Below are 57,671 nucleotides of genomic sequence, written 5' to 3'. Positions count from 1 at the left end.
TCTCGGGAGGGCTGAGGAGTGTTTCGGTCATCACGACCGTCCTTTCTGGGGCGTGGCCGCCTTCGAGGGGCTGTCCGGCGGGCCCTGGTCGCGCCCGAAGCGGGCGTCCAGCGCGGCTTCGATCTGTTCGGGGTCGCGGCCCTTGGTCTCGGGCAGGTAGCGGCCGACGAAGAAGAACGCGAACACGCAGATCGCGGCGAAGATCCAGAAGGTCTCGCCCTGACCGAGAGCGGAGGCGACGGGCAGGAAGGCGAGACTGACGATGAAGTTGGAGATCCAGTTGACCGCCGTGGCCACGCTCGATCCCTCCGCCCGGACCGACGGCGGGAAGATCTCGCCCAGCAGCGTCCAGAACACCGGGCCGAGGCCGCCCGCGTAGGCGGCGATGTAGATGACCATGAACAGCAGCGTCAGCACCGAGTTCATGCCGACCACGAACGCCAGCCCCAGCATGAAGATCGAGACCGCCATGAGGGCCAGGGAGACGAGGACCATGACGCGGCGGCCGGCCCGGTCGACCAGGCGGATCGCGACGAGCGTCATGACCAGGTTGATCAGGCCGATGAACACGGAGTAGAAGATGGAGTTCGACGCATTCAGACCGGTCTGCTGAATGATGGTCGGCGCGTAGTAGATGATCGTGTTGATGCCGCCGAACTGCTGAACGGCGGCGAGGGTGAGCCCGACGATGAGCGCCGGACGCAGGTCGGGGGCGAGCAGCCGCCTGTTTCCGTGGCCGGACGTCCCGGCGTTCCGCTTCCGCTGCTCGCGCTCCTCGTCGATCCGGTGCTGGGCGCGGGCGACCAGTGCGTCCGCCGTGGCCTCGTCGGAGACCGAGGCGATGCCCTTGCGCGCCTTCTCGGCCTGGCCGTGGGCGATGAGCCACTGCGGCGACTCGGGCAGGAACCACAGGGTCGCCGCCACCATGAGAGCGGCCGGGATCGCGCCGACGGCGAACATGGCGCGCCACATCTCGCTGCTGGAGAAGGCGAGGTTGACCAGGTAGGCGATCAGGATGCCGAGGGTGATCATCAGCTGGTTCATCGTGAGCAGCCGGCCGCGGATCTTCGTGGGCGAGATCTCGGAGAGGTAGACCGGCACCGTCGCCGACGCCGCTCCGACCGCGAGTCCGAGGATGACGCGGCCCACCATGAGCACGGCGTAACCGTTCGCCGTGCTCGCGATCGCCGTACCGATGATGAACACCACGCCGACCAGGCCGAGCGCCTTCCTCCGGCCGAGGCTGTCGGAGAGCCGGCCGGCCGAGGTGGCCCCGATCACCGCGCCGATGAGCAGGACGCTCACCACGCTGCCCTGCTCGAAGGAGTTCAGGTCGAAGTCCTGCTTGACGTACAGCAGGGCTCCGGACACGACGCCGGTGTCGAAGCCGAACAGGAAGCCGCCCAGAGCGATCGCCGCCGCCCAGCGGGTGATCTTCCGCTGGCCCTCCGGCGGGATCTCGGTGAGCGGCCCGTGGGTGCCGGGTTCCTTGGAGAAGCCCTGAACCATTTCGCTACCTCATGTCTTGAGCAGGCTCGTCCTGGCCACATCACCACCTTTCTGGAGGAACTGATATCGATACGAAGCAATCGGGTGGTGCGAGGGCGGCTGAACGTGAAGCCGCGGCCACGGTCGGGCGTCGCGCGCACGCTACGCCGCCCCGGCCGGCGTAGCGCCGGTGGCCGGGGCAGGGCGAGCGGTGCAGGCTGCCGAGCAGGCGCGGCGATTCCCCGCCGTCACCGTCAGCCGTCCGGAAGGGGGAACGCGCATGGCTCCCGCGGACGAGGAGGCGGAGGCGCGCTCGGCGGACAGCAAGGGCGGCCCCGGGCACACGGTGCTGTTGGCGGTGGCGTTCGCGGTGCCGGTGACGAAGGTGGCGTACACGGTCGGGGGCGGCGCGGCGGCCCGTGACGTGTTCGTCGGGATGGAACCGGCCAACTGGCCGGACGTGCTGATCGGCATGGTGCTCACCGACCCGCTCCTCGCCTCCGTACTGGCCGTGGTCGTCTCCCGCGTCGTGTTCGCCCTGTTCGCGGCACGCGGCGCGGTCCCGGCGGGGGGAGGCGTCGTCGGCGCGCTCCAGCGGCTGGCGCTGACCGTCGTCAACCCGGTCGCCATGGGGGTGCTGATCACCTGCTTCTTCGGCCTCTGGTGGGGCCTGGGCACGGGGCTCGCGGCGTACGCACTGCGCAAGGGCGTCGTCGTGGAGTACCGCACCGGCAGACGGCGCCCGCACGGCCACCGGGGCGGCCGGCGGACGACGGAGGGGCCCCACCGGGACCGCGGCTACCGGCCGTCCCGCGGACTGCGCCGGGCGGCGGCCCTGGAGCAGTGGGCGGCCCTGGTCCTGACCGTGTTCGCCCTCCCGGTGCTGGCCTTCGTCGCCGCGCTGGACGGGCAGGCGTGGACCTCGATCGTCCGCTGCGAGGTCACCGAGGGCACCCGGACCGGGAGCGACCGCCTGATCGAGCTGGGCCGCAAGGGCAACGGGGTCGTGGGCTGGAACCTGGACACGGAGGAGATCTCCAACGGCACGGGGTGCACCGGCGAGGAGAGTCTGTACGTCCGTGAACCGTGGTGGCGCAAGGGCTGAGAAGCGGCCCGTACGGGGATCGCCGAACGGCGGCGCGTACGTGAGAGCCCCCGGAAGGATCCGGCATGCGCGCCGATCCGTTTAGCGGACACTCCGGGGCGAACTCGGCACGTTCTCTCCGGGTCACCCGAATGCCGCACTTCTTCCGGCGAAAGAGATCGTTGTGCGGGGTGCAGCAGTAGAAAGCATGTTTCGTTTCAAACCTTGACGACTTCCGGAGCGGCGTGGGCCACAGCCGACGTGCCTCCGGTGAACATCCGTGCGTTCCGACTCCGGTACAGGGCGAGGGGAACCATGCAGGAAACGAGGAGCAGATGCACGAAGGAAGCATTCCGCTCGAGGACTTCCTCGACACCTTGAACCGGCTCCAGGCCGACTTCGAGCGGCGCCTGGGCGGCATCGAACACCAGCCGGCCCCCTTGCCGCACTCCGCCGCACAGGACCGTTCCGGCCCGTCGGCCTGGACCCAGGAGGACGGCTACCGCCCACTCGGACTGGCAGCCATCTGGACGTCACCGAGCACGCCTCCGCACGAGCGTTCAAGCCCCCACCGCAGCCCGGCCGTTCCCTACCACGGGGAGCCGTTCCCCGGCTGACGACACGCCGGGAAAATCGTTTTGCTCCGCCCGCGACGGCACGCTCTACCGCGAGATCCGTTCACCGGGTCGCCGCCGGGAGGCAGAAGCCGTGCCGAGAACCCGATGCCTGCGCCGACGGTGTCCGGCCCATGGGGCAACGCCTTGCCGGAGCACGCCGTCCCGGTGCGGCCGGTCCGCACGCGGGACGGGAGAGCGAGGGCGGCCGTGAAGTCCGGCCGGGACGCGTTCGACTCCGAGGCGGCCGCGCGTGAGGGCTTCTCGGAGGGGCCGGGAGCGGGGGCTTCCTCCGCGGCGGCCGCGTGTGGGGGCGCGAGGGCGTGGACGCGAACACCTGGGCGTCACCCCGGAGATGGTCCTCGTCCACCGAACGCCGGTGACCTTGCCAACAGTCCGTCAGGACCGGGTCTCCGGGGCGCGGCACGCTGACAGACTCTGAGCGTCCGCAATGATCATCACGCGTCACGTGACCGAGCCCTGACAAGGTGCAGATGCTTCCGTCCTCCGTACGTGCCAGACCGGGCAGGCCCACCGGCGGTCCGCGCCGACGGGGAAGGGCCGCCTTCGGGGCCGCCCTCGCCCTGGCCCTCTCCCTCACCGGTCTCACCCTGTCCGCCACGCCCGCCCGCGCCAGCGACGCGTACAACAGCATCACCAGCGCGTCCGCGTCCAACGTCGACTGGATGTCGCGCATACCCGACGGCACCAACCTGTCGTGGCTCTCCGTCCCCGGCACCCACGACAGTCTCGCGCTCTGCGGGGAGCGGGACCCGAAGACCGGGAACTGCACCGGTATCGCCACCAGCATCACCCAGACCCAGGAGAACCACGGGTTCAGCGCGAAGACGCTCACCACCCAGTTCCGCGCCGGCATCCGGGCCCTCGACATCAGGGTCCGGGTCGACAAGGGCGACGAGGGGCTGAAGTTCACGATCCATCACGGCTCCGCCTACCAGTACGCGAACTTCACCGACGTACTGAACGCGACCCGCGACTTCCTGCGCGACGAACCCGACGAGACGGTGCTCCTGCATCTGAAGGCCGAGTGCGACGGCGGGACGTTCGGCTGCGAGGACGCCGAGGGCTTCCGTACCGACGAGTGGCGCAAGAAGGTGTTCGACTCCTACCTGGACGGCGTCACGTACACCGGCGAGGGCGACGAGACCACGGAGGACACCGCGTGGCGCGATCTGTTCTGGGCGCCGTCGGTGACCGGTGACGCCCAGGCGGACCGCGTGCCGGATCTCGGCGAGGTGCGCGGCAAGGTGGTGCTGATGGGCTACCGCGGCACGAGGGGCGGGATCTACGACGGATACGGGATCGCACAGCCCTACCCGGCGGGCGGCTCCGACGAGGAGTACGTCCAGGACGCGTACGAGGTCGGGACCATCAGCGACATCGCCGGCAAGTGGGAGAAGGTACGGGCCCACCTGCGCAGGACCAACGGCACCTGGGACTCCTCGCGGCCCGGCGAGAAGGAGTACCCGTACAAGCCGGGCGCGCTGTACATCAACTACACCAGCGGCACCGGCAGCGGCGCCCACCCGTACACCGTGGCCGGCGGCACCCCCACCGCGACCGGGGTGAACTCCTTCCTGCGGCAGTGCCTCCAGGGCGACAACGACCGGTGTCCGGAGTTCCACCCCGAGCGCGGCGACACGTTCGGCGGCCGCCCAGCCCTGGACCGCATGGGCGTGATGATGATGGACTTCCCCGGCGGGAAGCTCGTCGACGACATCATCGGCCGCAACAGCACCGGTGGCAGCACCCTCAAGGTGATGGTCGTCGGCGACTCCATGTCCCAGGGCCATGAGGGCGACCACACCTGGCGCTACCGGTTGTGGCAGTGGTTCCGCGACCAGCGTGTGCCCGTGGACTTCGTCGGCCCCTACACCGGCACGAAGCCCCAGGAGACGCCGTCCGCTCCCCAGCCGCCCCGCCTCCAGGGCGAGCCGGAGCCGGCCCCCGGTCCGCCCCGGACCTCGGGCGCCTACGCCGCCGGCGCGGAGGGCTTCGACAGCGACCACTTCGCGGTCTGGGGGCGGCAGGCCGCCCAGGACAAGGGCCTGATCAAGGACCAGGTCACGAAGTACCGGCCGGACCTGTTGCTCGTCGGTCTGGGCTTCAACGACATGGGCTGGTTCGTCAGCGACGCCTCCGGCACGCTCAGCAGCATGGAGGAGCTGGTCGAGGAGGCGCGGGCGGCCAGGTCCGACCTCAAGTTCGCGCTGGCCAACGTCCCCCAGCGGGAGAGGATCGGCGGCCGGGACGACCTGGTCACCAAGACGACCGCGTACAACGCACTGCTGGCCGACGCCGTACCGAAGTGGCACACCGCCTCCTCGCCGGTCGAACTCGTCGACTGGGCCGGGGCCTACGACTGCGCCCCGGCCTCGTGCCCCGCCGCCTACGACGGCCTGCACCCCAACGCCGTGGGCGAATACCAGATCGCGGGTGCCTTCGGGGCCACCCTGCACGAGGACTTCGGCATCGGCTCCTCCGCACCCGAGGTCCCCACGAGCGCTCCCGGCAGGCCGTCCGGCACTCCGGGCAACGTCGAGGCCGTATCCGCCGACAGCGGCATCGTCGTCACCTGGGACAAGGTCTTCGGGGCGTACGGGTACGAGGTCCGCTCCCGGCTCGCCGGAGCACCCGGCTGGAGCACCACGCGCGCCCTCGGCAACCGCTTCGACTCCACCTGGGTGGCGGACGGCCAGACCTGGGAGTACCAGGTCCGCACGGACTCCGGCGGCACCGCCTCCGCGTGGTCGGACACGGTGAGCGCCACGGCCCGGCCCAGGACGGCGCCCGGACCCGTGGGCATCGTCACCCACCCCACCGCGACCGGCGCCGACCTCGTCTGGGGCGCTCCGACCGGCCCCTACACCGACACCATCGACCGGTACGGCGTGATCGCCTACGACCTCGACACGCCCGGCGCCTTCGTGGAGACCGTCGGAACCCGTGACAAGTCCCTGCGCTTCGACGGCCTGAAGTCCGGCCACCGCTACGTCCTGGCCGTACAGACCTGGAACAAGGCGGGCGGCGGCCTGCCCGCACTCGGCAGGCCCGTCGTCGTCGGCGCCGGCACGCCGCCGGCCCCCACGGGCCTGGAAGTCCGGTCGGCCGACCCGACCACGGTCGAACTCGACTGGAACGGCTCGGACCAGGCGGCCGGGTATCGCGTATGGGTCCGGAACATCAACGACGGCAGCCCGTCCAGGGCCGAGGAGTCGGTCGTCCAGGAGACGCACCACGGCGTCGCGTTCCTCTTCCCGGGCACGTGGAACTACGAGTTCTGCGTGACGGCGGTCAACGGCGCGCTGGAGTCGGACAAGTCCGCCTGCGTGGTAGCCCCGAGGCCGGCCGCCGGCTGATCTGCGCGGCTACGCCCGCTGCGGTGGGCGAGGTGGGGCGCGGCACAGGGGTCCGTGTGCCGCGCCCTCCCGCGAGGCCGCCGAGACCGGGAGGGCGGCGCCCCTTCGCCGTACGGAGCGGCAGGCCCTCGTCGCACGACGCGGCGGGTCCCCGGCGCGGCCACGGTCCGGGGCTCGGGGCCGGTCCCGCTCGAGGTGTCGCTCTCTCTTTCGTTCCCGGTCTCGCTTTCGGTCTCGCTTTCGGTCTGGCTCTCGGTCTGGCTCTCGGTCTCAGGAGAGACGCTTGCGAGCCGCGTCGACCGAGGCGGTGACGCTCTTGACCGCCGTGTCCGCCGCGCCGCCGACCCGGTCGGAGACGGCGCCGGCGCGGTGGGTCACCGCACCGGAGGCGTGGCCTGCCACGCGGCGGGTCCGGTGCGCGAGCGAAGGCTTGCCGTGGGTGTCGGCCGCGGCGATGAGCAGGCCGCCCAGCAGGGACACGTTCGCCAGCAACTCCGCCCGCTCAGCCGCGCCCGCCTCCGGGTCCGGGTCCGTGTCGGAGTCCCCGGTCGCCCGGTAGAGGTACGGCGTCAGGGCCGACGACACCACGGTCACCGCGAGCGCCGCGGAAGCCGACCGCGGCGCCCGCCCCAGAGCAAGCAGCAGTCCGGCCCCGAGCTGGACCGCGCCCTGGAGCCGTACAAGCTGCACGGGATCCTCCGGCAGCAGCGGCAGCCGGGATGGGGCCCCGGCGGCCCCTCTCACGGCTTCCCCTCCGGCAGCCGGGACGACCGGGTTGCGTACCGCCGCGTACCCGTCACGAATGAACTTCGAGGCCAGAAGAGGCCGGGCGAATCTACGGAGAACAGCCATGTCCACCGGCTGCCCCGTCAGGAACGGAGCACACGCGCCCGTGTTGTGCGGACGAGGACGGGACGTGGGTCGTCCTCGTGGGACGGCCCGCTGGCCGTAGGCAGAGCATGGTGACGCGCACGTCAGGAGGCGTCGTGGATCAACGCGTGGAAGTGGCCAGCTTTGTGGCGGCGGCCGCAGCGGAGCCGGCGGCAGCCACCGACGAGGAGACCCGCCATGGGGCAGATCTCCTCGTCGGCGCGCCAGTCGACCGCTGCGGGCGAACGCTCCTCACTGTCAGCTCTGGAGCGTCACGCACCTGTGGAGCAGCGGTTCCAGTCGCAACTGGTTTCCCTCGTGGTCGAGCACCTGGAGGGCGTCGAGGCAGGTGACGATCCAGCGGGCCTCGTCCTCGTCCTCGATCCGGACCGCCACGGCGGTCACCGCGCTCTCCAGGTCGAACAGGCCCTCGCCGAACTCCTCGGCAAGGGAGCGGTAGCCGGTCACGAGCAACTGATCCGCGTATACTCCGGTCGCCCGAACGAAGGCACGGGCATCGGCCCGGTCCGCGCGTAGGGCGGCCAGCCGAGCGAGTACCGCCCCCGGCTCACCGAGTTCGCCGTGGAGGCGATGAGCCTGGTCGACCAGCATCGGCCAGCCACCGGTCAGCTCGTGGAGCCGGTCCAGGCGGTCCTCGGTATGGAACTTCTCCACTCGCTGCGCCCAGCCGCGCAAGCTGCGGCGGTCGTGCCGACGCAGCACGACGGGAGCGGCGGAGGTGGGTTCGGTGCCCATGAGGAGAGGCCGCCACAAGCCCAACTGGGAGGGGTCCGTGACCACGACCACTGCGCGAGTCACCCCCGGAGTCGCGGGCAACAGCCTGTCGGCGAGGGCCACAGCCTGCCGGGGCGCCTCGGGCCGGGCGTCCGGGTAGCGGGCGAAGTCGCTGATGACGACGCGACGTTCCCGCGGTCGCCCGCCCATGAGCTCCTGCTTGTAGACGCTGGGCTTGCCGACGGGCGGCAACGTCCAGCCGACGATGCGGCCAGCTACCGTACGGAGAGTATCTCCGACATCGCCGACGCCGGTCGCGGCGGTACCCAGGACGACTCTCGTCTGGTTGGAGCGTTCCCCGAGAAGGTCGTCGAGCTGGGTGATGGTGAGCGGGGCCGGTCGACCGTCGGGCAGCTCGGGCCGACCCTCCTGAACGATGCTCTCCTGAAGCTCGCAGTCTTGTTCGGCCCTTAGCAGACGGGCGTCCACTTCGTGCGAGGTGCCGATCATCCGCAACGCGTTCGGGCCCCTCAGATGCCAGCCCTGGCCGTCGTGATTGGGGGCGAGCACGCCGAGGCCCACCATCTCGGACAGGTAGGCACGGAACCCTTCAGTGTCGAGCTGTTCGAATCCCGTGCGCCAGAACGTCTCGCACTCCTCACGCAGTTCGGCGTCGCTCAACCGCACTTCCAGACCCCGGTGTCGGGCGTGGTAGGCCAGCACGTTCGCGATCACGTCGTAGCGGTGGTCGAGGCTGAGGGTGTCCTTGAACGCCGCCGAGATGCCGTCCCTGAGTCCGGTGTCCGCCTCCACGACCTCGATGTCGGCGATCTCCACGGAGTACGGGGGCCCTTCGACTCCACGTCGCGTTCGCTTGCGGTGCATCACCTCGACCAGCCGATGACCGAACATCTGGAGCAAGAAGGGCTGGTAGGAGCAGTAGCCGAGCACTCGGTTGACGAGATCCATGTCCTGGAACTCGAAGCCGAGCGCCCGCATGGGGTCCACGAGCAGTTCGGCCGCGGACTGCGGTGCGAGTGGGCCGATCACCTTCGGGGTCTGCGCAAGGTGGCCGAAGGGCCCGTTGCTGGCGAGCTTGGAGAACCGCTGCACTGAGTGGAGACCCGCGAAGACAACCTTGGCGCGGTCCTTGGTGTCGGACCCGAGCCCCTTGAGCTTCTTGGTCTGGTCGAAGCGAGGAGCATCCGCCTCGAAGAACTGGTCGCACTCGTCGAGCAGAATCAGCAGACGCCGACGGGATTCCCCGTCCAGCCAGGTCCGGATACCGGCGCGTACTCGTTCGGAGATATCCTGCCTCGCCTTGCGGCCCGGCTGCCCGCCCAGCACCTCGGCCGCTGTGAGCTCACGGTCGAGGACGCTCCACAGTGCCTCCGGCCCGAGCGAGCTGCCCTTGCCGATGTTCTCCTGGTCAAGATTGACGTACACCGCCAGATGAAAACCGGGCCGCTGTCCCTCGAACCGCTCTCCGGCATCACTAAGCAGGGCAGACTTGCCGAGCCCCCGGCCGCCGAAAATGACCTGCGTACCGTGTGGGTCGAGCACGCTCGCGCGCTCGGCGTCACGGCCGTAGAACATCTCGCCGCCGATCCGGCCGCGCTTCTCCCTGATGTACGGATTGACGCCGGAGAACGGCAGCAGCGTCTGGGTGGCCGTGCTGACCTGCCGGTTACCCCGTGCCGCGAGGTAGGCGAGGGCGGCATCGTCCACTACCAGCATGGGCTGGGCCAACCGCTGTGATCCAAGGGAGAGTTCGACCCGTGCCTCCCGGCTCAGCGTGCCGAAGTAGACAACGAGAAGGCTCGCTCCGCTGGTATCCCGCTCCGCCCAGCTCATGACGACCTTTGCGGGCGGACGACCCCAGACCATCAGTACATGGAGGCTGCCGCCGTGCTCACGGATCTGCGAGCCGAACGCGGGTGCCTTCGCCCTGCCGTTGATCTCCACCTCGGTCGCTTCGAAAAGGCGGTATTCGCGTCGGGTGTGGGACTTGGCGTCCAGAGGCTTCGCGCTCTTGGCGTCGTACCCGAGGAGTTTGAGGGCCGGAAGCAACTGCCGTCTTGCGGACACCTCAAGCCGGTCCTTCGGCTCTGTCGCGCCTAGCTCCCGCCACTCGGCAAGGGCGTCCGCCGCAAGGGCAGCCTCGTCGGTCGAGAGCGCGCTGTAGTCCAGGATGGGGATATCTGGATGTGTTCCGCCGGACCGGACGAGGCCGACCAGTTCGCGGTCGATACCCATGGACAGCCCCTCGGGGACCGCGGGGAAGAATTCGGTCAGGTGGGATTCGCCACCGTCGATCTCCGGAACGTCTTCGCCGATCTCCAGAAAGTAGACAAGGTCGGCGGCCGTGGCCAGGCCCCCGGTGTCCAGGTGCCGCAGGACCTGCGCGCGCTGCTCCTCGGCGGGTTCCAGAGCTTCCAGCCGGGCCCTGAGCCGATCGGCCGCCTGCTGCCGGAAGGCCGGCAGGTCGCCCCGTACGGTGTCGAGGGCTCGTCGTACGTCCACCAGGTCGTACGTGTCGGCGGCTTCGAGCCGGCCCTTGGCGTCGGCGAGGAGTTCTTGCAGGTGCAGGTCCTGATCATCGGTCACGGCGCCATCGGCCTGTGCCCGGTGCAGCTCAGCCATGAGCTCGTCATGCTTCCCGCGCAACTCCACTCGGCGGTCGACCGCCCTCGCCTCGATCTCCGCCATCGCGGGCGGGGTGAACTCCCCGGACCGTGTGCCTGGCAACAGCCCTCGTCCAGCCAGTTCGACGAGCGTACGGGCGGCGGCGAAGGCGTCATGGTCGAGCCTCTCGGCAAGAGCATCCTGCCAGCTCCTGCCGACCGCGGTGAGCAGCTCGTCGAGCGACGGCCGCTCAGCACTGCAGTCGCACACCTTCAGCAGTTCCGCGTCCAGCACGAGCTCGGGGTCCATCAGACCCCTGGGAGACATGATTGAGGTGTCACCCGCCAGCAGAGCGAAGAGCTCCTCCATCGAGGCGCGTGCCGCCCAGGCGGTCGCGGCCTTGACGGCGCCCGAACCCCGCGCCAGCCTCTCCAGCTCGCCCAGTGCCTCCTTACCGCCTTCCAGCAGGGACCTGCGCAGGGAAGAGATCTCCTTGACCGCCCGGTTGCCGTCGGATCGGTCCCCCCGGCCGATGGTGTCGACGGCCAAACACCATTCTTTGGCCAGGCCCACAGCCCGTTCCACGAGATGCACCAGGTCCTGCCGTCCCGAGCCCTGCAAGGGCTTACCGCTGGACGAGCGGTGCTTGCGGTCCATACGGTCGATCTCGCTGTTGACCTCAGGCAGCTTGGAGAGACGCTCGGTCTGCTCACGCACGCGGGCCACCCCGTCACGGCAGTCGCCGACCACGGTCATGAGCAGGGATCCGAGCAACCCGTCGTCGGACAGCCAGCGCTTGGCGATCTCCGTCGCCCGCGCGAACCGAAGCCTGGGCGGCACGAGCAGAACACGGCACTGCTCCAGCAACTCCCGTAGGCGCGCCTCCGCCCCGGAGACATCGGCACTGACCATCAGCGGCGACGCCATCATCAGGGCGCCGCTGAGGGCGCGATCGGCGACCGCGGTCGCCGCCTCCGCCAGTCGTTCCGGCAGCCGGGGCGCCAGTGCCTTCAGCTGGGCACCCGCCAGATGGTCCCCCGTGATCAGCGCGGTGCGTAGCAGAGCGGGCAGCAGCAGGAGTTCGCTGCCCTCCGCGTCTCGGCCGGCGTATCCGCTGTACCGCTGGAGCAGATCAGCGGTCAGCCGGATGCCCTTGCTGTCACCGGCCGTCAACAGCCCGGCGGCACCGGCAAGGCGCAGTGCCAGCACCTGTGACTCCGGGTGGCCTGCGGCACTCGCCACATGGTGCGCGAGTCCGAAGCGCCGCTCCACGATCAGGTTCGTGAGGGCCAGCTCCGTCCTGACCTCGGCGGACTTCACCTCAGTGACGACGGTGGTCGCCTCCGGCGCCGGCTCTTGGGCTCGAACGTCCTCGTCGGGCGACACGGTCGGACGGGGCACGGGTGCGGAGGCAGGCACGGGTGCCGGGACGACCGGAAGAACTCCTTCCGGCTCGAGGGCCGCGGTCTCCGGCGCGTCAAGGGTGGCCGTGGCGGGTGCGTCCCCGGTGTCGGGCGGCTCCACCGCCGACGTCAGGGCGAGGTTTTCCGGTTCGAGAACAGCGTGAGGTCGGCCTTCTTCGACGGAGCGGCCTTCATACCCATCCACCGGACTCGCGTTCACCCGCTCGGCGACCGGTTCGGGGCCTTCCGCCGTCTTGCCGTGAACGGGCGCGTTGACTCCCCGCCCCTCCCCCGCAGCAGCCTCCGCCCCTGTCCTGGACTCCCCCTCCGGCGACTGTTCGGATGTCTTCTCCGGCTGCGCCAGGACCAGTTCCCGAGCCATGACCACAGCCATGGCGCACTCGGGCAGTACCCGCACTATCTGGTCCTGCAAGGCAAGGGTTTCCGTCGCCCCGTAGACCTCTCGCCCTTCACGGACCAACCGGGCCAGCTCCGTGAGTGCGGCACCCTCCTGCCCGTGCGCCGGTTCCCACACCTCCGTGTCCAGCAGACTGCGGGTCGCCGCACGCACAGCGTCGGCGGCAAAGGCGGCGGGACTGTCCGGCCTGCCCGCGATCGTCAGAAGCCCCCGCAGTGTCTCCCGCAGCCTGCGGTCACGGTCACGTGCCGTCCGGAACTCCCGTGCGGACTGCTTCATGTCCTCCAGGCGGCGGGGCACCCCGTTCACCCCCACCCGATGGAACGCCGCGTCGGCGCTGTCGAAGGCGTCGCCCAGCGCACTCAGGGCGGCGAGGGCCTCATCAAGTGGAGGTCGCCCATCCGCTACCGCACCGGTCACATTCTCCGCGGCGCGCCGAGCCACCACGAGGGCGGCCTCCACCCGTCGGCACGCCTCCTCCGGATCGGGCTTCTGCTCGGTGCCAGCGTCTGCGGGTTCGGATTTGTCGTCAGGGGTGTCGGAGTTAAGGGCGGCGACCTTCCCGCCCCGGCTGCCTACCGAGGCGGCCCCGCCGCTATTTCGGCCGCCTGCGAACAGTCCTTCGATTCCTTCCGATATGTCCTGGACATCTGGGTATGCCGCCGCGATGGCCCGAGCCTCCTCGGCCACGGCGGCCAAACGTACGGACTGCTCCTCGTCGGCCACCGCGAACCAGTCCTGGTCCGCCGCCCAAGCGAGAATGTAGGCGTCGACCACGGATGCGTTGCACCAGGCGAACACCGTGGCCCGGAGCAACGTGGCGCCCCAGCGAGAAACTGGGTCGGAGCCGCCCTTGTCTTCCCCTGCGAAGGCGACCGAGATGATCTGGTCCAGCACAGTGGGCGTGAGATCCTTGATACCGCAGGTGCACTTGTTCTGCCGCGCATCGCGCCGCAGCCGGGAGAGGATGTCCTGGCAGAGGGCCCTCCCCGCGCGCCGTGGGGCCGCCATGCGAATGCCCAGGTTGCCGAGCAGCTTCTGCCTCTCCCTGGGCGCGAGGGAGTTGAAGGCGAGTTCCACCTTGCCGACCGTGAGCTCGCTCATGGTCGTTTCCACCGGGTGTTCCAGGGCATTGAGCGCCGCAGCGAGGCCACGGAGATCCTCAGCCCTGACGGTCGGCGGGGACAGCGGCGGCCCCGTGATGACGTGGTAGCGGTCGTGCATGTACGCCTGCTCCGTTTCTGAGGCTTGATGGGCGGGGACGGCTCGCTCGACATCGAGGAGCCGAAAGGGGGTGACGAGAGCGCCGAGGGGACAGATGCGGACGCGTGGATCAGCGGCCTCGTGTGTGCTCGGTGACGAACGTGTAGCCGTAGGGCAGTTCCCAGCCGTCCGCCTTGCCGAGCCTGCGGCAGTGTTCACGGAAGGCCACTCGCTGGGCCTTGCTGGGCGAGCGGTCCGGCCGGAGTCGTCGCAGGTGACCGGCGACGGTCTGAAGTGCAAGCGGATTCGAACTCTCCGGTTCGGTGCCGCCCCATGGCTGGACCACCCGTCGCCATACGGGGCGGTAGCCGATGAGCGGGATGGTCGGCTGCCCCTCTCGGGCCGGGTAGTGCGGTTGCCCCCCGGCATCGCGACTGCCGAGTGCAGGTTCCAGGAGTCGTTCCGCGAGCAACTCCACGACCGCCTTCTCCAGGGCAACTGCCCGTGACCGTACCGGCCGTCGGCCGTAGACCGCGCTCGGCAGGACCGAACGATCCAGCAGGGCATGGCCGTCCAAGGTGAGCAGCCCGCAACGGCGCACGGTGCGCATCACGAGCTGACGGGGGTCGAGCCCGACCGCACTGTCGCCATGGCGATCGCTGCCGGGAGCATCCTCCCTCGTGAGCACGTGGGGGTCATAGCAGTGCCCGATCATTCGGTCACCGACGTAGAACGGCTCCGCGAGAAGAACCGTCGCCGCACGGAGCACCGCTTCGCCGCGTCGCCAGCTCAGCTGGAGCATCAGTCCGGGAAAGAAGCCGACCGGCCAGTGGATTCCCATCAGGCGACCCGCCCCGTCTGCGAGTGCGACGGTGGCGTGCTGTACCCCCTCGCCTTCGTTCAGGACCTGTCCGACATGATCGAGTTCAAGGCGTGATGTGGGACGTGGAACGAGCGACCCGTGGAGTTCACGTGTGACGAGCGGATGCAGAGGGAACCAGCCGTCGACGAGATGCACCAGCCGCAAGGGTGCTCGCCAGATGATCTCCTCCGTGTCGTTACGCAGGAGTTCGCACGGGCCGAGGGAGGCATCGTCGCCGAGAGGCGAATCGACCGGGTCAACATCCGCTTCCGCATCCGTACCTGCTTCCGGTTCCAGCGGTGCGGGAAGTGTCGAGGCCCACCCGCGTCCTGCCGGAGTCAGGGGATCTGCGGGCGCGTCGGCGCCACCGGGATAGTGGGACCGCCAGACGCCCCCACTCTCGAAGACGTCGTCGAGCGTGACGCGAGAACCGTTCTCGAACAGGCCTTGGTCGCTGTCTTCACGAAGGATGTCGGCGATCGTCAGGTTCGCCCGACAGACCGCTGCGGCGTACCCCACTCCCCGGAGCAGTTCTGTCGCACCGGGGAACTGACGAAGCCGCGGTCCGACTGCCGTGTACGCCGTGCCCGGTGCAGTCAGGCCATGACGCCGCCTCACCGGGTCGGCCGCATGTTCCACCGCCGCCGCGAGAGACCTGAGGTCGCCCCCGCCCAACGGTCCGGGGTCGCGTCGGCATTCCGCGAGAGAGTTGCGGCTCACGACGTAGTGCCCCCAGGTACGCAACGAGGTGCTGGAGCCGAGAACGCCCCGCACCGTGTCGAGCAGACCGAACAGGCCGGCCCGCAGTTCGTCATCGCTCGTGCCGCCCACGAGCTCGGCGAGCGACACGGGAACGAAGGGGCTGAGCAGTTGCTCGCGCGCCGTGGTCAGAAAATGGTCCACGTAGGCTGTCAGGTCGTCGCGCCGAGCCGCTCCCGGAGACGGGTGGACTACATCGACGACGAGATGACCATCTTCGTTGATCCAGCGTTGCCGTGTACGCAGACGGTGGATCTGGGCCAGGGAAGGGCTAAGGGCCGGACCGAAGGCGTCGAGGTCCGGGACCAGGAGTTCTTTCCGGAGGAGAGTCGAGCCGGTCGCTGGGCTTCCCGGACCGGTAGCGCCGACAGGGGCCCCGGAGACCCAGGCCGGCACGTCGCCGAGGGACCCCACCGCCGGGTGCGCGCCCTCACGGTGGACGATCTCCGCATACAGCGGAGCCGATCCTGTGGCCACGCTCACCATGGCGCCGACCGGAAGCACGGGAGCGCACCCACCGAGGGAGACCACGGGAAAGTCGTCGATGCGCAGGGGGCTGCCCCCATACCCGTCGCCCCCCAGGTCATACCCGAAGTACACGGCGTTGAAGGCGACGGCGGTGTGCACCGGAGCCTGGCGGGCGGCGACCACCGCTTCGAGATAGCGCAGCAGCAGATGCCGTTCCCCACCGGATACGGCGTCATACCCCTCCGTCATGGCCGGCGTCAGCAGAGCCTGCTCGCCGTACGGATCGGACACCACTGTCCGCCGGTGATCGCCGATCGCTACTGACACACGCGGGTCCCCACCCATGGCACCTCCGCCGCACTACAGGCCACCTCGGCCCACCTGCGGTAATGCCCGCAGGCTACGCCGGGACGGAAGGTTCCCGAGGCACTTTCCGCACTTTGCCCTCAGATCTCACGACCTGGTCATGATCAGATCTTCTCAAAGTGCACATAGCAGATGAGGTCGCGAGCGAGGGAGACGAAGGCGCCATGGGGTTCGGTGCGGCGTTCCCATCGGACGGCGAGGCGCTTGAAGTGCTGAAGGAGGGCGGAGATTCACTTGACGACATAGCGAACTTGCCCGTACCCCTGATGTTCGGGCAGTCCCTGTGTGTGATGACGGGCAGGATTCGCCCCCGGCCAGTGCAGGCAGGTTGGAGTTCGACCACACGACCGAGGACTCCATCCCGCGCTCGCCGGTCATGCCCGACGACCCACCAGGCGCCACGCCGGCAGCGCATCGGGCGTGCGTCAGGACTTCATCCGAGGCATGTACCGCACCCACGGAGAATCGCCAGGTCAGGCGTCCTTCTTCACCGGCTCCAGAATCGCCACGCACTCCACGTGGTGCGTCATCGGAAGCATGTCAGCCCGAGCGATCTCCGTGAAACCCCAGTTCAAGGCCCCTTTCTTGGCTCATCACCCTGCGTGCGGGCGCCCAGAGCGTCACGGCCAATGGCCCGTCCCGCCGACTCGCGGCAGACCGAGCTGCCACAACAAGCGCCCCCTGCTCCGTAGGCTCCGCCTCGCTCACTCCAGACACCAGCTCGCTCATCATGACCTGCGCCACGTCTTCGGCCCCGGTATATGGAGTCATGCGCTCCAGCCCAGAGCACCCCGCACGCACCCCGAGAAACGTCTCGGGTACGGACGCCGAGGGCCTCGCGCTGTACCGGGAGAAGTTCCGCCACCGTCTGCCGGAGTCGCTGGACGAGCTGCACGGGCCGACCCACGGTGTCGCAGAGCTGCCGCTATACATGACCTGGTCCGGGATGCCTCATACGACCTGGGCAAGCCACGCCAGCATATGGGCCTGTACCGCACCGTCCTGCACGAGGGCACGCGCGAGGACCTGCTCCTCAAGCTGTGGCCGGTGCTACGCACCCTCGTCGGTCGCACCGTGCGCACCGTATGGGAAGACGCTTTCCCTCAGCTCGACTCCCGCACCGGGCAGCCCCGTGACGGGCATGCCGGAGCTGCACACGCGGCTCCTGGTGGATTGGATCGCGCTCGGCTCCCCGTATCCCCTGGTTCTCACCGGCGACTATGCCGTGCGGGCGCACCGCCTCGTGTACCGCCCGAGCCGGGTTCTCGATGTCGCACCGAGACCCGGCGCCCATGGCCGACATCGCGGCCGTGGTCCGCGCCGGCCTGGAAGGCCCGAGGCTGGAAGGTGCAGGCGCTGGAGACCGCCCCACTGGCCGCCCGCTTCACAGTGTGCGACCCAGCCACCGGGCAGGAGTGCGAGGTCGACTTCCTCAAGGAAGCCTTCTAACGGCCAGTCGCCCGGAGCCGGTACGGACCCGTCCTGGCGGAGGAGGATGTGATCGGGACCAAGGTCCGTGCGCTTGCCGACCGTGGAGCGCCACTCGACCTCATGGCTGTGTTCGCAGCGTCCCGCCGCTGGAACACTGCCGATCTCGAAGAATTCGACAGAAGGCACGCCCTCGGCCGCTTCGAGCTCGAGACCTGCAGGCAAACCTCGCCGTAGCCGAGTGGACTGACGACGAAGCCTTCGCTGCCTACGGTCTCAGCGACGCTGAGATCTCCACTCTCCGAGCGTGGGCCCTGGGATGGGCCGACGATCTCGCAGCCCCGCTACTCAATGAATCCGACGAATCAGACCCCTACTGACAGCGGCACCACAAGCGCAACTCGTGAAACTCGCGATGAGGCGAACACGCTGTGAGCGCCGCTTGAAGCCCACACATCGCGAACCCTTCTTGGGGCAGGGAGCCCCTGGCACCCCATACGGCCAGGCTCGTGCCCTCCAAACACCCGACGCGAGGAAACGGCCCGCGGCCATGACGCACCCAACGACTACGCCCCCGTGCTAACGGAGGCTCCTTCACCAGCGCATTCCCAACGCCTGGCAAGCCTGCTCGAGCCGGTACACATCTCTGTCCCCCACTCCAAACTCCTGCCTGAGTCGTTCCAACGCGCCCCAGCAGCGCTCGGCACTCTCCAACGCCCCATACGCCTCGAAGTGCACCAGTTCCAAGCCCGCCGCCGTGCGAGCCATAGCAGGATGGTCCTCACCGAGCATCTGCCCCTGCAAACGAAGTGTCTCGGCGAAGAGATCGATTGCATCCTTCGTGTGCACTCCTGACTCGTAGTAGGCGCAGGCCAGTTCGTAGGCGGTGGAAAGGACGTCAGGATGCGCCGGTCCCAGTACGTGCTGCTGCGCTTCGAGTACCGCTTCGCCCGTCGCCACGGCGTCCCGCCAACGCCCCGCCATGCGTTCGGCAACGGCACGACGGCTCTTGGTGAGCAAAGTGTCCCGATGATCGGCGCCGAGCCGGGTGGTCTGTGCCACGAGGGTCTCCTGGGCAAGTTCCACACTGTCTGCGACGTGTCCGCAGCCTCCCAGCGGGATGATCACGGCAGAGGTACACCTCAGCGTGTCGATCCCCATGGGTCCCCACACGGAGCTGCGACGCTCTCGCAGCACCGCCCCCAGCTTCACCGCATCGGCATAACGGTGCGCGGACGTGTATGCGCGCAGGAGGACATCACCGACCCCCAGCACAGCCGCATCATCCTGCGTAAATAGCTCCATCCCACGCCGGTACAGCACCTCGACCCACGCCATGACCTCCTGCCAGCGCCCCAGGTCGGACAGGTGATCGTACGCCGCGGCCATCACAGTCAGGGCCTCACGAGTGACGACCTCATGGGGATGGCAGGCGAGGAAAGACGGCAGCACGAGCTGCCATCGCTCCCTCGCGCGGCGCCGGTCCGGCACAGAGTCACGGGGGTCCAACGCCACCAGCAGGACATCCGTCCAGCGGGCGGCTTGGCGCTTCTCTTCCTGTGCAAGGAGCCCGCGCACGGTCGTGCAGTACACCGGGCTGACGTGCAGAAGAGCGTCATCAAACGTGCTCAGGCCGCACTTGCCCAGGACAGGAAACGCCTTGCTCAGCTCGGCTGGATGGAGAGCGATCTCCGTACTGAGCGTGTCATCGTCGGGACGATACAGCGGGCGCGTCCCGACGGATCGGGCAGGCAGGGGGGTGGGGCCGAGCAAGGCAGCCGCGTCCAGTAGGTGGACTATCCATCGGTCCGTAGACGCAAGGGAATTGCGTGCCTCTTCGATACGGGCAATGAGCGATCCGGGGTAGTGGTCAGGGCCGGCTCCGCCGAGAACAGCACGCGGGCGGTCACGTAGCGCATTCAGGAAACCGTCGACTGTGCAGCCGCGGTTGAGCCAGGCTTCCGCGTATGCGAGTGCCAGGGGGAGGTTGCCGAGGGCGTGCGCGATTCGCCCGGCATCCTCGGCGCCGAGCGAGCCGATGTTCGTACGGAGATAGCCGATCGCCTCCCGTCTGTCCCAGGGGAGGACGGGTACGACCTCTGCCCACCCACCCCACTCGGCCGCCGGCCCGGAGGATGTGATCAATACATGTCCGGCTGCGTCACCTCTCTGAAATCGGTCATAGTCCGTCCAGCTGCGCAGGCCGTCGATCACCACCAGTGCGGGCTTCCCGCCGACATCCAGGGCGCTCTCTGCCTCCGCCACCGGGTGCCCATGAGCCAACTCGCCGTCCCTTGCCCTGATCCAGTGCACGGATCCGAATCGTGAGGCGTTGAGGTGCACCCACTCAGAAGCGATGTGGCGCTTGCCGACACCGAACGGGCCGACGAGGACGGTCGTCCCCCAGGGAGCCTGGGACACACGCCGGTCCAGCACGGCCAAGTGGCGGCGTCGCCCCCAAAAACGCGCATTGCGCGGCGGTACAACGTTCGGTCCGCGCCCCGGCCCCGGCTCAGAAATGCGTGCCCGTGGCGCGGCAGTCTCATTTCTCACTCGGGCCCCCTCGCAGTCATCGCATGTCCGCCAACCAGTCGTTGGTGGAGCTCAGATGATGCAGCCCCACGCCTTCCTGCGCCCATCGCTCCCCCTTCACAAGAACGTCAACCACTGGTTCGAAGTGATGGCTTTCGCCCAGCCAATTCACCAAGGCCTCCGCCTCCTCACGCGTACGGCTGCACTCCTTGCCTGGGAGAGGAGTGCCCATGGTGATCAGGTCCCGGTAGAGCACACGCGTGGGAACCAGCTTCAGGCCCAGGCAGGCGGCTGCGTCCATCGCCTTGAGCGGGATCTCCAGACCGCTGACGTCGACGTCACCGAAGTAGCGGATCTCCCTGAACTGCGTTCTGGCGTGCCCATCGGCGCCGTGGTGGGTCGTGATGCTGCGCACCGAGGCCGTGAAGGAGCGGCCGACTCCCCAGGCCACACAGCCAATGCGATGCTGGTACTCAAGCTCGCGCAGCCGACGTACGAGCGACGTGTACGTAGCCGAGTTCTCGACGACGAGCAGAATGTCACCGCTGCTCAGCGACGTACTCTGATCGCCCGGACTGAACCTGGAAAAACGGGCGTTGAGAAGAGGTGGGTCGGTAGGGAAAGCCCAGATCAACTCGTAGAAGTCAGCGCGCTTCTCGAACAACGGACCACCAAACCCCTTGTGGTCCAGACATTTCTCGGGCTCCGGGAACTCCGTGGTGTACTCCCGCTTCCCGAAGATCTCCAGGGCACGTTCCCTCAGCGGCACCTTCAGCACCGGGCCACGCAACGCGTGCAACCAGCTACTGATGGCCATGTAGGCCACCTCCTGTCTCAGAGTGGCCCTCCGCTGTTCCTTGATCAGCGCATGGAGCGAGGGGTGATGAAGGGTCAGTCGCCTCCCTCTGGACTTCGGTGCCGCGCGTACGGGAAGCAGGTGGATCCCCGGCGGCTCTCCCGCCTTCTCGCGCATAAGCTGGATACGTCCGGAGGCGGCGAGGACAGCCAGACATCGGCGCAGTGTCTCCTCCTCTGGCTCGCTGTCAGGCCCTGCCCGATAGACGGCTCGAAGAGCTTCGAGCAGCTCCGGCACTCGGACCTGCTTCGCTTGATAGCCGTTCCACCTTCTCGACTCGGCCCACCGGCGCAGACTCTCCAGCAGGTCTTCGGACAAGCGCTCTAATCCCGACATCACTCGACCGCCGCTTCGCTGGACGTGCGCTGGAAATAGCGGACGGCTGTGATGTCGCCCTCGGCTCCGTCCCGCAGGGAGGCGATGTGCCGACCCACGGACCGGTCCGCCACCGAGAGGTACCGCCGCCGTGCCCTGAGGTCGGCGTCGTTACGCATCCTGATGACGAGCGGGAAGACGTCCAAGGCAGCCTTGTCGTACAGGCCTGTGGTGTAGATCAGTTGGACGCCGAGCGCCTTGGCCACCGCTTGCTGGAGGCGGAGCAGGTAGAGCGCCGAGGCCCGACCGATCGGGTTGTCAAGGAAGAGCACCCCGGAGTACTGACGGCGTACCTGTCCCCGATCGTTGGCTCGGAGAGCGGCCATCGTGCAGTACAGGACGATGGCGGCAGTGAGAATCTGCCCGCCGGAGAAGATGTCCTTGGTCTGCGCCACTCGGACCCGCTGCACGGCCAGCCCGATGTCCGGCTTGAGCACGGTCACGCGGAAGCCTTTGGGCGCGACCGCAGCCTCGACACCCTTCAAGACGAGTTGACGGGCATCCCTGTTCCCCCGGCGGGCTTGTCCTTCTACTGCGGCGTCGTCGACGACCCGGCCCACCAGTTCCGCGAGCACCTCGTCGGTGACCTCAGGAAATCCGATTTGCAAAAACTGCTGACCGGACCAACTGCCAAGACCTTCCGGCAGTTGGGACAGTCTCTGCGCTCGCTTCAGGGTACGGAGCGCGTCCCGGACCTGCTGACCGAACTGAAGCACGATCTGCTTACGGTGCCGGCCGATTGAATCCAGGTCGATTTCCAGCGTCCGCAATCGGGGACGTAGGTCCGCCGCCCATGACCCGGCACGTACGGGCAGTTCATCCCGCGCTGTGCTGAGCATGATGCGGCGGCTTGGAGACTGCAGTTCCTCGAACCGGGAATCCGCCGCATGTGCAGCGAGATGGTCTGCCAGTGTCCGTTCGACCATCTCTGCCTCTGCTGCGGCTCGCTGGGCCTTGTTGTGCTCAGCGAGGAACAGGTCGTGACGCTCACGAGCAGCGGCCGCATCACCTTCATACGCCGGGCCCGTCCCGAGCAGCTCTGCCTGTTCCTTGGACGGCTCCCCGAAGAGATCAACCAGAATCTTGAAAGCGCGCGCCGACTGACGGGCATCAGTCTGCTCCTGAACCAGCTTCTCCAGAAGATGGCGCAGCTCGCCGGCGAGCGCTGCGGCCTCATCCCGCGCCTGCTCCGCCGCCGCAACAAGTCGTTCGCCGTGTGCGGCATCCCGGGGTGGCCCGAACGGTGCCAGATCGACAGGGCCCGCGTCGGAGGAGGCTTCGCCGATTGCATCCAGCGCGGTCCGGCATCGCACCACGACCTCGTACAGCGCGTCCAGTTGGACGCGCGCCGAAGCCACCTGTCGCTGAGCGCGTGACCGGCCGGCGTTCAAGGCGGCCGTGTCCACCCCGTCGGAGCCCTTGAGCAGCTCCCGCGCCGTAATGCGCTCGCGCTCGTCGAAGGAGGCCAGCCCTTTCCCGGCGGCCTGTTCCTCCCGTTCGGCTTGGTCAAGCTCAGCCTTGAGACTCGCGCCCACTGCCACACGGTCGTACTCATCGGCGGCCGCGCGGTAAAGGCGGCGCAGCACTTCCAGCGGCTGTTCCGGCATAGTGTGCTGCTCGAGCGCATCGCATTCGGATTCCCGGATGGGCAGAGCGGCCAGTTCCCTCTCGGTACGGGCTACCGTGCCCCGCAGCACGTCGACCGTGCGCCGGGCGTCAGCCGCGGCCTGTCGGGCGGTCTCGGCCCTGACGCGGGCATCGACTGCGCTTTGCCGGTGCTCGCGGGCCGCACTACGCATGCGCAGCGCTTCACCTTGCCAATCCGCGATACGCGCCGTCGAACGGACGAGCGCCCGCAGCGCTTCGACACGGCGGTCCAGACGCAACTGGGCTTTCCCCAGGTCGGAAAGCTCCTTACGTGCCGCCCGCAACCGCTCGGCCGCTCCCTCCCTGAAATCCTTCGCGGCCGCCGCCGTACCACGGGCTGTAAGCACTTTCTCCTCTGCGGTCACCATCGCGTCGTGCAGCGCAGCGAGGCGCCCCGGTGGGCATGCCTCCCGCCACTGCGCCAGTCGGGCCGCAAAGAGCCCATGGGTGTGTAGCGCCTCGTCCAACTCCATCAGTTGCCGGTGGTGCTCAGTCCGCCGGACTGTCAGCTCGAGACGTTCCGCTTCACCGGCGCGCTCGTCGTACAGCGCAGGATGGGACGGTACGACGAAGGAAGACCCCGGGGCCGGACCGCCCTCCCTATGGAGTGAGGTCGTCGTTCCCAGGGCTAGGAAACCGGTCACCGTGACGCCCTCGGATCCGATGATCTCAGCGGCAACCTCGATCTGGTCGGCATCGTTGCAGAGCACACCCGCGGCCAACTGGGGAAAACGCTCGACAAGTTCCGCGCGGCGCTCCACGTCGGGGATGGAGGCGAGGTACTCCCACCCCGTGCAGGCGGGGACCTGCCGTTCGTGCAACAGATCACAGATCCGCACCGCCTCAAGCGACGAAGGCAGCAGGTCGTTCGTCTCCAACGAGGTGAGTGCGCGCTCGTCGGCCGCCATGGCGATACGGACGTCGATCCGAGCGGTCTCGGCATCCCGCTGCGTCCGGGCCAACCGATCGGCGAGCCCTGCTGCCTCAATGTCGAGTTCGCCCGTCTCACCACTGTAGAGGCCGGCGTGCTGGAGATCTTCGGCGAGCCGTCGCATGGTGTCGTCAGCGGCCCGGTACTCGCGGCGCGCGATGTCGTGGACGTGGTCGGCTCTGGCCAGCTCGCTGCGAGTTGTCTCATACTCCCCTTCAGCCTGCTGGTATTCGCGCTCCAGGCGCTCCACCGCCCCCTCACCTACAACTACTCGCTCACGGTGAGCGGTGGCTTCGGACTCGGCCTGGGCAGCGGCATCCGTTACCTCCAGCCCGTCGGGCACCAGCCCCTCCCGCACCGCGGCCGCGATCTCCTCCTGCACCTCGGTGACACGGCCATCCAGGAACCCGGCCTTCGCCTCCCCCTCCGCTGCCGCCGCAACAGCCGAGTCGTGCTCCATCTGTGCGCTTCGAGCTTCCCCGTCGCACGCGGTGGCCCGCTTACCGAGATCGTCCGCCTCATCTGTGAGGTTGCTCACCATGCTGCGCAGCGCTTGCGACAGGACACGCGCGGCCTCGTTGCGAGTGGCGAGCGCGGGGCGGGCCGCTGCCTCCGTCTCGGTGATACGCGTCCGTAGCCGCTGGGCGACGGCGACGGCTTCCAGGTCCCGGAGCACAGCGGGGACGGCCTGCCAGCCCTTCTCGATCGCTACGGCGTTGTCCCACTCCTGCTCGGCCGCGCTATGGTTCCGCTCTGCCTCCCCCAGCTTCAACTGGGTCAGCAACCAGGATAGTTCGGTCGCGACAGTGACCGCGTGCTGGTATTTGTCCTGCGCCCGGCGGACCTCATCCTTCAGCTGTACGACACCTTGGTCCCGGTCCGCGAGCGCCTGCTTCTCCTGCATGGCACGCGCCCGGATCTGATGGATGAAGCGGTCCAAGGCGAGCCGAGTACCCCTTTGTTTCGCATCGGCAGCAGTTCGCTTCTCACGTGCCTCGCTCAGGGGCGCCAATACCGCCAGGGCTTCCTCGACGAACGTCTTCTCCAGCTCCATGACGCCGCGGTCTGCCAGTTTGTCGGCGTACGTGCCCAGCACCTCGGCGAGGTCCCGGGCCGGCTGGAGCGGCAAAACGGCACTGAGGAGGAAATTGACGAACGCCTGGTCGCTGCCGAGTGAGAAGGCGTCGGCCGCCTCACCCTCGTCGCTGTTCATCGCCCGCTGGTAACGGAAGAGCTCAGGGTCGAGGCCCAAGGCCATGAGCCGATCCGTCCACTCTCCGTGGAGCTGGAAGTTGCGGTAGCCGAGTGCGGGTTCTTCGATGTCGGCGAGCCTGAGCCGCTCGCAGTACTCGGTGAGGCCGAGGTAGTTGCCTTTCTCCTCGACCGGCAGAGTCTCCAGGTCGAGCGTGTGTCCCGGGCGGAAGTGGTACCAGCGCTCGACCAGATCGGACTCGTCGGATGTCCGACGGTCCTTCCACTGACTCACCTTTCCGGTTACCAGCCGCTTGCCGCTGGCTGCGTGGGCCCATTCCAAGACGACGTGCGCCACATCTCCGCGTCGTACGAAACCTTCCAGTGTCTGGGGGTTGCGGGTGCCCACGGCGTTTCGGCGCCCGGGGAGCACAACGGAGAAGATGAGCTTGATCAGTACCGACTTGCCCCCGCCGTTCTCCAGGAACAGCACACTCGCCGGTGAGGGACGGCGCGGTGGCTCTTCGACGTCGAAGATGTCGCCCTGCCGACTGTTGGCCACTGGGGCACCGACCCCGCTGAAGTCGAGCAGGACGTCCTCGTATCGAGCGGCCTGCGGCCCCACCCCTCGCAGCAGGACGCGGGACAGCTCATACATGGAACAGTCCCTCGTCCGCCGCACCTGGTGTCGCTGTGTCCGTAGTCTGATCCGCGGAGTTCTGCGGGGCTGTCCGCAAGGTGCCATGTGAAGAGATCGGTACGACTCCGAGAGCAAGCAGTTCCTCGAATGCGCTGGTCGCCGCCAGTTCACGGACCTGGAGTTGGTAACGCGGGGTCGTCCGGTACCAACCGTCCTGCCCCGCACCCGCGACCGCCAGGAATCCCTGCTCGGTGAGGAAGTTGAGGGCCCTGGTGATCATGCCCTTCGTCGAGTTCATCGCCAGCCTGCCGTCCTTGGTCAGTGCCGCTTCCGGCCGACGGGCGTACGCAGTCCACACCTTCTCCAGCTCAGGTGAGTCGGTAGGGGTGTCCCCACTGGCCTCCGCAGCGGCCGCCTTCTCACGCAGCCGGTCACAAGTGTCGCGTACGGCAGTGTCCACGGCTTCGGCGCTGACACGCCCCGTGTAACCGTCGTTGGCCAGATCGTCGGGGCGCGGAAAGGCCAGGGCAGCAATCGCGAGATGAATGATGCCGTGCAGCAGTCTCTCGCCCTCGCCACGCTGTCTGGCGACCCGCACGTAGTCCTCGATCTTCGTCTCAAAAGCCGAGTTCGGCAGCGCCGCCAAGGCCACACCAATGTCCTCGGTGGCACCGAGTACCTTGAGCCCGAGGCCCCGAGCCGTACGTTCCACCAGGTCCTGGAAGTCGCTCTCGGTTCGATACCTGACCACCAGGTCCCGATAGGCCCGATCTTTGGCGGGCCGCTGCCGCAGACGCATGCCGCAGGCGATGAGCTTCGCGGCGTCCTCGGCGTCATCCATCGTGATGGCCGACTTCACTCGTCAAACTCCTCGTCTCGCGAACCGTCGTCGTCCCACTCGCCTTCCGGCGCCTTCAAGCTCACCCGGGAGATGAGAAGTTCATCGCCACCCACCGAAGGACCGTCGAGTTCACCGACCGAGGGGACCGCAATCAGCACACTGCTGTCGCGGCGGAGCATGGCCTCACTGAGAGCCGGATTGAACGCGTGTACGGCATCGTGCAACACAAGCCGCTCGACTATCGGTCCGAAACTACGCGCCTCGCTCAGCAAGGAGCTCAAGGGCCGGGTCTCGTTCACAGCCAAGTCGATGAGCCTTCCTGCGATGCGCTGGTCCGCTTCGCTGAATCGCGGGGCGTCCCCGTCTCGTCTCACATCGGGTACGGGCACGGCTCCGGCGTACACGCTGCCATTCGATCGCACCGTCAGCAGTCGACTCACGAGTGTATTCAAGGAGGTCACAGCTGGCGGTGCAGGCGCCACCCCGGACCGGAAGAATTCGGTCACCGGCACAACGGCGACGCCGACAGGCATACCGAGGAGCGGCACCAGCAGCTGGTTGAAGACATCGACCGCCGCGCCTTGGGGAGGACCGGAGAATTGCTGGCGGTCCTGCTCCTCCCGGAACAGTGCTCCTGCGCCCTGCAATCTGGTCTGCAGCTGCATGTGCCGATGAATGCAGTCCCGAACAATGTCAACAAGCCCAGCTGCTTGCTGCTTCTTCCGCGCGTCACGCGCCCCATCACGGTGTTCGGTGATGTTGGTCAGGATAGCGCTCTCGTGCCGGTACCGTGCCTCGATGTGCTCTAGTGCCTCCTCCAGCAGGGTGGGGACCTGCTGCTCCCAGTCGACTGTCCGCACATCCCGCCGGGTGGCATCCAGATACTGTCGCAGGTACTCCCCGTATTGAACGGTCCGATATCTGGCCTGCTCTGCGGCGAGTTTCGCGTCTTCCAACCGACCGCGGGTGATGAGGTGTTCGAGCTTGTGCTCGGCGGCGACCTGCGCTGACTCCACATCCGTGTCAAGCGCACCCACCAGAACGTTGATGGCTTCGTCTGTAACCCGTAAGTACACCTGCCCGTCGGAGGTGGAGTGCTCCACGAGCAGTTTGAAGTCGAAGTCGTAGCGGCTGTAGGCGCCTTCCCCATCCACTCGTCCGTACGTCCAGGTGAACCCTCGGTCGAGGGTGCCGATGTTGATGAGTTTGTGGAGCACCCACTCGGCTACGGCGCGATGCTCGTGCCCCGGCTGCTCCGGTACCTGGACAGCAGCGAAGTGACTGACCTGTTCGATGACCTTGGCGTGCTCCGCCCCGCTGTCGAAGTCCATGGCCATCGCGACCTGGTCGATGGTGTGCAGGGCGAGCTCCACCATGTGGTACGGGCGGGCGTCGACGCGCCCCAGGCTGCCCTTGTTGTCCTCCAGTGCCTGGAGTGGCGCAGTGCAGGCCAGTGCTTTCACCCTGCGGACGAGCCCGTCATCCGGCATGCTCACGAATGGCTCCGCCGATTCACCACGCACAGCAGGCACTGTAGCTATGCGCCGACCCACTCGGGCGAGAAACGCATAGTTTCAGTCTCCCTCCAGGCGAACGACCACTTCCTCCGCTGGGCCTGGTGCGAGGCGGCACCCGATCTCCGCCACATCACCGGCCCCGGCAAGGTCTGCAACCGATACTTCGGCACCGCCTTGAATGGGCAAACCTGTTGGCTGGCCATGCAAGTGCCCAGCGGCCGACACCCCTGAGGCTCGACTTGAGGAATACGACTGATCGGACTTCGACTGATCGCGAGGCATCTCGACGAACCCCAGGCACCCGTTCTCGACGCACTGAAGCGGCATTGCCCATCACGACGACTGTCTCCGAGCGAAAGTCGTCGTCTCGCAACGGGGATCCCAGCTGCCTGGCGATCAGTCAGGTAGGGCGTCATTTAAGACCGTGCCCTACATGGTCGGTGGGTCGTTGTGTTCGCTATGGGGAGTGGACGGTGGGGATGAGTCGTTCCGGACGGGCTGTGGGAGATAGCGAGGCCGTTGTTGCCGCCGGCGCGCGTGCGGCCGCAAGCTGGCGGGGTTGCGAACATCGATGATGAGGCGGTCTTCGCAGCGATCATCTACGTGCTGGTCAGTGGATGCGCCTGGCGGGCATTGCCGCCGTGCTTCGGGGCGTCGAAGTCGACCGTGCACCGTCGGTTCGTCATCTGGTCGAGAGCCGGCGTGTGGGGCCGGCTACATCAGAAGATTCTCCAGCTACTGGATGAACAGGGCTTGATCGACCTGTCCTGGGCGGTCCTGGACTCCGCGCACGTCCGCGCTAAAAAAGGGGCGACCTTGCAGGTCCGAGCCCCGTGGACCGGGGCAAGCCAGGTTCCAAGATGCACGTCCTGTCTGATGTGGACGGACTGCCCCTACGCGTCGGACTCTCCGCGGCCAACACCCACGACTGCCAGGCACTGAAGCCGATGCTGTCCCATTTCCACATGGGACACGAATCCCACGCGACCGAATCCAAACCAGTCCGCCTCCACGCCGACAAGGCGTACGACATCCCCCACCTGCGGAAATGGCTCTGGGGCAAACACATCGGGGTCCGCATCGCACGCAAGGGCATCGAGTCCAGCGAACGACTTGGCCGCCGCAGGCGGGTCATCGAGCGCACCATGTCCTGGCTGACCGGCTACCGCCGGCTCAACCACCGCTACGAACGAAGCCCCCGCAACTACCTGGCCTTCCTCGGCCTCGCCGCCGCACTCTGCTGCCACAAACGGTTCCTCAAACTGACCATGTAGGACACGGTCTAAGCGTCGAAATCTTCCAAGGCCACGGTGACACTGCCACCGACTGGAGCGCCACTTCACCATAACCGTGCAGGTCACGCCGCCTCTGGCAAGCACACCACCCGCCCGACCTGTTGGATAGCGGGAAACAGGTCGAGCGACATGACCGGACTGCAAATCCCCAGGTCAACGCCTGCTACTTCACCGGCTCCAGAATCGCCACGCACTCCACATGGTGCGTCGTCGGAAAGATGTCGGCCTGGGCGCAGGCAGGAAAGCAGCAGGTCAGAGGTGATTTGGGGTCCCGAATAAGGGGCACCCGGCGCCCGGAACGTCAAATGAGCGTCACGGCCAGCCGTCGGTTTGGCACCGGCAATCTGGCGCGTCCTGGCTACCCGCAGTACGGCAGCACCTCCCCTGTACGGAGCCTCACGCGGTGAAGTCGTGTCGGTCTGCCCAGTGCATACGAGGGGCCCGCCGTTGAAGGGGCAGTGTGACGAATGCTGCTGACGATCCACTCCAAGCCTGGGGCCGGTCCAGACACAGACAGCGTGGGCTCTGGAGCAATGCGGCCTGATCAAGATGACCTGGCGTGGGAAAGGCCGCGTGGCCGTGGTGACTGCGGAGCACGGCATGCATCCCCCGGCGGGTCCTCGGAAAAGGGCCCTGCGGCAGGCCGGGCAGCAGGATGCGGCGGGCTCCTGGCCGGGGCGGCGTCAAGGGTGATGCGGTCAGCGCGGGCTATGACGAGGCCAGAGCCAACGGTGGCGCGGAGGGTGGGAGTCGCCGTACGGAAAGCGGTCGAAGACGCGGGCGCGTTCGGTAGCGGAGAGGCCGGGCCCCTGGTCGGCGACTGCCTGGCCGACCTGGGGGGCTGACGTTACCGACACCGATTCGGATGGGAGCGGGAGTGGGGTGGGTGACGGCGCTGCCAGGCGTCCACGTCGGTCACGGTGGTAATCAACCGCTACCCCAGGACCGCAACGCGCGCGGCGGGACCCTCGCGGCGCAGCGCGGCCTGGCCCTCGTCCCGGCCTACGACCACCCGCTGGTCATCGCCGACCAGGGCACCGCGGCCCTCAAACTCCTCGTAGAGACAGGCACGCTCAGCACCATCGTCGCACCCGTCGGCGGGGCGGCCTCGTCGCAGGCAGCGCCACGGCGGCCAAGGCCATGCATCCGGAGCTCGGGGCGTTGGTGTCGAACCGGAACAGGGCGACGACACCAAGCTCCCCTAGACACTGTCCGGCGGATCATGACGACTTCCGTGCGGGACGTGCTACGCCGTGCGAGGACGGGGCAACCGCCTGACTACCATGTCCCACGCTTGCAGGGCGTTGGGAGGGGAGATATGGGCGAGAGAACCAATGGTCCGACTGCCAGGGGACGAAGCGTCGGGGCTCCACATTCGGCACTGCGGCACCTTGGCGCCATGCATCTGAGCGGAGCCGTACTCCTGCTCACGTTCTTGGTACCGCCGTTGTGGATGCTGGACTCCGCCTATGCGACCCCGCCAGGCGATCCCACAGCAGATGCACCCTTTGTCCTCCTCCTTACTGTGCCGCTGGCTTGCGCAAGTTTCCATGTGATGGTGCAGATCCCGGCTGGGCTTCTGGGAACCTGGCTGGGCAGAGGCCGCACGACGCTCGTCAGGTACGGGAGCGCAGTCATAGTGGCAAGCGCACTGAGTTTGCTCCTCTTGTGGAGCCTGGGATGGAATGTCGGAGGCAGCGTTCTGTCGGCATGGGCTGACGCGACGGTGCGCGGATCGATTGGTCTGGCCGGGTACATATGGGTCATGCGGGTGCAGCCTGGATCCGCGCGGCACGGCAAGGCACTGTCCTGCGGATCATGGTCTGAGCCATAAGCGGACCGCTGCTGCGGTGACGGTGCCATGGAAGACGTAGGCCCGTTTGTCGTAACGGGTTGCGACAGCACGGAAGTTCTTGAGCCGGTTGATGGTTCGCTCGACCTCGTTGCGCCGCCGGTAGCGGTCGCGATCGAAGCCGGTGGGCCTGCCGCCGTTACTGCCTTTTCGCCGACGGTTGGCCCGCTGGTCCTTCGGCTCCGGAATCGTGTGCTTGATGTCGCGTCGTCGCAGGTAGCGCCGGTTGCGGCGGGAGCTGTATGCCTTGTCGCCGCTGACATGGTCGGGCCGGGTCCGCGGCCGTCCGCCCTGCGGTCGGGGAACCCGAATCCGGTCAAGGACCTCGACCATCTGCGGGGCGTCGCCCCACTGGCCCGGCGTGAGTAGGAGGGCCAGTGGGCGGCAGCCGCCTTCGCCGGCGAGGTGGATCTTGCAGGTCAGGCCGCCCCGGGACCGTCCAAGCCCTTCGTCGGGGCGGTAGTGCCGGGGCGTCGTCCTTTTTTCGGGACCCGAGGCTTGGCTATGCGGGCGCCGGCGGCGTGCTGGTGGGCCCGGCAGGAGGTCGAGTCGACGCCGACCATGCCCCAGTCGATCCGGCCCGCCAGGTCGGCGTTGGCCTGGACCGCCTGCAGAATGCGGTCCCAGGTTCCGTCCGCAGACCAGCGGCGATGCCGTTCGTAGACGGTTTTCCAGGAGCCGTATCGTCCTGGGAGGTCACGCCACGGGACACCAGTGCGGATTCGGAACAGGATCCCGTTGAGCACCGTGCGGTGGTTGTTCCACCGGCCTCCCCGGCCACCTGACAGCGGCAGATGCGGTTCCAGAAGCGACCATTCGCGACTCGTCAGATCCCCCCGACTCATGCCTCATCCAACGAGCGACCAGTCGGAAAGTCACATGCTCCGCCGGACAGTGCCTAGCCGCGAGCGAACGCGTCACCATTCCTGTCCCACGGACCATCGCCGACAGCCAGGCCCCCCACGCCTGGTGCGATCACCTTCCCCATCAACCAGCGCCTACTCGACAGCGTCACCCCCGTCACCGACGAGGAGATCGTCGCCGTGGCGCCCTTTGTCTTCGGGCACCTCAAGATCCCCCGGAAACCTGGCGGGGCCACGGCCCTGACCGCTCTCGTGTCCGGCCGTCTAGACCACCACCCGCGCCAGGACGCCGTCATCGCCTCGGGGGATAACGTGGACGCCGATCGCCCCGCACGTAACGTGGCAGCTGATCCGCGGTCAGTCCTGCCGGCCGAGAACCACCTCGCCGAGGTGGGTCAGGCGATGCAGGGTCAGGTTGTTCCGGCGTTCGGCCGCGATGAGCCCGGACCTACGCAACACACCGAGGTGGCGGCTGACGGAGGGGTGGGAGAGGTCGAGCTGACGCGATATGTCACTGATGGACACGGGTGACCGCAAGGATTCGAGTACGTTCGCGCGTGTCTGCCCGAGTAACTCGCTCAAGGCAGCGGCACGGTCGTCCTCCTGCTGCCGCCAGAGTCCGGCCGCGGCGTCGGTGGGAGGCGAGACGTTGTAAACCAGGACGGGCGCGCCCTGTCCGCCCGTCTCCGCGTCGACGACCATCGGCGCGGGCGCGAACAGCGACGGGGCGATGACCAGACCGTCGCCGAGAAGGTCGGTTCCCTGTTCTTCCTGGTCGTTGTCCACCCGAAGGACCGGAGCGCTCCAACTAACAGCAGGATGAAGGTTGTTCAGGACGCGCTCCACACCTCCGGTCAGGACAGCGCGCCCCCTGGCCTCGCGTTCCAGCTCCAGGTAGTTCCGGATGCGCCCCCAGAACGGCACCACCGCGACCGAACTGAAGCGGAGCGCGTCGACGCTGGGCGCCACCCTCAGTTCCCGCTGCGAGCCGTTGCCCGGCACACCAAGAGCACCGGGCCTCCGCAGTCTTCGCCGCACCTTCATGCGCCATTCCGCGAACTCGTCCGGACGAGCATCCGCGTATCTCAGTTCGGCGAACCGGGATTCGAGATCCGGTCCGAGCGAGCCGACAAAGCGGATGCGAGAAAGACCCTCCACTGTGAGATGCAGGCGGACCAAGGCGGTGTCTCCTCACTCGACTCTTGCGCTACTTGCACACCGGCGGCACCGGTAAGGGTCCGTGCCCGGGCTTGAGATCCGCACGCGTCGGTCGGCCGCGGCCAGTCCAGGCCAGCGTCCGGGCGGGAACGGCCGCGCGGGAAAGAGCGGTGGAGGGGTCCGCCATTGCCGGAACCGGGAAGCTGCGCCCGGTCCGCGCAGACTGCATCCCTGATGGACTACCAGGCTGTGGTGTGGCCGCCATTCCGTGATTCCCCCTGTCAGCCGGTGTGGCGCCGATGCTCGACGCGACCGTCCCATGCTCCTCGGCGGACCGCCCAGCGCTCCGCGGTCGACAGAGTCGGGGACGGACGAACGATCGGATGCCCGGCACAGGGCCGCCGCAAGCACTCGGGACCGTACTCAGCGGATGAAAGGGTGTCAACCAAACCGCTGGTAACCCGGTTCGCGTCCGCTCCGGCCTGGCCATTGGCATGTGTGACCCTCTACGCGGCTGCCACCCCCGATGCATGTCGAGTTTGAGCCAAAAGACACTCGAAGAGCCGGGCAAGAGTTTCCAAGACAGCGGCCACCGCCTATTTTGAGAGTCATGTTCTGTCCGCTGGACAAGGTGAAGAATCATGCGCGGGAGTTGGAGACTTGGTCAGTAGCAACAGCGGTGACACCGGCAAGGCGGACTCGTCACCCCTGGCTCGGCGGCTCGAAGACATCCTCAACGTGTACTACCGGGGCAACCGTCCTCCCTACAGCAAGATCTCCGAGGAGATCCGCAAGAGCACCGGGCGCCACTTCTCGGCCACTTACCTGTGGGAACTGGCAACCGGGCGAAAGCGGAACGTGACGCGGGACCACCTCCGGATCCTGGCAGAGCATTTCGGCGTCACCCCGGACTACTTCACCGACGAGGAGGTGTCCGAGAGGGTGAGGCGCCAGATGGAGTTCGCCGTCGCTCTGGCGAACAACAAGGTGCGCACGCTGGCCTTTCGGGCCGATGGGCTGTCAGAAGCCGGGCTCGACGCCCTGCTCGCCCTCGTGAACGCGATGTCCGATGACTCCGAGACCAGGGGACGTCCACACCGTCCTGACCAATAGGACCCATGCGAGAAGTCGGGGCAGCAACGACCAGTGAGACCACGAGGGGCGACGCCCGCTCACGCAGGCGCCCAAGCGCCTTTCATCGCTTCCGTCGCCCTGGACGGGGGTGACGGCAGATGAGAAAGACGAGTGAGTACGCCGAGTTGCAGCGCCGGTGTGCGGCAATCCTGCGCGATCTCGGAGTGCACCGGTCACTGTCGCTGGATGCGATCCGTGAGCGGGTGGAGGAGCTGAGAGGGCGTCCGCTCGTTCTCAGAGAACTCCCCGAGCAGACGGCGGTCGCCGGAGCCTGCGGACTCTGGCTGGGCACGGACGACGCCGATTATGTCTTCTACGAGGCCCGCACTGCGCCCCTTCACCGAGAGCACATCATCCTGCACGAGATCGGCCATGTGCTGTGCGACCACCATCGAGGTGTGACGGGAGACGGCGAGGAACTGACGGGCCGGCTTCTCAGCGACCTGAAGCCCCACCTTGTCAAGCGGTTGATGGCACGCACCAGTTATACGACAGCCGAGGAGCAGGAAGCAGAGATGATCGCCAGCCTGATACAGAGCGCCGGCACGAGCGGACGCGCGGCCGGACCGCTCGGACGGATCGGCGCGTTCCTCGGAGTGACGGTCGATGTCGACCGGTGAGCTGGCGTCCCATATCGGGGTCGGCAGCGTCTTTGCTCTGTGGTTCGCGCTGGTCTGCCGGGCCCGGCCCGCCCTGCGTCAGCCCCACCAACGGGGACTGTGGCTCACCGTGCTGGCCGCCACCATCGCGATCACTCTCTTCCAACCCAGTATCGTCGCGTGGCTCACCAACGCCGGCGTGGACGTCCACACGGTCGCTCTGATCCGCAACCTGGTCGGTGTGCTGAGCGCCGGACTGGTCCTCGTCTCCATGGTCGATACCGCCCGCGCTCGTCACCTTCGGCTTTCAGTAGCGGGCGCCCTGGCGGTGACCATCGGAACGCTGCTGATTCTCGACCTGCTGCAGATCGGCCGGCCGGGCAAGGAGACCGCGTCCTTGCAAGGGCCGGCCGATCCGGCGGTCGCCTACTGGCTCATCCTGATCGTCGCTCATCTGATCGGTGACTCCGTTGCTTTCGTGGTCTGCTGGGCGTTCAGTCTGCGTTCGTCGGACCGCGATCTCATCTGGTCGCTCCGGCTGTTCGCGGTGGGAAGCGTCTTCGCCGTCGCCTTCTGGTCCGGTTACCTCTGGCACCTCTACGGCGGTACCGCCGCCATGCTCCCCTACCTGTCACTGGTCATCGGCGTCCACGGCTTCATCCGGGCTGCGTCCCTGCTGGTCCCCACGGTGACAGCTCTCGTTCGGTCGTGGACCGCTCTACGGGTCACCTGGTGTCTGTGGCCGCTGTGGCGCGATCTCGTCGGGGCAGTGCCCCAAGTGGCGCTCGCGAGCCCGCAGCGGACCCGGTTCCGGGAGGTGCTGCTGCCGCGTTCGCCGCTGGCGCTGCAGGCGCACCGGCAGACCATCGAGACGTACGACGCGCTCCTCGATCTCCAGCAGTACGTCCGGCCCGGCGCATACGAGGAGGCGCACCGGCACGCCCGGCAGACAGGGGTACGGGACGACCGGCTCGCCACTGCCGCACTCGCCGGGGCGCTCGACCAGGCCCGGCGCGCCAAGCTCGCGGGCACCCCGCCGTCCGGCTCCGGCCCCCTGCCCGGCGTGGTGCACGGCAGTCCGGAGACACTGCTCGGGATCGCCCGGATGTGGCCGTCCATGGCGGACGCGCTGCCCATTCACGACCGGCCCGCTCCGGCCCGGCAGCCCTGATCCGCCGCGAGCGACGGGTCCGGAGCGGGCCGCCTCGGCCGGGCGGTGATGGTCATGGAGTGTCGGGGACCTCGCTGCCGCGTGGCGCGACGTGGAAGTCGAAGGCCAGCGTCCCGGGGTCCAGGGCCGTGGCCCCGCCATCGACAGTGAGAACGGCACCGTTCACGTACGACGCCGCCGGTGACAACAGCCAGGCGACTGCTTCCGCGATCTCACGCGGCTCACCCGGTCGCCCCAGTGGCAGCAGCCTGGTCACCTCCTCATAGGCGGCGCGGGCGCCGTCTCCTCCCAAGTCCGCCTCCTCAGCGAAGCGCGTCATGCGACGGTCGGCCATCTCGCTGCGCACCCAGCTCGGGCACACGATGTTGGCTCGTACTCCCTGACGCCCGTAGTCGACGGCGACGGAACGGCACAGCTGGAGCAGGGCCGCCTTGGACGTGGCGTACGGGACATTGCTCGTGCCGTTCCGCAGGGCGGAGACCGAAGCAACGGCGACCACCGCTCCGCTCGACTCCAGCAAGTGCGGGATCGCCGCGCGCAGGAGCAGCAGAGGGCCGGTGACATTGGTGCGCATCACCGCCTCCCAGTCGTCCAGCGACAGGTCGCCGACGGTACCGCCCCGGCCGATGCCCGCGTTGAGCACCACACCGTCGATCCGTCCGTGGGCAGCCAGCGCGGCTCGGACGAGGCCGTCGGCGGCCTCCGGATCACCGACGTCGGACGGATGCGCGAGTACGCCGGTCTCCCGTTCGAGGCGCCGCAACGGCTCGCTCCGCCGACCGGAGGCGACCACCTGGTGCCCCCCTTCGCGAAGCAGCCGGGCGGTGGCCTCTCCAATGCCTGAACCTCCACCGGTCACGATGACAACTCGCTCGTCGACCACTGCTTTCCTGGCTCCTTCCGGATCGCGTGACACGTTTGAGACTAGGCCCCGGGGAGTCTTCGCTGACAACTTCGAGCCAGGTCGGCCACCCGGGCTCCGCAGTTGGGCCACTGCGAGGGGCCATCACACCGCCGCCTCGGTGGCGGCAGTGGGAAAACCCGCCCCCGCACTCTCCTGTCAGGTCTACTGCCTCACCCTTGTCCCCCTGCTGCACCGGGTCGACCTGCTCCCGAACCTCGACGAGGACTGAGCCACATGCCCAAGTTCACCGATGTCCGCCTTCCCGTCGTCCAGTTGGTCAGGATTTCCGTCGACCACCACGGTGCCACCGACCACGGGCCTGCCCTCGACGAGGCCAGCGTCGGCTTCCCGGAGCGACTCCTGACCGCGGTCGTGGGGCCATCCGGCGCGGGCAAGAGCACCCTCCTGCGGTGCGCCTCGGGGGTGGAGCGACCAAGCCGGGGCAAGGTCTCCCGGGGCTCACGGGAACTGGACGCCATGAACGAGCGGGAACTCATGGAGCTGCGCGGGCGTTACGTTCCGCACCCGCCCGCGCTGCCTCCGGCGCTCACGACGTACGAGTACGTGGACCGGGGGGTGTGCGCCACCGACCGCACGGCCCGGCGGGCCGCCGTGCTGGAAGCGCTGCACCACGTGGGTCTGGAGAAGGAGGCCGACCGGAACCTCGCCGGTCTCTCAGCAGAGCAACGGATGCGGGTGGCCATGGCCGGGGCTCTGCCTGCTGGACCACGGGTCCTGTTCGTCGACGAACCGACGGACTCACGCGACGGAGCCGGTAGTCGGCGGATCACGGGTGTGCTGCGCACCTTGGTGGAGAAGGCCGGACGCACCGTCGTCGTGGCCATCCGCGACCCGGCAGTGGCCGCCCGTGCGGACCGCGCGATCTTCCTCGTCGGCGGCCGTTTCGTCGGCAAGATCGATCGGCCGACGGCCAAGGAAGTCGCCGCCGAACTCGTACGACGGCAGCCTTGACGGGAAACCCCGTCCGACCCGTGCGGAGTCCGGTACCCAGGAGTGTGCTTCGAGGCATCAGGCCCAGGATGGTGGGGAAAACCCGACCTCCAGGTCTCGACTTGGCTGTCATGACCTGGGACAACGCCCCCGATGCAATGGACGGGTGCTGAATCGAGGTGCTCAACTCCGTCCGTACACAGGCAAATTTATTCCCGCAGGCTGGCTCCTGGCCGCAGTGTGGGCCGTCGTCTTCCCGTTGATCACCGCGCCCGATCCGCACCGGTTATGGGGCGCGAGCGCGTGCGTGGGATACCTCTGCGCGGCGGTCGCCGCGCTGTCGGCGCACCCCTACGGCCGGGCCGTCTCGGTCGGGTGCGCCGTCAGCGGTGCCGTCGTCGTACCGCTCGCTCTGCTGCTCCTGACCGGCGCGGCCCAGAGCGAAGTCGGCGTGGTCGAGCGCTCCGGGATGCTGACACTGCATCAGGCGACTCCCTATCTGGCCGATCCCCGGTCGGTGGCCGAGGTCACCCCGTACCTACCGGGGATGGCGGTGTTCGGCTTTCCGCGTGCAGTGCTCGGCGACAGTGGCCCGTCGGCGGCGCTGCTGGGGGACGCCCGGCTCTGGTGCGCCGCGGCCTTCCTGGGCTGCCTCTGGGCGGCTCGCCGGGCGAGCCGCCTTCCGGCTGGCAGTTCGCCGACGTCCGGCGGGGGCGGGCTGAGCCGCCACGCCATCGGCGTGTTCGTCGCCTCACCGGTCGTCGCGCTCCCGCTCTGCGTCAGTGGTGTGGACCTCCCGTTGACCGGGCTGCTGTTCCTGGCCCTGGCGTACGCGGCACGCCACCGACCGGTGGCCGCCGGGCTGGCTCTCGCCGCCGCCTGCTCCCTGAAGTGGACGGCATGGCCGGCGATCGCGGTGGCCGTGTCGCTCCTGGCCTACCGGGGCGGCAGCCGGGAGGCCGTGCGCGGGGCGGCCGTTGCGGTGGGGGGGACCGTCCTGCTCATACTGCCGAGCGCGCTGCTGGCGCCCGGGCCCCTGGTGCAGCAGGTCTTCGCGTTCCCGACCGGGCGTGGGGCGTGGGAGACTCCGGCCGCCAGTCCGCTGCCGGGCCGACTGCTCGCCGACCTCGGCCCCGCCGGATGGTACGCGGCGTCCGGGCTGCTACTGGCGGGCGGGCTGGCGGTCGCCGCTTCCCTCCTGCTCCGCCCGCCGAGCGGTCTGGTGCCGGCAGCCGACCGGCTCGCCATCGGCCTGTGCGTGGCGTTTCTCCTCGCGCCGGCCGGCCGCTTTGGGTACCTCGCGCTCCCCGCCGCCCTGGCCGTGCTGGCCCGGCTGGTGGCCGGCACCCGCCGAGTGGAACCCGCGCGTAGTCACGTCGTCCGGGGCGCACGGCCCCCGCTCCCGGTTCCGGCGGCGTGGAGTGTCCGGTGAGGGCCCGTCGTACCGCGGCGGTGGCGGCCGCCCTGCGGTGGAGTGCCCATCGGTTCCCCTTCGTGGAGGACGAGGTGGCGGGCCTGCGGGCGTTCGTGCCGCCGGGCTCGGTGTGCGTGGACGCGGGCGCCGAATATGGGCTGTACACATGGGTGCTCGCCGCCCTGGCTGGGCCGTCCGGCCGGGTGTACAGCGTCTAGCCGCTGCCCGGCCCGTACCACTGGCTGCGGAACACCGCACGGCTGCTGGGCGCCCGAAACGTGACCGTGCACCGGGCGGCCCTCGGCGCATGGTGCGGGCGCGGAAGGCTCAGCGTGCCGGTACGGCGAGGGCTGCCCGTGCACGGACGGGCCTACCTCACCGACGGCGCGAATGGGCCGGGCCGCAATGCCGAGTTCCGTGACTGCCGCACCGTCGTGACCCCCGTCCGTACCCTCGACCAGCTGGCCCACGAGGTCGGCATGCGGCGGCTGGCGTTCGTCAAGGCCGACGTCGAGGGTGCCGAACTCGGGCTTCTCCAAGGCGGTTCGGCAACTCTGCGCAGGCACCGTCCCACACTGTTGCTGGAGATCGAGCGGCGTCACCTGGCCAAGTACGGAGCCGAACCGGCCGACGTGCTGCGGCATCTGCGGGGCATCGGCTACCAGGCCCACCGCCGAAGCCGCGGCCGCTGGGTCACCGTCACCCGCGTCACGGAGGACTGCCGCAACTACCTCTTCACCACCTGACACCCGATCACCCTCCGTCCCGAAGGCAGCGTCCACCATGGGTACCACTTTGATCGTCACCAACGACTTCCCGCCCCGTCAGGGCGGCATCGAGACCTTCGTCCACGCCATGGCGATCCGCGTCCCCGGACATGACGTGGTCGTCCACACGTCCAGCGAGCCCGGCGCCGCCGCGTTCGACGCCACGCTGCCGTTCCCGGTCGTCCGGGACCCGGCCCGCACGCTGCTGCCCACTCCGACGGTGACTCGGCGCACGCTGGAGATCGCCCGCCGGCACGGCTGCGACCGGGTCTGGTTCGGGGCCGCCGCCCCACTCGCGGCGATGGCCCCGGCGCTGCGGCGCGGCGGAATCCGGCGGATCGTCGCCACGACGCACGGTCACGAGATCTGGTGGGCGCGCACCCCGGGCGCCCGTCGGGTGATGCGGCGCATCGGCGACCACGTGGACGCCGTCACCTACCTCGGCGAGTACACCCGTCGCCGTATCGCGCCGGCGCTGGGACCGCGGGCCGAACTGGTGCGGCTGGTCCCGGGTGTGGACCCGGCGGCGTTCCTGCCTGAGCCGGACCGGGCCCGGCAGGTCAGGGAACGGCACGGTCTCACGGGCCGCAAGGTCGTCCTGTGCGTCTCGCGGCTGGTCCGGCGTAAGGGCCAGGACATGCTGATACGGGCACTGCCGTCCGTACGGCGGACCGTGCCGGAAGCCGTCCTGGTGATCGTGGGCGGCGGCCCCGACGAGGGCCGGTTGCGCAGGCTGGCGCGCCGTCACGCCGACGGCCACGTGGTCTTCACAGGCGGGTTGGACCACGCCTCGACTGCTCTCTACTACGCGGCGGCGGATGTCTTCGCCATGCCATGCCGGACCCGGAAGGCCGGACTGGAGGCGGAGGGCCTGGGCATCGTGTTCCTGGAGGCGGCCGCCGGCGGCCTGCCCGTGATCGCCGGCGACTCCGGCGGCGCGGTCGACGCGGTCGTCGACGGGGTGACGGGCCACGTCGTGGACGGCACGGACGCAGGAGCCGTGGCCCAGGCCGTGTCGGCGCTCCTGCGCGCCCCGGACAGGGCCGCCGTGATGGGCGAGGCCGGCCGCGACTGGGTGGCCTCCCACTGGTCCTGGGACACGTCGGCCCAGCGACTGACGCGGCTGCTCGGCACCGACGCCGATCTCGCGTCGGTCGTGTCCGGCCGGGGCGACGGAAAGAGCTGACGGCCTGCCCACGAACCGGGCGACCTGGTCAGGTTCGTAAGGCCTCGCCGCGGAGGTGGGCGAGGACGGCGAGGACACGCCGGTTGCCCTCAGCTGGATCGAGATCCAGCTTCATGAAGACGTTGCTGGAGTGCTTGACCACCGACGCCTCCGTGATGGTGAGCCGTTGGGCGATGGCCTGGTTGTTGAGTCCCTCCGCCATGAGGGACAGAACCTCCCGCTCACGGGGCGTCAGCCGCTGCAGCGGCTCCTCGGTGGTCCGCTGCTGAAGCAGCACGCGGACCACCTCTGGGTCGATCACTGTCTGCCCGTCGGCTACGCGGTTCAGCGCGTCCAGGAAGTCGGTGACCTCCCCCACTCGGTCCTTCAAGAGGTAGCCGAGGCCCCCTTCGGCCGACGAATCCCCGCTGAACAGCTGGGTCGCGTAGGCCGTGGCAACGTACTGGGACAGCACCAGAACCGGCAGGCCGGGGTGCCGGCCGCGCAGTTCGAGTGCCGCCTTCAGCCCTTCGTCGTGGAAGCCGGGCGGCATCCGCACATCGGTGATGACTACGTCGGGGCGGTCTGCGTCCACGGCACGCGCCAGTTCCGCCGCGTCCCCGGCCGAGGCTGTCACCTCGTGTCCGACCCGGGACAGCAACTCCACCAGACCGGCGCGCAACAGGACCGAATCCTCGGCAAGCACTACGCGGAGCACGGCACCTCCACCCGCAGTTGCGTGGGTCCGCCGACGGGACTGGTCACGACGAGTCTCCCTTTCAGCACGGCCACCCGGTCCGCCAATCCTTGCAGGCCGGCGCCGGCGACGGGGTCCGCGCCGCCATGGCCGTTGTCGGTAATGAGCAGCACGAGTTTGTCCTCTCGCTGGCGGCCGACGACAGTGACCCGGTCGGCGCCACTGTGTTTGGAGGCGTTCGTCAGCGCCTCGGTGACCGTGAAGTACGCCGTCGTCTCGACGGCCGAGGGCAACCGGTCCGGTAGGTCGACATCGACGGTCACCGGGATCGGGTTGCGCAAGGCCAGTTCGGACACGGCCGCCGACAACCCGTGATCCGTGAGGACCTGGGGGTGGATGCCACGCACCAGGGAGCGCAACTGCTCCAGGGCCTGACGGGCCTCGCCGCGGGCGCGGGCGACGAGCAGTGTGGCGCTTGAGTCTTGGCCGCGCAGCTCCAGTTCGGCCAGCCCGAGGGTCATGCTGAGCGCCACGAGCTGTTGTTGGGCACCATCGTGCAGGTCCCGTTCGATGCGCCGTCGCTCGGCCTCGAACGCGTCGATCAACCGAGCACGAGAGCGGGTGAGTTCGATGACCCGGCTGTTAAAGTCCTCGTCCCGCGCGGACAGCAGAGCCTGTGCGACCCACACCTGGGCGCTGGCGAGCAGTCCGCCCACGTACGCCGAGACGAGCAGCCCGAGCAGGCCGGCGGCGCTTCCCGGCAGGGCGGCGACGGGGTCGGAGACCGCCCGGCCGGGCACCAGCATCACGGTGTCGGGTGCGATCACCCACACGATGACCGGCGTTGCCGTTAGCAGGACCGACAGGCCGAGCAGGGCGGTGAAACCGATCCCGGTGGCGGTGAAAAGGACCCCCAGGGCGAGGGTGTAGCCCAGCTCCCGCCAGGTCGCCCGCTCACGGAGCCGGGTTCGCAACCAGGGCAGGGCGCCCGTACCGGGCAGGGAACCATGCGGGTCGAGGAGCGGTTCCGGTTCGACCAGTCGCAACCGGTGCCGTTCCAGGGCGGCGACGGGAATGCCCAGGACAGCGATCCCCATCAGCACGACCAGCCCGACGCCCACCGCTGACAGCCCGATCCCGACGAAAAGGAGGGTAACCAGGAGGAGCAGCACGCCGAAACCGACGACGGTCCCGCTCAGCAGAAACGCCCAGCACCGCAGTGGCCAGGCGGAGACTACGAAACGCAGGGGGCGCCTCCGCACGGCCTCCCATACGGTGACGGTCATGGTGCGTGTCCCTCCGGGGCCGTTCACGTGCGGTCCGCCGCCACTCTAACCGCCCGGCGGCCTCCCCCGCTGGTAGGGAAAACCCGCCCTCTGGGACTCCTTGCAGGCCCACTGCCCCGGGCAGTCCGCTCTGCTGGACTGGAAACATGTCACTGCTCACCGACACCCAACTCCCAGCTGTCCAACTGTCCGCCGTCTCCAAGAGCTACCCGGGGCCCGCGGGGCGCGTCCCGGTCCTGCGCGAGGTCAGCCTGGGCATTGCGCACCGGGCGCTGACCGCCGTGATGGGACCGTCCGGCTCCGGCAAGACGACGCTGCTGAACTGCACCGCCGGACTGGACAAACCCGACAGCGGCAAGATCCTGCTCGGGGACACCGACCTCGCTGCCTGCACCGAGCGGGAACTCACAGTGTTGCGCCGTAGCCGAATCGGCTTTGTATTCCAGCAGTTCAACCTGCTGCCGATGCTGAACGCGTATGAGAACGTGGCGCTGCCGCTGCGCCTGCGGCGGCGGTCGGTCAAGCGGGCCCGGGTCATGGAGGCGCTGCGCGAGGTGGGTCTGGCGGACAAGGCCGACCGGCGGCCCGCGCAGCTCTCCGGCGGACAGCAGCAGCGGGTGGCGATCGCCCGGACCCTGGTGGCCGAACCGGAGATCGTCTTCGCCGACGAACCGACTGGCTCCCTGGACCGGAGCAGCGGCCGGCAGGTCATGGACCTGCTGCGCGCCGTGGTGGACCGGGCGGGGCGCACGGTGGTCATGGTGACCCACGATCCTGCGGTGGCGGCGTGTGCGGACCGGGTGGTGTTCTTCTCGGACGGCAGGGTCGTCGGGCGGCTCGACCACCCGACGGCGGACGCCGTCGCCCGCCGACTGAGCGAGTGGGAGCGGTGATGTGGCGGATCTCGCTCCTCTCGGTGCGGCACTACTGGGCCCTGTTCGCCGGTACGTTCGTGGCGCTGAGCCTGGGCGTGGCACTCGTCGGGATGTCGGCCTCGGCGCTGGCGGCCACCTGGTCGGTACCCACGTCTCCGCAGGCCGGGAACGCCTCGGTGACCCTGACCGACGGGACAGGCACGGCACACACCCTGACCAGTGGTGACGTGGACCTGGGCGGGGTGCAGAGCGTGCTGGCGATGGCGGGCGTGGTGTCCGCGTTCGTCACGGTGTTCGTTGTCGCTGGCACCTGCGCGTTCGGAATCGCCCTGCGGCGCCGCGACATGGGGTTGCTGCGCCTGATAGGCACGGGCGGGGGGCAGGTGCGCCGGATGGTGCTCGGCGAGTCGCTGGCGGTGGCGGTGCCGGCTGTCCTCAGCGGATGCGCGGTCGCCGCCGTGGCCGCTCCCATCGCCGTGGGGGCGCTGAACGGCACGGGCCTGGCACCGGTTGATTTGCGACCGGGACCGTTGTTCGGGCCGCTCCTGTTCGCTGCGGGCAGCGGACTGTTCATGGCCGTCCTGGGAACGCTGGCCGCATCTCGCCGCGCCTCCCGGGTGCGCCCGTCGGAGGCGCTGCGCGAGGCGGACCTGGACGCCAGGACCATGACGGCGGGGCGCTGGGTGACGGGCTTGCTGACGCTGGCGACCGGTGTGGTGATGGTGGCGCTGGCACCCGGCGCCGGGGCCGAGGCGGCGACTCCGCTGGCGCTGTTCGGCACGATGGCGCTGGCCGTGGCCGCCACGCTGCTGGGCCCGGTGTATCTCCCGCCACTTCTGCGGCTGATGGCGCTGCCCCTCCGCTGGGCCGATCCGGTGGCCGGGCGGCTGGCCGCGGAGTCGGTGCGCACGTCGCGGCGCCGCACGGCGTCCCTTGTGGGGCCGGTTCTGGCGATCCTCGCCGTAGTCGGTGCGTTCACGACGGTGCTGTCTACCACCGGAGCGGCGACCGAGGCGGACGACCGGGCGCGCACGGTCGCGCAACTCGTTGTGGAGCCGACTCGGGGCGACGCTCTGAGCGCGGACGTCTTCAAGGCGCTGCGGGCCGACCCGAGGGTGGCGGCCGTCTCGGCGCCCGCCGAGCTGGAGGTGGCCGTGGCCGGACCACACTCGGTGTGGAAGGAACAGGCGGCGGTCGCGGACCCGGCAACTCTGGCCCTTACGCACCGGATCTCCGTGGTGGACGGATCGCTCGCCCCGCTGCGACCGGGCACGGTCGCCGTGTCACGGGAGTTCGCCGACTGGTACGGGCACCGCGCGGGATCGGAGGTGACCTACGGGGTCTTCGGCGGCCGGCCGGTCCAGGCCCGGGTCGCGGCGGTACTGGAAGGCGGGTCGGCCGTGCCGCCGGTGCTCCTGCCGAGCGGCGCGGCGGGCGCGGCGGCGGCCCCGTCGCGCGCTTCCGTACTACTCAACGGGAAGGCCCTGGACTCACCGGGGGCGGTGGCCGCCGAACTGACCGCGCGGGTGGGCGCCGAGCGGGTACGGGTGGTGCCGTCCGGCGAGTGGTTCGGCGAAAGGGCGACCGACCAGGACCGGCTTAACAAGCTGGTACTAGGGGTGCTGACGGTGCCCTCGTCGCTGTACGCGCTGATCGCCGTAGCGGGCACGCTGGTGATGTCGTACAGCAGGCGCGGGGGCGAGATCGCGGGCATGCGGATGCTCGGCATCAGCGTGGCGCAGGTGCGACGCATGGCGCTGTGGGAGGCGCTGTCCACCTCCGTTCTGGGCGTACTGGTCGCGGCTGGCGTGGTCGCCGTGGGAGCACGGGCCTACCAGGGAGCACTGGAGGTGTTCGGCGGTGAAGCCCCTCTGAGCGTGGAATGGGGAATGCTGGCGACACTCACGGCGGCGTGCGTGCTGGTGGGCGTGGTGGTGAGTCTGGCGGCAACAGGACGTTTGCTGCGGCAAGCCGGTGTGAAGATGGTCGCTTCCCGTCAGTAGCGGTGTTGGACCGTGGCCACGGGTGTTCGGCGTAGCGTCGCCGACCGCGCCCCCCTATGCTGATGCCCCCACACAATTTCCATTGCTTCGCCCCTGGGCGGCTGCGTGCCCGGCGGCCAGTCGGCACGATCCTAGTACTCCAGCTGTAGATCGTGACCTGTGTGACTTGGGGTGCCTTGTGTTGCCTCTGCGGAGCAGTCCAGTTGACCGATCACCAGTACCACAGTTCAAGTATCTCGGGCCAGATCAGATGTGACGACGGCCCATCGAAGGCGGCCGGGTCGATCTCCTTGACCTCGGCGGCGACCCGGTGAAAGTAGGCCAGAGCCGCTCCTTCTTCCTGTTCCTCCAACTCGTCGCCTATGTCGAGGATGTTGGATTGGGTCAGGTTCAACCCGTAGTGGTGTAGGCACTTGAGCCACAGTTCGACGCTGGAGTTGGCGAACCACGGCTCACCGCCAGGCAGGACGTAGTACACGGTGCCGGTTCTCGGCTCGACTCCGAATGCCCACAGGAGGCCAGGAACCAGGTTGCGGTGATGGTTCGCAGTCAGTTGGTAGAGCCGTCGACCGTCATTCGTGGCGAGCTGAGGTGCGGCCTCGGGTTGCAGGGCAGGGTATTCGATCAGCTGATGAGCTACGGGAACTCCGACATCCGCCAGGATCGCCTTTTGATCATCCGCGATCAGCCAAGGTGCCAGGGCGCCTGGGTCGGCTCGTCCGACGTTCTCGGCTCCCGCCCAGCTGACGAGCTCGTCATACGTCAGCACTGAGGCATCCTCCACGTCGATCAGCGGGGCCATCGAATCCGCAGAGATCCTAGCGGCTGTAGATCGTCGTCCTCATGCCTGCGCTGCTTGGCGCCTGTAGTGGATGGCCCGGGATCGGGCCTGGTGGTGACGTCGCCAGTCGGACCAGTCGAGCCGATGGGAGGCGTCGTGGACGGGGCGGACGACGAGAGTGATGAACAGACGCTGGATCTCGTTGCAGCTCAGCGATATGAGGTTGTTCGGTGCCGGCTGGCGGGCGTGCTCATCGGCTCGCAGGACGGCGAGGAAGGCGTGGGCAAGCATGGCGAGGGTGACCCAGCGGGACCAGGACGCGTAGCGGCGGACCTGGTGCTCGTCCAGGGCGGCCAGTCCCTTTCCGGACTGGAAGAACTCCTCCACCCGCCACCTCGATCCAGCCACTCGCACCAGCTCGGCCAGCGGCACTGGTTCGGGCGCGTAACAGCGGTAGTAGGCGAGTTCGCCGCTGCTGCGGTTGCGGCGGATCAGCAGCTGACGGCTTCCGGGCCGGGGGTCGGCGAGGTCGATGGCGGCCCAGTCGTAGAAACGGTAGCCCTTCGCTCCGGCTCCGGCGGACAGCTTCTGCCAGGCCCTCTTGGGGATCTTCCTGGCCAGGGTGTCTGCGCGGAGTTTGCCGGCCCCAGTAACGGCTTCATGCGAGCGGGCCACCGCGAGGACATAGCCAGCGCCGCGTTCCTCCAGCACCGTGCGTAGCTTCGGGTTACCGCCGTAGACCTCATCTCCCGCAACCCACGCGGCCTGGTAGCCGGCGTCCAGGAACCGGGCGACCATGCGTGCAGCCAGGTCCGGTTTGGTGGCGAAAGCGGTCTCCTCGCTGAGCCCTGCGGCGCGGCAGCGGTCGGGGTCAGCGGTCCAGGAGCGCGGGACGTACAACTCCCGGTCCACCGCGGCATGCCCGCGCACACCGGCGTAGACCAGGTAGACAGCTACCTGGGCATTCTCGATCCTCCCAGCAGTGCCCGTGTACTGACGCTGCACGCCGACCGTGCCGGTGCCCTTCTTGACGTCGCCCGTCTCGTCGACCACCAGCACCGCCCGCTCGTCGTGCAGGTGCTCCACCACGTAGTCGCGCAAGTCGTCACGTACCGCGTCCGCGTCCCACTTGGCCCGGCTGAGCAGATGCTGCATGCCGTCGGGAGTGGACTCCCCTGCCCACTCGACGATCGTCCAGCAGTTCTTGCGCGGCAGGTCCGACAGCAGCCCGAGCACCAACCGGCAGGCCCGCCGACGGGGTTCGACCCGTGCGAATCGGCCAGCGATCCGCCCCATGGCCACTTCGAACGCCTCCCGCCAACGGCCGGGATCTATGTTGTGACCTGCGGCCACCGTCTCTTCGTAAGTCCACACAACTCGCGATGATCAACGGTGGCCGCACCCGTCTCCGCGTCGGCCCGAACAGCAAGATCACGATCTACAGCTGGAGTACTAGTGAGGATTTTCCAACCTCACGCTGTCGCGTGGTGAAGGACGAGGACGGCCTTCACCACGTCGGTGATCCGGTTCGTGCTGCAGCGGAGCTTCCGTAGCAGTCGCCAGCCCTTCAGGGCGGCCATGGCCTGCTCGCCGCGGCAGCGGATCTTGGCGTGCGTGCTGTTGTGCCGGCGCTGCCACCGCTTGAGGCGACGGCCGCGGAAGGGCACCCGGACCGGGCAGCCGGCACCTTGGTATGCCTTGTCCGCCCAGCACTTGAGTTCAGCAGCGGCGAGAGCTTCGACGATCCCGTGAGTGCGGGCCGCAGTCAGGTCGTGGGTGGAGCCGGGCAGCGCGGGCGAAGCCCACAGCAGGCGGCCGAACGGGTCGGTGAGAACCTGGACGTTCATGCCGTGACGTTTGTGTTTGCCGGAGTAGTACGGGGTGTCGGCGGCGATTCGGTCGATCGGCAGCAGGGTGCCGTCGAGGATCACAAAGGCCGGGCGGCTCGCGGTCCGCATGACCTGGGCCAGGCTGGGAGCGAGCGTGGCCAGGACTTCTATCGCCTCGCGGACATAGCGGTAGACCGTCGCGACCCCGATGCCGAACCCGGCGGCAAGCTGGGCGTAGGTGTCACCGCAGCGCAGATGCGCCAGAACCAGGAGGGCCTGGCGGCCCGGCGTGATGCGCCGCCACCGGGTGCCGATCTCACGACGACGCGCAGCCAGGTGCCCGGCGAGGTGGCGCAGATGGCCACTGGACAGATCGATCGCCGATGGGTAGACAAGCACGCGAAGCTCCTGGTCGGCACGGGTGATCTTGGTCGTGAACCCGTCTACCAGGAGCTTCACCGCTTCGCATATCCCGCCAACCACCGGCGCACACCGTCAGGTTGGAAAGGGCTCATGGTGCGCTTCGGGACACAGGCCGAGCACACCCCGCCGCACCGCATCAGAGCAGTCCGAGAAAACCGCACTTCAGCACCTTCCTTGTCGGCGGGCTCCAAAATCTCCACGCACCCCACGTGCGCCCATCGGGAAGATATTCGAATGCGACCGGTGAAGAAACCAGCAGGTCAAAGGCCATTTCCGAGGCGCCGGGAGGGCTTGAGCCCAACAAGCCGATTGACCCGCGCCATCTGACCCAGGACGACCGCATCATGCTCCGTCAGAATCAGCGTCGAACGAGCGTCAAGACATTTCCCTAAACCGCCCCTCACGAAGTTGAGGCAGAGCGCTCTCGACTCGCGCCCCGCTGCGAAGCCGCAGGTGAGACATATGGCGGGAGCTTGCATCATGCTCCACGCGGTGGACTGAGGGAAACAGGTCGGGCACACCTCGACGTACCTGAGCAGCCCAAGAAAACCACAGGTCAGGCGCCCTTTGCCACCGGCTCAAGGATCGCCACGCACTCCACATGATGCGTCATCGAAAAGATGTCGACCTGAGCACGTGATGAAAAAGCCCAGGTCAGAGGCCGTTTCTCAGCTCGTCGTCCTGTCCTTGGGTACCCGGAGCGTCAAACGAGCGTCACGGCTGACAGCCGCGAACGAGTGGCCAACGCCAGCTCACCCAGCGGGTCCGTCCCCGCCAGCACCGGACGCGGGGGGCACACGTCAAGCGCCGCACCATCTGGCCGACCGCTATCAAACGCCATGCCCGCCAGCCGACGACACCCCGCACCCGAGCGGAAGCCCTTTTAGAAGTCATCTCATTTGGTGAGTCGTCGGTAGCAGATGAGGGTGCAGACGATGCTGGTGAAGGCGAGGAAGTGGTCGGCCTTGCGTTCGTAGCGTCGGTGGAGGCGGCGGCAGCCGGCGAGCCAGGCCATGGTCCGTTCCACGGTCCAGCGATGGCGGCCCAGCCGTTGCGAGGACTCGACTCCCTTGCGGGCGATGCGGTGGGTGATGCCGCGCTTGCGTAACCATCGCCGCAGGTGGGCGTAGTCGTAGCTCTTGTCGGCGTGGAGTTTGCCGGGCTTGCGCCGTCGTCGGCCGCGGCGCGAGCGGATCGGCGGGATGCCCTTCACGAGCGGGATGAGGGCCTGGCTGTCGTGCAGGTTGGCCCCGGAAATGCCGACGGATATGGGCAGACCCGACCGTTCCGTGATCAGGTGGATCTTCGAGCCGTACTTGCCCCGGTCGACAGGATTCGGGCCTGTCAGGTCCTCCTTTTCAGGGCCCGCATGTTCACCGAGTCGATCGCGCACCGCGACCAGTCCAGCTCGCCGCGGGCGCCGAGTTCGTCGAGGACCAGGCGGTGGAGCTTGGCCCACACCCTGGCCTTCGACCACTCCGAGAACCGCCGGTGGGCGGTCGCTCCGGAAGGGCCGAACGAGGCCGACGGCAGCTGCTGCCAGGTACAACCCGACGTGGCCACGAAGACGATCGCGGCCAGCACTTCCCGGTCACCGTGCCGACGCCGGCCTCCCCCCTGCGGCCGCGACGGCGCCACCGGCACGACTCGCTGGAACAGCTCCCACATCTCGTCCGGCACCAGCCGTTCAACGATCCCCACCATGACTCACAGAATACCGAGTCACCCAAATGAGATGACTTCTTAGAGCAGGGGCACCCAGATCTCGCGCTGTACCGGCAGAAGCCCATCACGCCGGCCTCCGGCTGGGCGAGAATGACGGCATGGCATGGGTCATCGTGGAGAACAGCTACCTGTGGGTGGCGGTCAGGCGGGCCGAGCCCTTCAGCGCCTTGCCGTCGACGGCAATCCCTCGGCGCGGTACGACCCTGTCCCCGGCAGCCTCATGCCGCCAGTCGGGGTCCGCCGGCAAGACGTCGACCGCCCGGTCGAGGGCGTCACCAGCGGCAGTTGCCAGCACCCGACCAATCGTGGTCCGCAAGGGGCACTGCGCCGCTGGAGAGGATGGGCAGGTACCGACGGCCGTCGACACGGTGCCCACGGGCCACTCCAGGCAATCCATCAACATTCGTCGCCCCGGACATGGCCGCGCAGACACATACAGACGGGATCGCCCTCAGCGTGCACCAGCGGCCCGGCCACGCGCGTCGAGTTCAAGGTCCACGAAGGCCCATAGCTCAGCCTTGGAACTCCTAACGGAATGACCTCGCTGGGTTTGCCGGGGAGCGCAGTTGGTACTGTCCGCGGAGCGGCTGGACGTCGACAGCATTTGAAGCAGTCAAGCACGGCGATCGCACCACCCGCCGTGCTCTTCCGCAGGTTGGAAAAGGCTCCATACGCTTTTCTGCGGGATGTGGTGAGCCCTTCGTATGGTTGACCCGCCCAGGGGTGCCGGGTGTGGTTCAAAAGGCTCTGCCGCTCGTGGCTCTCAGTGATTGGCCACCCGGCGCCCCACGACGGCTCGGCTGCCAATTAGGAATTGCGAATGATCGCCGAGTAGGGAATCGACAGCGAGGTCGTCCGTGGCAGGCACCGGCCCCACACCGCACGGAGGCATCACATGACCATGATCTGGGCCGGCATCGACGCAGGGAAAACCCATCATCACTGCGTCGCGATCAACGAGGACGGCCGCCGGCTGCTGTCCCGGCGCGTCGCCAACGACGAGCCCGATCTCCTCGAGCTCCTCACCGACGTCTTGCCCCTGGGCGATACGGTGGCCTGGGGGATCGACCTGGCCGACGGCGGCGCCGCGCTGGCCATCGCCGTCCTCGTCAACCACGCCCAGCCGGTGCACTACATCCTCCGGCCGGGCCATCCACCGCGCCTCCGAGAGCTACCGCGGCGAGGGCAAGACCGACGCCAGGGACGCCGCCGTCATCGCCGACCAGGTCCGCATCCGCCGCGACCTGCACCCCTTACATGTCGGCGACGAAACCGTCACGGACCTCAAGGTCCTCACAGGGCGTCGCGCGGACCTGGTCGCCGACCGCACTCGCACCATCAACCGTGTCCGCGCCCAACTGAGCGGCATCTTCCCCGGTCTGGAGCGGGCCCTGGACCTCACCAACACTGGTCCGTTCGCGCTGCTGACCGGCTACCAGACCCCGGCCGCCCTGCGCGGTCGACAAAGCGATCGAGGCCCGGTTTCGCGACCACCGCGACTTCGCAGTGATCACCAGCATGCCGGGCATGGGCATCATCCTCGGCGCCGAGTTCCTAGCCGCCACCGGCGGAGACATGACCGCCTTCGGCACCGCAGACCGACTCGCCGGCTTCGGCGGTGTCGCTCCCGTCCCCCGCGACTCCGGCAAGATCAGCGGCAACCTTCGCCGGCCACGCCGCTACAACCGCAGACTCCAACGCGTCTTCTACATCTCCGCGGTGTTCAGCATCCGCCACTGCGACGACTCTCGCCGGTTTTACGAACGCAAGCGCGCCGAAGGCAAAAGCCACATCCAGGCCGCCCTCGCACTCGCCCGCCGCCGAGTCAACGTCCTCTGGACCCTCCTCCGCGACGAACGTACCTACGAACCCCTAGCGCCCACACCTCTCGCGGCTTGACAGACCGCATTAGGAATCACCGTCAGAAGCTCGCGATGGACCTGAACTCGTGATCCGGCAAGGGGAATGAAGTGGAGATGATCTCCGACCTAGTTTCCCCCGTCAGGAGCGATACCAGAAACTCCGCACAGCCCACCTCGAAATGCTCCCACCAGGCACCCCTGGCCTCGTTCACCATCACTGTCCAGCTATCAGGGTGAGCCCCTGCCAACGCCAGCCAGTAGATGAATTCTCCGTTGTCCGTGGAGGCCCACGGAATCAGCCTGCTTTCAGGCACCTCGAGCAATTGCGCTGGCTTCTCCTCGCCCTCCTCCCAAAGCATTTTAAAGCTTTCGTCACGCTCTTCGACAGAGGAGAGGAGGTCATAGGGACGCTTTTGGCAATCAGGCTCCAGAACCCACAAGTATTTGTCCAAGCACCCCCCGCCGTAGGTATCGATCAGTTCTCGATAGTCCGCTGGCAGCTGGATTCCCAGCTCTCGGGCAACGTCGCCCCAGTCTCGGGGACGTGCGGCGCCTTGCGGGGGAGCCACCAGTCGGATCAACCTTTGCATATGCGCGTTCATTGCCTTGGCCTGTTCAGAACTGTCTGGAAGATGTCAAGTCCCCCTGATCCGTTGGCTCGGATGGTCACACCGAGCGGATACGGGTTGGCCGGGCCATCACCAATATGTTGTGCATAGATCGGCGTGACGGTGTACTGCACAGTCTCCCCATTCCTCTCGACGGCCCTCCGCACTCGATTTTCGAGACGTCGCATCCCTGGATGGTTGGCGTACTGATGCAGCGTTACAAAGTTCCGGCGGTCACTGTTCGAGCCACCGAGCTGCGCACCCCAGAGGTGGGAGCGGTTGTATCCCATTCCGCTGACCCAACCGGCCGGATCGACGCTGGGATTGGTAGTTCCACCAATATTGTCCCGGGTAAGCGTGACGCTGATACCGGTGGCTCGCCCATGTTCGTCGAGCTCTCCGTACCCGCCACAATTGTGAACCAAGACCGATGCAGGCCCGGCCACAACATAGTACGTGTGCTGCGCGGCACCCTTTCACCTGCTCCTTCGCTGGTCAGCGCAGGTTTCGGGTTCCGCTGGTGTCTGTGGTTGTACGGCGAAATCCGTGGGTGTTGCCGTCGCTACTGCCGTCAGGCGATTCAGGCCGGGCGGTCGATCTGCCGATGGCGCGGTGTCGTCGGCGCAGGGGACTTTACTGCCATGCGCCGGGTTCGGCACGAAGAACGGTGCGGGTGGTCTGCTCGTACAGCTCGTGGCCGGTGGCGGCGCAGTGTCCGGCGATCCAGCGGGTCAGTTCGTCCGGTTCGTGGAGGGTGCCGGAGGTGGCACCGCAGTCGTGTTCCTCGCCGGTGACGCAGACCGCCGCGAAGACCGGCAGGGCCAGGGAATCGGGGGCGGTGGTCACGCAGTACTCACGGAATCGGTAGCGACCCCGGGCCGGTACGTCGCTGCTCGCGGGGTCAGGCATCACCGCCGGCCTCTTCCTCCTCCGTGTCCGGAAGACGTCGCCCGCGCGAGTCCGCCACCCGGAGTGCGTCAGCCAGGGCCTCGGTCAGGCGGCAGGCCAGCCAGCGGTATTCGGTGGCTGACAGGGCCTTCGCGCCGGGGGCCGTGGTGTCGCGGGCGTATTCCAGCAGCTCCCTGCCCATGCCGAGCTGTACGGACTCGATGTTGTCAGCGAGGGTGGCGAGGTAACCGCGGCCGTCGGTGCTGAGGTAGCAGGGCTTTCCCTCGGGGGTAGTCCACGGCAGCAGGCGCGGGCCTGTCAGTCCTGCTGCCGCGTCATGGAGATCCCTGCGGCGCATGCGGTCCGCGTCGCTCCTGGGCTGGTTCATCGTGTACCCCCGGGCCTGGGTCGCTGATAGAGACACAAAGACCGTAGGCACTGACTGACCGTCACCCCAGGTGTGCGTCACGACAGTTGGTGACACGCGGTGCGGAAAGTGTTGCGCTGCGTAGCAGTTAGCCGACGACGCCCAAGTGGTCGGCCATCTCGCGCATGTCGGCGGTGAGGGTGCGCTTGCGCTTCTTGAGGATCTCCTGCATCGTCTCGGCGGCCATCCGCTGGTGCCGCAGCCATTCCGGCGAAGCGTGGCGGACGCCGGCCAGTTCGTCCATCGCGCCGGTCAGGTCGCCGGTGCGGGCGTGGGCGCGGGCCACGTCGAGCCGGTGGCGGTTCCAGTTGTCGTCGCTCGGCCTGCCGGTGTGCTTCCACGCCTTGGGCGACATGGCGTCTTCGCTGGACTTGCGGACGACGGTGCGGGCGTCGCCCACGATCATGGCGTCCTCGACGCCCTTCATGCCGACGGTGAGGGGTCCGAAGGTGGTCCAGTGCCGGAAGAACGATCCGGTGTGTTCCCGGCCGACTGCGGCGGCTGCGGTGGTGGCCACCCGGTGGTAGTGGCGGGCTTCCTGGGGGCGGTTGTTGCGGCCCGCAGCGGCGGCAGCTCGCAAGGCAAGCCATCCCCAGGCCGCGCATTCGTCCGGTGTCGCGCGGGAGAGGCGGGGTTCGATGACGTCGGCGGTCTGGGCGGCGAGTTGTTCGGCTTCGTCCAGGCGGCCCTGGCGCAGGAGCAGCCAGCACATGCCGATGACTCCGGAGGCCGCGGTGAGGGTGTCGCCGGTGTGGCGGGCGTCGGTGATCGCGTGGGACAGGGCGGTGTAGGCGAGGTCGTACTGGCGTACCTGGGTCAGGTAGCGGCCGGCCAACTGCATTGCCTCGGCGCGGGCCAGAAGTGCCTGTTGGTGTTCTTCGCCGTGGTCGAAGTGAGCCACCGCCGTGTCGGCATCGCGCAGGAGCGCGGGTAGCTGGGAGGCGACGCTCTTGTAGCTGTCGGAGTGGTAGAGCACCGCTCCGTCGTGGACGGTGCGGCGGAAGCGCCGCAGGTTCGGCTCTTCCTCGGCCCTCTCGCCGTCCGGCTCGGCAAGGCCCACGGGTGGGGTGAGGGCGGCACGGAGCTGGATCAGGTTGACCCGGTTCGGGTCTTCTCCTCGTCCCACGGGTTGCGGGGCGTCCGGGGCCAGCAGGGTCGCCGTGGTCACGCCCAATGCGCGGGCGAGAGTGTGCAGGGTCTCCATGCGGACGGTGCCACCCTGCTCGACCTTGCGTACGGTGCCCGGTGATACGCCTGCGGTGTGGGCCAGTTCCTCCTGGCTCAGCCCCGCGCGGCGCCGGTACTTGCGGACGTTGTCGGCCAGCTCCGTAGTCATCAACTCACCACCTCCCACCCCACGGTACGCCCGGGGAGCTGGCGATGGGCCGGCCTCCGGCAGGATCACGGCCTGAGTGGGAGGGGGTCCCTCGTCGGTCGGGCAGCTTTGCCGTGCCAGGGTTCTCCGGGGGCCGCCAAGGCTCACATCGTGACGCGTGCGCTCGGCCTTGGCGGCCCCCGGGGGTTCCTGGTACGCCTCCGGTGACCGGGCGACGAGGGACCCCCTCCCGCGACCTCGACCCCACACCACGACGAAGCCGCACCCGCACACGAACCCCCCTGCCCCTCAGAGAGAGGGCCGGGGTCTGGGGCAGCGCCCCAGGTACTTCGCTGTGCTGGCTGTTGCGCGCCCGGACCGGCGGGGCCGTCGCCAGCGGGGCGGAGACAGGAGCGGGCGGCGGCCCCGCCGGGCCGGAGCGCGTGCGGGCCGCGCCAGCGGACCGCCTTGATCAAGTAAAGAAACTCTGAACAGCTCACCTCCGCAATGCCTCCGCAATGCCTGCCTCCGCCGCATCCGCTTCCACGACCTCCGCCACTCGACCGCCACCCTGCTCCTGGAACAGGGCGTCGAACTCGTCGTGATCAAGGAACTCCTCGGCCACGCCCACATCGGCGTCACCGCCACCGTCTACGCCCACATCCGACTCCGCCTCCAGCGCGACGCCATCAACACCCTCAGCACCGCACTCGGCAGCCCGGAGACCGCCGAGACGGCAAGCGGCGACGGCGACGAACCGCCGCCCTGCGCCGCCCTCGTCCGCTAACGTTGCCGTCAACTACTGCCGTCATGGCCCACGGGAGCCCCACCTACGGGGCTCCCGTTTTGCTTTAGCGATTTACAGGTCAACTCACGTCGACACCCGGCATGTAGCGCATAATGTCTCACATGAACTCTCTCGCTCCCACGGACAACCCGGGCCTGCTGCGATTTCTGCGGAGGTGGTACGGCGCCCCGCAATCACCCAATGTGAGACTGGGAGAATCACCTGAAGCGCCCAGGGAGCTTGTCGAGTGGCATGAAATCTCTGCCCAGTGGGGCGGGGAGATCACCTCGCACAACTACGCCATCCCCCTTTCGAAACTCGCGGTGGAAGACGGAAAGATTCCGTTCTGGGTTGAGAACCAAGGAACTTGGGTCTGGGCATTCGACCCGGCCAGCGAAGATCGCTCTGTGTACGAGCGAGAGCCGTCCGACGAACCGACCCCATGGCGACGGACTGACGAGCAGCTCTCAGATTTCTTGATTCATGCCACGATCCTAGAGGCAATCCTGGGGGCTCCTGCGACGAAAGTAGCGCAAGGAGTCCCGGCAGATTGGCTCTGGTCTCGGGAAGGAAGTCATGAGCTCCCCTTCCCTGCGTGGAACTGGCCAGCCAACGATTCGCGCATCCTCTTCGGCGAGAGCTGGCTGGCGCTCGTCCAC

The 57,671-nt window shown here is 68.2% G+C and carries 41 protein-coding genes and 5 pseudogenes (2 of these 46 only partly in view); 21 read left to right on the top strand and 25 right to left on the bottom strand.

Features of this window, described 5'->3' with window-relative positions:
• Both zwf and QFZ71_RS24620 read right to left on the bottom strand, forming a co-directional pair.
• On the bottom strand, positions 1-31 hold the 5' portion of the coding sequence (gene zwf, locus QFZ71_RS24625; RefSeq protein WP_307670337.1) for a glucose-6-phosphate dehydrogenase. The gene continues 1,433 nt to the left of window position 1, outside the view; 31 of the gene's 1,464 nt are visible here — the first part of the coding sequence; the start codon lies at positions 29-31; the stop codon falls past the left edge of the window.
• Positions 31-1,509 carry a sugar porter family MFS transporter gene (locus tag QFZ71_RS24620; protein ID WP_307670336.1) on the bottom strand — a complete coding sequence of 493 codons (1,479 nt, stop codon included), beginning with the start codon at positions 1,507-1,509 and terminating at the stop codon, positions 31-33. Before QFZ71_RS24620 ends, zwf begins: the two co-directional genes overlap by 1 nt.
• A 259-nt stretch (positions 1,510-1,768) precedes the next feature.
• On the opposite strand from QFZ71_RS24620, the gene QFZ71_RS24615 reads away from it, so the two are divergent.
• The 3 genes from QFZ71_RS24615 to QFZ71_RS24605 all read left to right on the top strand — a co-directional run bounded on the left by QFZ71_RS24615 (position 1,769) and on the right by QFZ71_RS24605 (position 6,566).
• Positions 1,769-2,593: a hypothetical protein gene (locus tag QFZ71_RS24615; RefSeq protein ID WP_307670335.1), complete on the top strand. Its 825-nt coding sequence runs from the start codon at positions 1,769-1,771 to the stop codon at positions 2,591-2,593.
• Between the two features lie 314 nt (positions 2,594-2,907).
• The gene (locus QFZ71_RS24610) at positions 2,908-3,189 is read left to right on the top strand and encodes a hypothetical protein (protein ID WP_307670334.1); all 282 of its coding nucleotides are present in this window, start codon (positions 2,908-2,910) and stop codon (positions 3,187-3,189) included.
• Positions 3,190-3,680: 491 nt separating this feature from the next.
• Entirely contained in the window at positions 3,681-6,566 is a 2,886-nt protein-coding gene (locus tag QFZ71_RS24605; RefSeq protein WP_307670333.1) for a phosphatidylinositol-specific phospholipase C domain-containing protein, read from the top strand.
• A gap of 270 nt (positions 6,567-6,836) precedes the next feature.
• Here the strand turns inward: QFZ71_RS24605 and QFZ71_RS24600 are convergent, their stop codons facing one another.
• The 3 genes from QFZ71_RS24600 to QFZ71_RS24590 form a co-directional block, all read right to left on the bottom strand.
• Positions 6,837-7,418: a DoxX family membrane protein gene (locus tag QFZ71_RS24600; RefSeq protein ID WP_307670332.1), complete on the bottom strand. Its 582-nt coding sequence runs from the start codon at positions 7,416-7,418 to the stop codon at positions 6,837-6,839.
• 276 nt (positions 7,419-7,694) lie between these two features.
• Entirely contained in the window at positions 7,695-13,841 is a 6,147-nt protein-coding gene (locus QFZ71_RS24595) for a hypothetical protein (RefSeq protein ID WP_307670331.1), read from the bottom strand.
• Positions 13,842-13,950: 109 nt separating this feature from the next.
• A complete protein-coding gene (locus QFZ71_RS24590; protein ID WP_307670330.1) occupies positions 13,951-16,236 on the bottom strand; it encodes a hypothetical protein in 2,286 nt (761 codons plus the stop codon).
• Between the two features lie 808 nt (positions 16,237-17,044).
• Here QFZ71_RS24590 and QFZ71_RS24585 point away from each other — a divergent pair.
• A pseudogene (locus QFZ71_RS24585) lies at positions 17,045-17,397 on the top strand (hypothetical protein); the annotation flags it as partial.
• 19 nt (positions 17,398-17,416) lie between these two features.
• Positions 17,417-18,083, top strand: a pseudogene (locus QFZ71_RS24580) (hypothetical protein).
• 214 nt (positions 18,084-18,297) lie between these two features.
• Here the strand turns inward: QFZ71_RS24580 and QFZ71_RS24575 are convergent.
• From QFZ71_RS24575 to QFZ71_RS24555, 5 genes are all read right to left on the bottom strand, one after another.
• Positions 18,298-20,124, bottom strand: a complete 1,827-nt coding sequence (locus QFZ71_RS24575; RefSeq protein WP_307670329.1) for a tetratricopeptide repeat protein — start codon at positions 20,122-20,124, stop codon at positions 18,298-18,300.
• A gap of 148 nt (positions 20,125-20,272) precedes the next feature.
• Positions 20,273-21,409, bottom strand: a complete 1,137-nt coding sequence (locus tag QFZ71_RS24570; protein ID WP_307670328.1) for a hypothetical protein — start codon at positions 21,407-21,409, stop codon at positions 20,273-20,275.
• A gap of 17 nt (positions 21,410-21,426) precedes the next feature.
• Positions 21,427-25,893: a hypothetical protein gene (locus QFZ71_RS24565; protein ID WP_307670327.1), complete on the bottom strand. Its 4,467-nt coding sequence runs from the start codon at positions 25,891-25,893 to the stop codon at positions 21,427-21,429.
• Entirely contained in the window at positions 25,886-26,734 is an 849-nt protein-coding gene (locus QFZ71_RS24560) for a hypothetical protein (RefSeq protein ID WP_307670326.1), read from the bottom strand. Before QFZ71_RS24560 ends, QFZ71_RS24565 begins: the two co-directional genes overlap by 8 nt.
• On the bottom strand, positions 26,731-28,206 hold the full coding sequence (locus QFZ71_RS24555) for a hypothetical protein (protein ID WP_307671567.1): 1,476 nt from the start codon (positions 28,204-28,206) through the stop codon (positions 26,731-26,733). Before QFZ71_RS24555 ends, QFZ71_RS24560 begins: the two co-directional genes overlap by 4 nt.
• A gap of 525 nt (positions 28,207-28,731) precedes the next feature.
• Between QFZ71_RS24555 and QFZ71_RS24550 the strand changes: the two genes are divergently transcribed.
• Both QFZ71_RS24550 and QFZ71_RS24545 read left to right on the top strand, forming a co-directional pair.
• Positions 28,732-29,507 (top strand): IS5 family transposase gene (locus QFZ71_RS24550; RefSeq protein WP_307671566.1). Its coding sequence is split into 2 segments (ribosomal slippage): positions 28,732-29,041 and positions 29,041-29,507, totalling 777 coding nucleotides; the frame shifts between segments, so codons are not numbered across the junction.
• Between the two features lie 964 nt (positions 29,508-30,471).
• Positions 30,472-30,724: pseudogene (locus tag QFZ71_RS24545) on the top strand (pyridoxal-phosphate dependent enzyme); the annotation flags it as partial.
• A gap of 620 nt (positions 30,725-31,344) precedes the next feature.
• Here the strand turns inward: QFZ71_RS24545 and QFZ71_RS24540 are convergent.
• Positions 31,345-32,225, bottom strand: a protein-coding gene (locus QFZ71_RS24540) for an IS5 family transposase (protein WP_307670325.1) whose coding sequence is annotated in 2 segments (ribosomal slippage) — positions 31,345-31,865 and positions 31,865-32,225 — 882 coding nt in all. Because the reading frame shifts where the segments join, the coding sequence is not laid out codon by codon here.
• Positions 32,226-32,600: 375 nt separating this feature from the next.
• Positions 32,601-33,422, bottom strand: a complete 822-nt coding sequence (locus tag QFZ71_RS24535; RefSeq protein ID WP_307670324.1) for a winged helix-turn-helix domain-containing protein — start codon at positions 33,420-33,422, stop codon at positions 32,601-32,603.
• Between the two features lie 639 nt (positions 33,423-34,061).
• On the opposite strand from QFZ71_RS24535, the gene QFZ71_RS24530 reads away from it, so the two are divergent.
• From QFZ71_RS24530 to QFZ71_RS24520, 3 genes are all read left to right on the top strand, one after another.
• Positions 34,062-34,514, top strand: coding sequence for a hypothetical protein (locus QFZ71_RS24530; protein WP_307670323.1), 453 nt, complete (start codon positions 34,062-34,064; stop codon positions 34,512-34,514).
• A 119-nt stretch (positions 34,515-34,633) separates the two neighbouring features.
• Positions 34,634-35,155, top strand: coding sequence for a regulator component (locus QFZ71_RS24525; protein WP_307670322.1), 522 nt, complete (start codon positions 34,634-34,636; stop codon positions 35,153-35,155).
• Positions 35,142-36,305 carry an MAB_1171c family putative transporter gene (locus QFZ71_RS24520; RefSeq protein ID WP_307670321.1) on the top strand — a complete coding sequence of 388 codons (1,164 nt, stop codon included), beginning with the start codon at positions 35,142-35,144 and terminating at the stop codon, positions 36,303-36,305. Before QFZ71_RS24525 ends, QFZ71_RS24520 begins: the two co-directional genes overlap by 14 nt.
• Before the next feature lie 52 nt (positions 36,306-36,357).
• Here QFZ71_RS24520 and QFZ71_RS24515 read toward each other — a convergent pair whose 3' ends face one another.
• Complete coding sequence (locus tag QFZ71_RS24515) at positions 36,358-37,188, bottom strand: SDR family NAD(P)-dependent oxidoreductase (protein WP_307670320.1); 831 nt, start codon at positions 37,186-37,188, stop codon at positions 36,358-36,360.
• 255 nt (positions 37,189-37,443) lie between these two features.
• Between QFZ71_RS24515 and QFZ71_RS24510 the strand changes: the two genes are divergently transcribed.
• The 5 genes from QFZ71_RS24510 (at position 37,444) to QFZ71_RS24490 (ending at position 41,527) form a co-directional block, all read left to right on the top strand.
• Complete coding sequence (locus tag QFZ71_RS24510) at positions 37,444-38,181, top strand: ATP-binding cassette domain-containing protein (RefSeq protein WP_307670319.1); 738 nt, start codon at positions 37,444-37,446, stop codon at positions 38,179-38,181.
• A 286-nt stretch (positions 38,182-38,467) separates the two neighbouring features.
• The gene (locus QFZ71_RS24505; RefSeq protein WP_307670318.1) at positions 38,468-39,592 is read left to right on the top strand and encodes a glycosyltransferase 87 family protein; all 1,125 of its coding nucleotides are present in this window, start codon (positions 38,468-38,470) and stop codon (positions 39,590-39,592) included.
• Positions 39,589-39,792 carry a hypothetical protein gene (locus QFZ71_RS24500; protein WP_307670317.1) on the top strand — a complete coding sequence of 68 codons (204 nt, stop codon included), beginning with the start codon at positions 39,589-39,591 and terminating at the stop codon, positions 39,790-39,792. Before QFZ71_RS24505 ends, QFZ71_RS24500 begins: the two co-directional genes overlap by 4 nt.
• Positions 39,793-39,852: 60 nt before the next feature.
• Complete coding sequence (locus QFZ71_RS24495) at positions 39,853-40,320, top strand: FkbM family methyltransferase (protein ID WP_373465150.1); 468 nt, start codon at positions 39,853-39,855, stop codon at positions 40,318-40,320.
• A 37-nt stretch (positions 40,321-40,357) separates the two neighbouring features.
• Positions 40,358-41,527: a glycosyltransferase family 4 protein gene (locus QFZ71_RS24490; RefSeq protein ID WP_307670316.1), complete on the top strand. Its 1,170-nt coding sequence runs from the start codon at positions 40,358-40,360 to the stop codon at positions 41,525-41,527.
• Positions 41,528-41,555: 28 nt separating this feature from the next.
• Here QFZ71_RS24490 and QFZ71_RS24485 read toward each other — a convergent pair whose 3' ends face one another.
• Together QFZ71_RS24485 and QFZ71_RS24480 are read right to left on the bottom strand one after the other, a co-directional pair.
• Positions 41,556-42,224: a response regulator transcription factor gene (locus QFZ71_RS24485; RefSeq protein ID WP_307670315.1), complete on the bottom strand. Its 669-nt coding sequence runs from the start codon at positions 42,222-42,224 to the stop codon at positions 41,556-41,558.
• Positions 42,212-43,489, bottom strand: coding sequence for a sensor histidine kinase (locus QFZ71_RS24480; RefSeq protein ID WP_307670314.1), 1,278 nt, complete (start codon positions 43,487-43,489; stop codon positions 42,212-42,214). The genes QFZ71_RS24485 and QFZ71_RS24480 overlap by 13 nt, the downstream gene beginning before the upstream one ends.
• Positions 43,490-43,635: 146 nt before the next feature.
• On the opposite strand from QFZ71_RS24480, the gene QFZ71_RS24475 reads away from it, so the two are divergent.
• Together QFZ71_RS24475 and QFZ71_RS24470 are read left to right on the top strand one after the other, a co-directional pair.
• Positions 43,636-44,382, top strand: a complete 747-nt coding sequence (locus QFZ71_RS24475; RefSeq protein ID WP_307670313.1) for an ABC transporter ATP-binding protein — start codon at positions 43,636-43,638, stop codon at positions 44,380-44,382.
• Positions 44,382-46,367, top strand: coding sequence for an FtsX-like permease family protein (locus tag QFZ71_RS24470; RefSeq protein WP_307670312.1), 1,986 nt, complete (start codon positions 44,382-44,384; stop codon positions 46,365-46,367). Before QFZ71_RS24475 ends, QFZ71_RS24470 begins: the two co-directional genes overlap by 1 nt.
• Before the next feature lie 211 nt (positions 46,368-46,578).
• On the opposite strand, the gene QFZ71_RS24465 is transcribed toward QFZ71_RS24470, so the two are convergent.
• From QFZ71_RS24465 to QFZ71_RS24450, 4 genes are all read right to left on the bottom strand, one after another.
• The gene (locus QFZ71_RS24465; protein ID WP_307670311.1) at positions 46,579-47,169 is read right to left on the bottom strand and encodes an SUKH-4 family immunity protein; all 591 of its coding nucleotides are present in this window, start codon (positions 47,167-47,169) and stop codon (positions 46,579-46,581) included.
• Positions 47,170-47,208: 39 nt separating this feature from the next.
• Complete coding sequence (locus tag QFZ71_RS24460) at positions 47,209-48,444, bottom strand: IS701 family transposase (RefSeq protein ID WP_307670310.1); 1,236 nt, start codon at positions 48,442-48,444, stop codon at positions 47,209-47,211.
• Between the two features lie 176 nt (positions 48,445-48,620).
• Positions 48,621-49,376 (bottom strand): transposase family protein, encoded by a 756-nt coding sequence (locus QFZ71_RS24455; RefSeq protein WP_307670309.1) that lies wholly within the window; start codon positions 49,374-49,376, stop codon positions 48,621-48,623.
• Positions 49,377-50,295: 919 nt separating this feature from the next.
• A protein-coding gene (locus QFZ71_RS24450; RefSeq protein ID WP_373465149.1) for an IS5 family transposase occupies positions 50,296-51,104 on the bottom strand; the annotation gives its coding sequence in 2 pieces (ribosomal slippage) (positions 50,296-50,756 and positions 50,756-51,104; 810 coding nt in all).
• Positions 51,105-52,020: 916 nt separating this feature from the next.
• Here QFZ71_RS24450 and QFZ71_RS30520 point away from each other — a divergent pair.
• Positions 52,021-52,441 (top strand): annotated as a pseudogene (locus tag QFZ71_RS30520) (IS110 family transposase); the annotation flags it as partial.
• Here the strand turns inward: QFZ71_RS30520 and QFZ71_RS30515 are convergent.
• On the bottom strand, positions 52,379-52,654 hold the full coding sequence (locus tag QFZ71_RS30515; protein WP_373465148.1) for a hypothetical protein: 276 nt from the start codon (positions 52,652-52,654) through the stop codon (positions 52,379-52,381). The pseudogene QFZ71_RS30520 and the gene QFZ71_RS30515 overlap by 63 nt on opposite strands.
• Here QFZ71_RS30515 and QFZ71_RS30510 point away from each other — a divergent pair.
• Complete coding sequence (locus QFZ71_RS30510; protein ID WP_373465147.1) at positions 52,653-53,024, top strand: transposase; 372 nt, start codon at positions 52,653-52,655, stop codon at positions 53,022-53,024. The genes QFZ71_RS30515 and QFZ71_RS30510 overlap by 2 nt on opposite strands.
• A gap of 22 nt (positions 53,025-53,046) precedes the next feature.
• Here QFZ71_RS30510 and QFZ71_RS24440 read toward each other — a convergent pair whose 3' ends face one another.
• From QFZ71_RS24440 to QFZ71_RS24420, 5 genes are all read right to left on the bottom strand, one after another.
• Complete coding sequence (locus QFZ71_RS24440; RefSeq protein WP_307670307.1) at positions 53,047-53,577, bottom strand: SMI1/KNR4 family protein; 531 nt, start codon at positions 53,575-53,577, stop codon at positions 53,047-53,049.
• A gap of 8 nt (positions 53,578-53,585) precedes the next feature.
• Positions 53,586-54,041 carry a DNA/RNA non-specific endonuclease gene (locus QFZ71_RS24435; protein WP_307670306.1) on the bottom strand — a complete coding sequence of 152 codons (456 nt, stop codon included), beginning with the start codon at positions 54,039-54,041 and terminating at the stop codon, positions 53,586-53,588.
• 187 nt (positions 54,042-54,228) lie between these two features.
• Positions 54,229-54,441: a hypothetical protein gene (locus QFZ71_RS24430; protein WP_307670305.1), complete on the bottom strand. Its 213-nt coding sequence runs from the start codon at positions 54,439-54,441 to the stop codon at positions 54,229-54,231.
• Positions 54,442-54,496: 55 nt separating this feature from the next.
• A complete protein-coding gene (locus QFZ71_RS24425) occupies positions 54,497-54,871 on the bottom strand; it encodes a hypothetical protein (protein WP_307670304.1) in 375 nt (124 codons plus the stop codon).
• Between the two features lie 127 nt (positions 54,872-54,998).
• Positions 54,999-56,246 carry a helix-turn-helix domain-containing protein gene (locus tag QFZ71_RS24420; protein ID WP_307670303.1) on the bottom strand — a complete coding sequence of 416 codons (1,248 nt, stop codon included), beginning with the start codon at positions 56,244-56,246 and terminating at the stop codon, positions 54,999-55,001.
• Between the two features lie 490 nt (positions 56,247-56,736).
• On the opposite strand from QFZ71_RS24420, the pseudogene QFZ71_RS24415 reads away from it, so the two are divergent.
• Positions 56,737-57,012 (top strand): annotated as a pseudogene (locus QFZ71_RS24415) (tyrosine-type recombinase/integrase); the annotation flags it as partial.
• A gap of 122 nt (positions 57,013-57,134) precedes the next feature.
• Positions 57,135-57,671: the 5' portion of a hypothetical protein gene (locus QFZ71_RS24410; RefSeq protein WP_307670302.1), read on the top strand. Its footprint extends 150 nt past the window's final position; the window shows 537 of its 687 coding nt (coding positions 1-537); its start codon is at positions 57,135-57,137; its stop codon lies beyond the right edge, outside the window.

This window comes from Streptomyces sp. V2I9 (assembly GCF_030817475.1).
Lineage (GTDB): Bacteria > Actinomycetota > Actinomycetes > Streptomycetales > Streptomycetaceae > Streptomyces.
Note: the sequence above shows the minus strand (reverse complement) of the source record. Positions and strands in the feature narration are given on the sequence as shown.

Excerpts from the sequence above, each read along its gene's own strand:
- QFZ71_RS24440 (WP_307670307.1), bottom strand. The coding sequence starts at position 53,577 with ATGCAAAGGTTGATCCGACTGGTGGCTCCCCCGCAAGGCGCCGCACGT.
- QFZ71_RS24420 (WP_307670303.1), bottom strand. The coding sequence starts at position 56,246 with ATGACTACGGAGCTGGCCGACAACGTCCGCAAGTACCGGCGCCGCGCG.
- QFZ71_RS24605 (WP_307670333.1), top strand. The coding sequence starts at position 3,681 with ATGCTTCCGTCCTCCGTACGTGCCAGACCGGGCAGGCCCACCGGCGGT.
- QFZ71_RS24610 (WP_307670334.1), top strand. The coding sequence starts at position 2,908 with ATGCACGAAGGAAGCATTCCGCTCGAGGACTTCCTCGACACCTTGAAC.
- QFZ71_RS24620 (WP_307670336.1), bottom strand. The coding sequence starts at position 1,509 with ATGGTTCAGGGCTTCTCCAAGGAACCCGGCACCCACGGGCCGCTCACC.
- QFZ71_RS24510 (WP_307670319.1), top strand. The coding sequence starts at position 37,444 with ATGCCCAAGTTCACCGATGTCCGCCTTCCCGTCGTCCAGTTGGTCAGG.
- QFZ71_RS24470 (WP_307670312.1), top strand. The coding sequence starts at position 44,382 with ATGTGGCGGATCTCGCTCCTCTCGGTGCGGCACTACTGGGCCCTGTTC.
- QFZ71_RS24425 (WP_307670304.1), bottom strand. The coding sequence starts at position 54,871 with ATGAACCAGCCCAGGAGCGACGCGGACCGCATGCGCCGCAGGGATCTC.
- QFZ71_RS24615 (WP_307670335.1), top strand. The coding sequence starts at position 1,769 with ATGGCTCCCGCGGACGAGGAGGCGGAGGCGCGCTCGGCGGACAGCAAG.
- QFZ71_RS24480 (WP_307670314.1), bottom strand. The coding sequence starts at position 43,489 with ATGACCGTCACCGTATGGGAGGCCGTGCGGAGGCGCCCCCTGCGTTTC.
- QFZ71_RS24600 (WP_307670332.1), bottom strand. The coding sequence starts at position 7,418 with ATGGCTGTTCTCCGTAGATTCGCCCGGCCTCTTCTGGCCTCGAAGTTC.
- QFZ71_RS24520 (WP_307670321.1), top strand. The coding sequence starts at position 35,142 with ATGTCGACCGGTGAGCTGGCGTCCCATATCGGGGTCGGCAGCGTCTTT.
- QFZ71_RS30510 (WP_373465147.1), top strand. The coding sequence starts at position 52,653 with ATGGGCATCATCCTCGGCGCCGAGTTCCTAGCCGCCACCGGCGGAGAC.
- QFZ71_RS24465 (WP_307670311.1), bottom strand. The coding sequence starts at position 47,169 with ATGGCCCCGCTGATCGACGTGGAGGATGCCTCAGTGCTGACGTATGAC.
- QFZ71_RS24525 (WP_307670322.1), top strand. The coding sequence starts at position 34,634 with ATGAGAAAGACGAGTGAGTACGCCGAGTTGCAGCGCCGGTGTGCGGCA.
- QFZ71_RS24555 (WP_307671567.1), bottom strand. The coding sequence starts at position 28,206 with ATGCCGGATGACGGGCTCGTCCGCAGGGTGAAAGCACTGGCCTGCACT.
- QFZ71_RS24460 (WP_307670310.1), bottom strand. The coding sequence starts at position 48,444 with ATGGGGCGGATCGCTGGCCGATTCGCACGGGTCGAACCCCGTCGGCGG.
- QFZ71_RS24490 (WP_307670316.1), top strand. The coding sequence starts at position 40,358 with ATGGGTACCACTTTGATCGTCACCAACGACTTCCCGCCCCGTCAGGGC.
- QFZ71_RS30515 (WP_373465148.1), bottom strand. The coding sequence starts at position 52,654 with ATGCCCGGCATGCTGGTGATCACTGCGAAGTCGCGGTGGTCGCGAAAC.
- QFZ71_RS24475 (WP_307670313.1), top strand. The coding sequence starts at position 43,636 with ATGTCACTGCTCACCGACACCCAACTCCCAGCTGTCCAACTGTCCGCC.
- QFZ71_RS24595 (WP_307670331.1), bottom strand. The coding sequence starts at position 13,841 with ATGCACGACCGCTACCACGTCATCACGGGGCCGCCGCTGTCCCCGCCG.
- QFZ71_RS24565 (WP_307670327.1), bottom strand. The coding sequence starts at position 25,893 with ATGTATGAGCTGTCCCGCGTCCTGCTGCGAGGGGTGGGGCCGCAGGCC.